Genomic DNA, 56,187 nt, shown 5'->3' on the forward strand with positions numbered 1-56,187 from the left:
ACCAGCACCTCTGCGGGGCCCGGATCGTTCAGCTGCACCTGCTGCACGCGCAGTGGTTGGGAGGCGCCGTAGGGGCGCGCTGCGCCCGATTCCTCCAGCACTGCCGCACGAATGCTTCGCATCAGGCGCCTTGGCGGGCGGGCCGGCTGGGCTGCGCGGATCCTTGGCCCGACTGCTCGCCAGCGTCCGGACCGGAAATCGGGTTGTAGCCCCGAACGTTGCCGTCGGGTACCAGGTTTTTCACGATCAGCGAGCAGTCCTTGTCGGCCAGCCCCTGGCTGATCAATTCGTCGAAGTGTTCCTGAGCCAGGGTGGCGGCCGGCAGCCTCACCCCGGTCTGTTGCCCCGCCGCCAGGGCCAGGGCGACGTCCTTGCGGGCCAGATCGGTGCGGAAGGTGGCGTCGAAATTGTTGTTCGCCGCTGCGGTGTCGATGATTCCGGGGACCGGGTACCAGGTCTGCTGCGCCCAGGACCGTCCGGAGGAGACCGAGACGATCTGCCAGAACACTTCGGGATCCAGTCCCAGCTTCTCGGCCAGCTGGGAGCCCTCCGCGCTGGCCATCAGGTCGATGAACAGCATCATGTTGTTGCAGATCTTCGCCGCGATCCCCATGGTCGGCCCACCGGCGACGATGGTTCGCCCGGACATCGGTGCGATCAGCTCGGTGGCCCGCTGCATCAGGTGTTCCTGGCCCCCAAGCATGAACGCCAAGGTCGCGGCCGCAGCCCCGGAGATCCCTCCGGAAACCGGCGCATCCACGAATTCCAGGCCCCGTTCGGCCGATCCCTGATGGATGTAGCGGGAAGTTTCCACGTCGACGGTGGAAGAATCCAGCAACAGCATCTGCGCGGTGGCGTTCGCCCAGATCCCCTCCGGCGCTTCATAGACCGAACGCACATGCTCCCCCTTGGGCAGCATCGTGAACACCGCGTCGGCCCCGTCCATGGCCTCTGCAATATTGGGGGCAATGCGCACCCCGCCGGCGGCCGCGGCTGCGCAGGCCTGCTCGTTCAGGTCGTAGCCGCGCACCTCATTTCCGGCCTTCACCAGGTTTGCGGTCATCGGACCGCCCATGTTGCCCAACCCGATCCATGCGTACACGCTCATGTCCTCACCCTTTCCGTCGGCGCCCTCACCCCTGGCCTACCTGTGGCTGAGGGTGCTGTCAGTGGCGCACCGTCTCACTGTCTGCCCCCAGCGTAGGTGCGCCACATCACCTTCTCAATGCACACTGTGAGGGGAAAATTGCAAGGCTGTCGTGCATTGACGCACACTATTCCCATGGAGCGCCCCATCGACTACCGTCATCTTGAATCCCTGATCGCTTTTTTGACCGTGGCCCGGCTCGGGCGCTACACGGCGGCTGCGAACGTGCTCGGAGTGAATCACTCTACGATCTCCCGACGGATTGCCGCGCTGCAGAAGGCCATGGGCGGCCGGTTGCTGACCCGCACACCGAACGGGTGGGAACTGACCGACCTGGGACGGCGTGCCATGGTTTCAGCCGAAACGATCGAACAGGCGGTGGCGGCCATTGGCGCGGACGGGGACTCCGAGCAGCTCAGCGGGCACGTGCGGATCGCCGCTCCCGACGCATTCAGCGCCCACCTGGCCGCCCCGGCGTTGGCCAGACTGCACCGGACCCACCCGCAGCTGGTCTTCGAGCTGGTCTCCGAAACAACCCGCACCCGCCAAACCCGCACCGGCATGGACCTGGAGATCGCCATCGGCCAGCCTTACGTGCGCCGCGCGGTATCCACGAAACTGCTGGATTACGAGCTGCGGCTCTACGCGACGGAAGAGTATCTGCACGCGCACGGGCATCCCACGCGCCTGGAGGACCTGTCGGAGCACTATCTGAACTACTACATCGACACCGCCCTGACCGTGGACAAGCTCGATGACGCGAGCGCGGCACTGCCGCCCATGCGCCGCGCGGTGTCCTCCACCAGCATCGCGGTGCAGTTCTCGGCGACGATGTGTCACGCGGGAATTGGGCTACTGCCCGAATTCCTCTCCCGGCAGTACCCCAACCTTGTGCCGGTGCTGCACGAGCAGTTCAGCCACCATGCCGAGTACTGGCTGGTCGGCCGGGAGGAGGCGCTGCGCAGCCGGGCGGTGCAGGCGACCGTCCAGGCCTTTACCCAGGCCGCAAAGGACCAGGACTGGTTCATCGCCCCGTTCACGCCATCTGCTCCAACCCCGCCGGAACGTTAAAATTCCATAGTCAGAGCGCACGCGCCTAACTGTTTCACCTGTTGCCTGAAGGCCGCTGCCCGTTATTTGTTTGACAGTCCCTTAATCCGCGATGACGGGACTGTCGGCCAACCAGCCTTGGCATGGTGCCTTCCCCCGCCTGCTAATGATCCGGAGGGTATTGTCAGCAAGACTAATAGGCAGCGAAGTGATTGCTGATTAGGGGCGCGGCGCTAGATACCTGGGCGCCTGTCACAACCTGGATGCGAGGCATCACTGTGAACGGTTGGCCGATAATCGGGCGGCCCGGCACGGCGAAGGCCCCGACGGATCTTCGTGTCGGGGCCTTCGCGCTGCAGCACCGCTGCCAACCAACCACGGTGCCGTGCGGCGGGTTAGTTCTGCCGGGCCCGGCCATCCTCGCCCAGGCGGGGATCGGACTGGGCTTCAAGACCCGGCGTTGGTTCCGCGTCCGCCACCGGCGCCCGCAGCCCGTTGTCGCGACGGTCCTGCTCATCGATGCTGCCCAGGTCCAACCCCTTGGTTTCCCGCAGGAAGAACACGGCGACGAGGGTCACCAGGGCCGCGAACACCACATACCCGGCGACCGGAATCCAGCTGCCGGTCACCCGCAGCAGGGCCGCGGCAATGATCGGCGCCATGGAGCCGGCGACGATCGAGGTCACCTGGTAACCCAAGGACACCCCGGAATAGCGCATCCGGGTGGGGAACATTTCGGCCATGATGGCCGGCTGCCCGGCGTACATCAGTCCGTGAACGAACAGCCCGGCGACGATCGTCATCAGGATCACGAAGTCGTTCTCCGTGTTGAACAGCGGGAAAGCGACCACACCCCACACTGCCATGAGGATCACGCCCGCCGCGTAGACCGGACGTCGCCCCATGGTGTCGGTGAAGCGCCCGATCACCGGGACGATGATCGCGTGGAACACGTGAGCCAGCAGCATCAGCTCCAGGATGACCGAGGTCTGCATGTGCAATTGCACGCTCATGTAGGTGATCGAGAAGGTCACCACCATGTAGTACAGGATGTTCTCCCCGAAGCGCAGTCCCATGGCCGTAAAGACCCCACGCGGGTAGCGCTTGAACACCTCGGCAACCCCGTACCCGGCGGCTGCGTTTTGTTCCAGTTCGGCCTTGGCCTCCTGGAAGATCGGGGCGTCGGTGACCCGGGTGCGGATGTAGTACCCGACCAGTACGATGACCACCGACAGCCAGAAGCCCACACGCCAGCCCCAGGCCAGGAAGGCCTCGGGACTCAGCGTCCACGAGAGCACCAGCAGCACCACGGTGGCCAGCAGGTTGCCTATCGGCACTGCCGCCTGCGGCCAGGAAGACCAGAAACCACGCTCCCGGTTGGGCGCATGCTCGGCCACCAGCAGCACCGCACCGCCCCATTCGCCGCCCACGGCGAAGCCCTGCAGGAAACGCAGGACGATCAACAGGATCGGGGCAGCGTAGCCGATGGAGTCGAATGTGGGCAGGCAGCCCATCAGGAACGTGGTGACCCCGACCAGAATGATCGCCACCTGCAGCAGATGCTTGCGCCCGTACTTGTCGCCGAAGTGGCCAAAGACGATGCCGCCGATCGGACGGGCCACAAAGCCGACCGCGTAGGTCAGGAACGCCTTGATGATGTTGTCCAGGTCGTTGCCCGTATCCGGGAAGAAGATCTTATTGAAGACCAGGGTCGCCGCGGTAGCGTACAGGAAGAATTCGTACCATTCGACCACGGTTCCGGCCATGGAGGCCGCGACGACCCGGCGCAGCCCCTTGCGCTCGGATCTGCTTGAGGTTTCAGATGCCACTGTTTTTCCTTCCAGCCCCGGGGATCCCAGGTTGGACCCCGCCCCTCAGCACCAGAGTATGGCCCAGATCACACTCCCAAGGGAAGGTGCGCGGCAGTGAATTCAGGAGCGGATTACGCACATCAAGCGTGCAGCAATGCACAGTAGCCGGCTTCCCGGATGCGGCAGAATGGTACGGGAAACTTGCGGCGCCCTCAGTCCGGGCGCGAACTTCCGCCAGTTGCCCGCAGACAGGAGAGACGCGTGAACGACGCACCCCGCCGGCCGCAGGTCCACGGCGTGAATCCGGACCCGCAGACCCGCTGCGCGCACTACCACCGGGACGTCGACGTCATCGCGATCAAGCACTACTGCTGCGCCAGGTACTACCCCTGCCACCTGTGCCACGCCGAGCTGGCCGATCACCCGGCCCAGGTGTGGCCGTTACGCCACTTCGACCAGCCGGCAGTGCTGTGCGGAGTGTGCGGCACCCAAATGAGCGTCGCCCAATACCTGGGCACCGACCACTGCCCGCACTGTGCGGCGCAGTTCAACCCCGGGTGCAAGCTGCACCGCGAACTGTAATTCGCCGGCGCGGAAACATGCCGCGGCAGCGACACGGACCAGCCCCTGCCGGGCCTCGAATCCCGGCCCGGCAACTAGCGCCCCTGCCCGTCCGGGGAGCGGCTGCCCCCGCGTGGAGTTCGTTCCCGTGCGGAATTCGATCCCCCGTGGGGTTCGAACCCGCGGTGGGATGCCGGCGTTAGCCCCGGCGCGGGGCGGCGGCTATCCTTCCCAGGGAAGCCGGCCGGATTCGTTGGCGACCTGCGGCACCACCAGGACCGGGCGGCCCTGCCGGTGCGACAGGCTCACGGCGATCGACCCGTCAATGAACTGCTCCATGCGGTTGCGCCAGCCCTTGCGGCGCGTGCCGACCACGATCATGTTGGCATCCAGCTCCTCGGCCAGTTGCGCCAGCGCCTTGGCCGGGTCCCCTTCCACCTCGCGCGCCTCCCAGCTGACCTGCAGCGGATCGAACACCTCAGCCAGGTGATCGCGCAGCCCCTGCGGGAACGGCACCTCCTGCTCATCGGGGTGCGCCGAGCCGCTGATCGCCGGGCTGGCCTCGGCCAGGTTCTCGGGCAGGCGCTGGGTGATGAACCGTCCGGTGTGCACGTGCACGCACACCACGCGGGCCTGCAGCTGCGCGGCCAGCGGGGCGACCGCGTTGAGCACCGTCGGGGACTGGTCCGGCTCGACGCCGACCAGCAGGGTGGCGGTAGAAGGGGACGGGTTCTGGGTCATCGGTACTCCCGTGCTCGTGCAGCACCTGCGCCACTCAAAGTGCAGGTGGCGGCGAGGATCTTCGCCGCTCAACCCCAGTATGGCATGGCCGCCGAACGCTTTGGCACCGCCGGACACCCCGCCCCGGCGGTACTGCGCGGATACAGCGCGGATGCTGTCGGGCAGGGCCGGTAGGGTGGGGTGCATGCTGCAGATCCTGGCGATCAGCGGGTACCGTTCGGTGCGCGACCTGGTCATCGAACTGGCCCCGCTGACCGTGATCACCGGAGCCAATGCGGTGGGCAAATCCAACGTCTACCGCGCGCTGAAGCTGATCAGCGAACTCGGCCACGACGGGGCGATCGCCTCCCTGGCCCGCGAGGGCGGGCTGGGTTCGGCCGCATGGGCCGGACCGGAGGCCGGAAGCCGTCCGCGCGGCAGGCGGGACTCGGGACCGGCGCAGGGCACGGTGCGCGGCGGGACTCGGGACCGGCGCAGGGCACGGTGCGCCGCGAACCGGTCTCCTTGAAGCTGGGGTTCGCCTCCGAAGAGTACGGGTACGCGGTGGACCTGGGGCTGCCGGTGCCGGACACGGACATGCGCGACCCGAGCATGTTCGGCCAGGACCCGGTGCTCAAGAGCGAGGCGGTCTGGTTCGGCCCGGTGCTGCGCCCGTCGACCACCAGCGTGCTGCGCCAGGGGGCGCTGGTGCAGATTCGCGGGCAGGCGCGCCTGGAGGACAGCGGGCTGCGGCTGCCCGAGTGGGAGTCGGTGCTCTCCACCATCGACGCCTCCAGGGCCCCGGAAGTGAGCCAGCTGCGGGTGATGCTGCAGGGCTGGCGGTTCTACGATGCGCTGCGCACCGATGCCGGCGCACCGGCCCGGGCCGAGCGGATCGGCACCCGCACCCCGGTGCTGGCCTCCGACGGGGCGGATCTGCCTGCGGCGGTGCGCACCATCCACGAGATGTCCAGTCCCGCGGCGTTCAACCAGGCGATCGCCGACGCGTTTGACGGATCCCGCCTGGAGGTGCGATCGGAGCACGGGCGCTTCAGCCTGCACCTGCACCAGCCCGGCCTGTTGCGCCCCCTGCAGGCCAGTGAGCTTTCCGACGGGACACTGCGCTACATCCTGCTGGCCACCGCCCTGCTCTCCCCGCGCCCGGCCCCGCTGCTGGTGCTGAACGAACCGGAAAACAGCCTGCACCCGCAGCTGCTGCCGGCGCTGGCGGCCCTGATCGCCCACGCCTCCCGGGACTCGCAGATCGTGGTGGTCTCCCACTCCCCGCAGCTGGTGGCGGCGCTGGAGCGTGAGGGGGCGCTGCGCCACGAACTGCTCAAGGAGGCCGGGGAGACGATCCTGCAGGACCAGGGAGTGTTCGACCGGCCGGCCTGAGCCTGGCCGCGGCGCTAGCTGCCGCACTGCGCACCGGCGCTGCCGAGTTGACCGCCCGCGTCGCTGCTCAACGCCGGGATGGGGCAGCTAGAGCGGGGCGTCCTGGCCCTGCGGGACGTCCAGTCCCAGCAACGCGTTCTCGGTGACCTCCATCAGCGCCGGGTGGATCCAGTACTGGCCGCGGGCCGCGGTGTAGGCGTCGATGCCCAGGTTCATGGCCATCACCACCGGCTGGATCAGGTTTGAGGCCTGGTAGCCCATCACGTGCGCGCCCAGGATCGAACCGTCACGCCGATCGGCGACGACCTTGAACAGCCCGGTCTGATCCTCCAGCGCCCAGCCGTAGGCGGTGTCCCCCACCATCTGGGTTTTGGTGCTCACGTTCTGCCGGCCGATGCACTGCACCGCCTCCTGCTCGGTCAGCCCGATCTGCGCCAGCTCCGGGTGGGTGAACACCGCCGCGGGCACCGCCCGGTCGGAATTCGCCCGCAGCGCGTGCGGGTGCTGCAGGTTGTGGGCGACCACCCGGGCCTCGTAGTTGGCCACGTGCTTGAGCTGCTCGGTGCTGCAGATGTCCCCCAGCGCGTAGAGCCCGGGCACCGGCTGGCCGCCGCGCAGCACCCGCTGGTACTCATCGACCACCAGCCGGCCGTCCTGGTGCAGGTCCAGCCCGGCCTGCTGCGCGCCGATCAAATCCGTGTTGGGCTTGCGCCCGGTAGCCACCAGCACGATGTCCGCGGTGTGGGTGCCCGCGCTGGTGTGCACTTCCAGGGTCCCGTCCGCGTTCTTGGTGATCCGCTGGGTTTCGGTGTTGCGCTCAACGTTCCAGTACTTCGGGGCCTCGGCGTTGAACGCATCGCGGATCTCCGTGTCCATGTGCCGCATCAGGTGTTGGCGGCGGATCAGCTGGGTGGTGCGGGAGCCCAGCCCGGAGAAGATCGCGGCGAACTCGCAGGCGATGAACCCGCCGCCGACGATCACGATCCGCTCCGGCAGGCGCTCCAGGCGCATCACCGTGTCCGAGGTGTGCACCCCGGGCAGGTCGCAGCCCTCGATGTCCGGGATCACCGCGCGGGATCCGGCCGCGATCACCAGCTGCTCGGCGCTGATGCTGGTGCCCTGGGCGGTGCGAAAGCCGTGGGTGCCATCCAGGGTCACCTCTTCGGCGATGACCTGCACGTTGGGCGACTGGTCCCGGTATTCGTAGCCGTTCTGCGCGATCGGGTCGATGCGGGAGAAGATCCGGTCGCGGATCGCCGGCCAGTCGGCGCTGCCCTCCGGCAGGGACACGTTCAGCCGCTGCGCCTCGACGGGGGTGCGGGCCAGTTCGGCCGGGCGCACGAACATCTTGGTGGGGATGCAGCCCACGTTCAGGCAGGTGCCGCCGAACGGCCCCTTTTCCGCGATGGCGACCTGCTTGTCGTCCCAGTAGTCGGTGAGCAGCGTGTTGCCCGAGCCGGCGCCGATGATTGCCAAATCCACCTGATGCTGTGTCATGAGCTCATCGTAGGCACCTTCCCTGCCCGGCGCACAGTGTCGCACGTCGCATTGCGGCGTCGGGCCGCTCTCACCGGTGGTCCGCGGCGCGGCCTCCCATCATCCGGGGCCGGCTCCCATCATCCGGGGGCGGCTCCCATCACCCGGGCCCGGCTCCTACTGCCCGGCGGCCAGCTGCCCCAGCTCGATGGAGGTGTCCTGCAGCCGTTCCGGGTCGATGCGCTGACCCACCAGGGAACGCAGCGTGTCGTTCACATCCCAGATGTTCACGTTCATCGCCGCGGTGATCCGCCCCTCACGCAGCCAGAACATGATGAACTCGCCCTCGTCCATGTCCCCGCGGACCACATCGGCGTCCCCGTCCTGGCGGTCCCCGACGTACTCCATTCCCAGCTCGAACTGGTCGGTGAAGAAGTAGGGCAGCCAGTCATACTGCTCGTCGGCGCCGGTGAGCGTGGCCGCGGCCAGCTTGCCCTGGCGGATCGCGTTGTCCCAGTGCTCCACCCGCAGCTGGCGGCGCAGCGTCGTGTTGAACGCCTGGGCGATGTCCCCGACGGCCAGCACATCCGGGTCCGAGGAGCGCAGGGACGCGTCGACCACCACCCCGTGATCGGTTTCGATCCCGCTGGCGGCGGCGACCTCCAGGTGCGGGCTGGCGCCGATCGCCAGGAGCACCAGGTCCGCGCCGGTCTGCCAGCTGCCGGCGTGCACCACCAGCTGATCGGCGCCGCGTTCGATCCGGCCCACGTGGGTGGCCAGCTCAAACTGCACCCCGGCCTCCTGATGCATCCGGGTCAGGTGGTTGCCGAAGGGTTCGCCCAGCACATTGCCCAGCGGGATGCGCGACGGGGAGATGACGGTGACCTCCGCGCCCTGCTGGCGGGCGGAGGCCGCGGCCTCCATGCCGATCCACCCCGAGCCGACGATCACCAGACGGGTGCCCTCATTCAGGTCCTCGCGCAGCGCCCGGGCGTCGTCAATGGTGCGCAGCACCCGCACCCCGGGCAGGTCCGCCCCCTCAATGCCGCCGCTGGGGTTGGCCCGCGACCCGGTGGCCAGCACCAGCTGGGCGTAGTCCAAGGTGCCGCCGCCGTCCAGGGTCACCCGTTTGGCGGTGCGGTCGATCGCCTCCACCCGGGTGCCCAGCAGCAGATCGATGTCGTGCTTGGCGTACCACTGCGCGTCGTGCACGGTGAAGTCCGGCAGCTCGCTGCTGCCCTGCAGGAAGTCCTTGGACAGCGGCGGACGCTCATAGGGCAGGTGCTCCTCGCCGGCGATCAGGGTCACCGCCCCGCCGTAGCCGCGTTCACGCAGCTCGCTGGCCGCGGTGGCGCCGGCCAAGCCGCCGCCGATGATGATCACTGGTGCCTCTGACATGATCCTGCCCCTTCTGGGCGCCGGGACCGACCCCGGGCCCCGGTGTTGCCTTGAGCCTGTCCTCTGCTTCGATCCTCACACCGTTGCCCGGGGCGTGGCAAGAGCTGGAGCGTGGTGAGGCAGGTTCCCGGGAGCTGGAGGCTGACCGAGACGCATCTCACAGGCAGCGGGATTTGCGCGATAATTGGCGGCACCCGCGCCGGGGGTTGCCGGGCGTTAACCTGCGGTTCAGGCGCCGGTTGCCGGTGCGACAGCTGGCTTGGGCAGCATCGGCCCTGGTGCCGCCGCATCGATCACGGCGGCCAGGAAAACTTCAGTTGAAGGGTAGATCATGTTTTCTCGTACCAAGAGGTTGGTTCCGGCGGCGGCCGCGCTGGTGTTGGGCGTCGGCGCCCTGTCCGGGTGCTCGGTGGGTGCCGGGGCGGTGGAGTCCAGCCAGGATCCGGCCCCGCTGCTGGATCGTGCCGCCACCGGTGGGCTCTCCGAGCACGGCGGGGCGCGGCGCATGGACGGTGACACCACCGATGCGGTGCGCGAGGCGGTGAAGGACGCCGGGGCGAAGAACGTCATCCTGCTCATCGGCGACGGCATGGGCGATTCGGAAATCACGGCCGCACGCAACGTCGCCGAGGGTGCCGGCGGCTTCTTCAAGGGGCTGGACGCGCTGCCGCTGACCGGGCAGTACACCCACTACGCGCTGGACAAGGAAGGCAAGCCGGACTACGTGACCGACTCGGCCGCCAGCGGGACCGCCTGGGCCACCGGCACCAAGTCCTACAACGGTGCGATCTCGGTGGACATCCACGGCAAGAGCCAGCAGAGCCTGCTGGAACTGGCGAAGGAAGGCAACCTCGCCACCGGCGTGGTCACCACCAGCGAAATCCAGGACGCCACCCCGGCCGTGCAGTATTCGCATGTGGCCGAGCGCAAGTGCTATGGCCCGGAGGCCACCAGTGAGAAGTGCGCGCAGAACGCCCTGGAAAACGGCGGCGCCGGCTCGATCACCGAGCAGATGCTGGCCACCCGTCCGGACCTGGTGTTCGGCGGCGGGGCGGAGACCTTCGCGGAGAAGGCCAAGGCCGGGGACTACAAGGACAAGACCCTGCGCCAGCAGGCCAACGAGCGCGGCTACACGATCGTGGAGGACACCGCCGGGATGCAGCAGGCCCAGGCGGCGAACCAGGACACCCCGCTGCTGGGGCTGTTCGCCGAGGGCAACATGGAGGTGCGCTGGACCGGGGACCTGGCGTCCAAGGACGGCATCTCCAAGCCGGCCCAGCAGTGCAAGGACAACCCGGCGCGGGACTTCGAAAAGGCCCCGGACCTGAAGAGCATGACCTCCAAGGCGATCGACCTGCTCAAGGACGATGAGGACGGGTTCTTCCTGCAGGTCGAGGGCGCCTCGATCGACAAGCAGGACCACGCGGCGAACCCGTGCGGGCAGATCGGCGAGACCGTGGACCTGGACGAGGCGGTGCAGGAGGCGCTGGCCTTTGCCAAGGAAGACGGTGAGACCCTGGTGGTGGTCACCGCCGACCACGCGCACACCAGCCAGATCGTGGCCCCGGACACCGAGTCCCCGGCGCTGACCTCCAAGCTGGTCACCGCGGACGGCAGTGAGATGGCGATCCTCTACGGCACCGGTGAGGAGGCCGCCTCCCAGGGCCACACCGGCGCGCAGCTGCGCATCGCCGGCTACGGTCCGGGGGCCGCGAACGTGGTGGGCCTGAGCGATCAGACGGACCTGTTCTTCACGGTGCGTGACGCGCTGGGGCTGGGCAAGTAGCAGCACCGCAACCCCAACAGCATCAGGGGCCGATCCAGTGGGTCGGCCCCTGATGTGCTGCGTGGAAAGTGGGTGCGGTTCAGCCTCTGGCACCGCGGCGGCAGCCGGTGCGGGGGTCGCACCCGGTGCGGCGGCCGCACCCGGCGGCGGGTTAGCGCAGCACCACGGTGCGGTTGCCCCAGAGGAATACCCGCCCCTCGCAGTGCCAGCGCACCGCGTTGGACAGGGCCTTGCATTCGCTGTCGCGCCCGGCGGCGACCAGGTCCTCGGGCATGTAGGTGTGGTCCACCTCCACCACCTGCTGGGCGATGATCGGCCCCTCGTCGAGCTCCGAGTTCACGTAGTGGGCGGTGGCGCCCACCGTCTTCACCCCGCGCTCCCACGCCTGGTGGTAGGGCTTGGCCCCCTTGAAGGAGGGCAGGAAGGAGTGGTGGATGTTGATGGTCTTGCCGGTCAGCTCGGTGGCCAGTTCATCGGAGAGCACCTGCATGTAGCGGGCCAGAACCACCAGTTCGGTGCCGGTCTGCTCGATCAGCTGCAGCAGTTCGGCTTCCGCGGCCGGCTTGGTCTGCTTGGTGACCGGGATGTGGTGGAAGTCGATGTCGTGCCATTCCACCAGTGAGCGGTGGTCCGGGTGGTTGGAGACCACCGCGACCACATCGATGGGCAGCTCCCCGGTGTGGGCACGGAATAGCAGGTCGTTCAGGCAGTGGTCGAACTTCGAGACCATGATCAGGGTGCGGGTCTTCTGCCCGCGTTCGCGCAGGTTCCAGTCCATCCCCCATTCCTCGGCGACCGGGGTGAAGTCCTCGCGCAGCCGCTGCAGCAGGTCCGCACCGTCCTGCCCGGCGAAGTCCACGCGCATGAACAGGCGCTCGGCGCTCATGTCATCGAACTGCTTCAGCTCCACGATGGTGCGCCCGTGCTTGACCAGGAAGCCGGTGACGGCGTGCACGATGCCGGCCGCCTCCGGGCATTGCAGGGTCAGAACGTGCCGGACCTGCTCGCTCATCCTCGTTTGTCCTTTCACTTCTTCACCAGGCGCCCGCCCGGTGCCCGCGAGTGTTCGCGGCCGGGTCGCGCCTGGTGTGTTTGCTTCCAGCTTAGGGCCTTGGGGCCGGTGGGTTTGGGCCGGTCCAGTTTGCTGGACTGGATTGACGGAGCCGGGCTCAGCACTGGGCCAGGGTCAGCGCCAGCCCGCCGCGCGAGGTTTCCTTGTACTTGCTTTTCATGTCCGCCCCGGTAGCGCGCATGGTCTCGATCGCCGCGTCCAGGCTCACCGTGTGCTGCCCGTCCCCGTGCAGGGCCAGGCGGGCGGCGTTGATGGCCTTCACCGAGGCGATCGCGTTGCGTTCAATGCATGGAATCTGCACCAGCCCACCGACCGGATCGCAGGTCAACCCCAGGTTGTGCTCCAGCGCCACCTCCGCGGCGTTCTCCACCTGTTCAGGGGTGCCGCCAAGCACGGCGCACAGTCCTGCGGCTGCCATCGCGCACGCCGAGCCGACTTCGCCCTGACATCCAACTTCTGCCCCGGAGATCGAGGCATTGGTTTTGATGATGATCCCGATCGCGGCGGCGGTAAGCAGGAACTGGATGACCTTCTCATCGCTGGCGCCGGTGACGAAGCGGGTGTAGTAATGCAGCACCGCAGGAATGATTCCGGCCGCCCCGTTGGTCGGGGCGGTGACGATCCGCCCGCCTGAGGCGTTTTCCTCATTGACGGCCAACGCGTAGAGGTTCACCCATTCCATCGCCCACAGCGGATCCATCGACTCCGACGCTTTGGCCTCAGCTTCCTGCCGACGCAGGCGTTCGCGCAGGGCTGGGGCACGACGGGTGACGTTCAGGCCGCCGGGCAAGGTTTTCTCGGTACGCCGACAGCCGTTCTCGACGCACTGCTGCATGACCTTCCAAATCTCCAGCAGTGCGTCGCGGACCTCGGTTTCGCTGCGCCAGGAGAGCTCGTTCGCCCACATCACCTCGGCAATGGATTTGCCGGTGGCGGCACAGGTCTCTAGGAGCTCGGCGCCCGAGGTAAATCGATAGACGGCGTCGTTTTCGGTGTTCAACGGAGCCTGGAGCTCTTGGTCGTTCACTACGAACCCGCCGCCAATTGAGTACAGTGTTTGGCTGGCCAGCTCGGTGCCGTCGGAGTTAAAGGCGGCAAATCTCATGGCATTCGGATGTCCGGGCAGGGACTTGCGAGAATGCAACACCACATCGGCGTCGATCGAAAACTCGATCGGGGCCCGCCCGGCCAGCCGCAGGACCGCCGAGTCCCGGATCTGCTGAATCAAGTCCGGCACTTCATCGGTATTCACAGTGGCCGGGTCATGTCCCGCCAACCCGAGGATGACCGCAATATCCGAATGATGGCCGATGCCGGTGGCTCCCAGGGAACCGAACAGCTCGGCGCGCACCCGTGCCACCTGCCCAAGTACCCGCCCATTCAGGGCGGCCGCGAAGCTCGCGGCCGCCCGCATCGGCCCCACCGTGTGTGATGATGAGGGACCAATGCCAATGGAAAACATGTCCAGCGCGGACAGTGCCATCTAGTCCACCTCTGGCGAGCCGAACTCGGTCATGGCGTCGACCAGCCACCGTACCGTGTGCTCGGTGAAGGAGGCACGCGGAAGAATCCGCCAGGTCTGCTCGCTGACCCTCCACAGCAGCACCGGGACGTTCGCCACCGTGGTGGTGATCGCCTGATTCACGGCAAACGCGCTGGGGTGCAGATCCGCCGGGCAGCTCTTGCGCAGCACCAGCGGCGCAGACGGGCCTTCCAGCTCCAGCACGCTGCGGTTGGCCGACAAGTCCACGACCTGGCCGGCCTGGTCTCCCAGCGCCTGGGTGAGTTGCTCGCTCAGCTGAACGTTCTCGGGTGCAAACACCAGGAATTCATCAGGTCCGAGCCACAGCACGGCAGTGCCGGTGACATCTCCGGCGACCTCACCCACCTGTGCGGGCAGGCCGACCCCCGTGGCGTCAGCCAGCTGCTGGTGGCCGGCGGTGCCGGGTGCTGCGCGCAAACCCACCTGGGTGGCGAAAGCGACCTCGCGTAGGGCCACCGCACGCTCGCCGGTCACGGTCGCCGCCGCCATCTCCCCGGCAAGGTGCTCGGCCGGGGAGCGGCGCAGGACGGTGGTTTCGATCAGAGTGTTGTTAGCCATCTCGGCGGCTTCCTTCCGGGTCAAAGAGTACGGTTTCGGAGACCACGACGTCGACCAGGCGGTCGCCAATCGGTGTCTTCAGCGTTTCGCCGATACGATTACGCCCATTCTTGATCAGCGCCAGTCCGAAGGTCCGGCCCAGGGCGGCCGAGTTGTAGGAGCTGGTCACCCACCCGTCCATCGGGGTGATGCCGTTCTCGGTGCCCGCGTCGGCAGCGACCAGGGCGGCGCCTTCCGGCAGACGCAGGGTTTCGTCGACCGGCAGCACCGATACCAGTTGCTTGCGGTCATCCCGCAGGTTGTCATCCCGCGAGAAGGAGCGCTTGCCCACGAAGTCCTTGATCTTGGAAACAACCCACTCCATGCCCGCATCCTGCGGGGTCACCGTGCCGTCCGTATCCTGCCCCACGATGATGAAGCCCTTTTCCGCGCGCAACACGTGCATGGTCTCGGTGCCGTACGGGGTGATGTTGAATTCCTGACCGGCTGCGTAGACATCTTCCCAGATCTTCAGTCCATGCCAGCTGGGGACCGCGATTTCGAAGGCCAACTCGCCGGAGAACGAAATACGCGAGATCCGGGCCTCGATGCCGCTGTCCAGGGTGACGTCCTGGAAGGCCATGAACTTGAATGCGTCGTTGGAGACATCCAGGTTGGACGCCAATTTCCCGATGACATCACGGGAACGTGGACCGACCACTGCCACGGTCGCGAACTGCTCGGTCACCGAGGTGCACGTTACATCCAGTTCAGGCCACTCGGTCTGCAGCCACTCCTCCAGCCAGTCAAGCACGTCGGCGGCCCCGCCGGTGGTGGTGTGCATGAGGAAGCGGTCTTCAGCCAAGCGCAGGGTCACCCCGTCGTCGAAGATCATTCCATCGGCCTTGCACATGACGCCGTAGCGCCCCATGCCCACCTTCAACTTGCTGTAGCCGTTGGTGTACATGCGGTTGAGGAACTCGGCAGCGTCCTTGCCCCGGATTTCGATCTTGCCCAGGGTTGTGGCGTCGAGCATGCCGACGGAATCGCGCACCGCGGCGCACTCGCGCAGCACGGCCGCGTCCATGTCCTCCTCGCCCTGCGGGAAGTACCAGGCGCGCTTCCACTGTCCCACGTCCTCAAACTTTGCCCCGTGTTCCAGGTGCCAGGAGTGCATCGGGGTGATGCGCGCGGGGTCCAGCAATTGTCCGCGGGTACGACCAGCCAGAGCCGCGAACGCTACCGGAGTGTAGGGGGCGCGGAAGGTGGTGGTTCCGATTTCCGAGGGGTCCTCGATGCCCAGCACGGCGGCGATCACGCCGATGGCTGCCACCCCGGAGGTCTTGCCCTGGTCGTTCGCCGTGGAAATGGAGGTGTACCGCTTGATGTGCTCCACGGACCTCATTCCGGCCCCGGTGGCGCGCAGCACGTCAGCCACGGTCTGGTCACGCTGCAGGTCCACGAAGTGGCGCGTGTAGTTCGCCGCGTCGTCGCCATTTAGCGAAGGAACCAGCCACACCGGGCGAGTCTCCCCGAGGGCGGTTTCGGGCGCCTGCGGGACGGTGGCCACATGCTGGTAACCGGCAGCCGAGGCGGCTGCCGCCCCGGTGGCGGCACCGGTTGACAGGGCACCGGCGGTGTCCAGCCGTCCGGTCACTGCCCCGGCCAGGTGTTGGTTGGCCACGGCGTCGGCGGGCACGAAGGCGTGGATGGTGGTGTCCCACACCAGCTTGCCCTGCCGCTGGGAGTGCAGGTGCACGACGGGGTTGAACCCGCCGGCCACGGCCAGCACGTCAACTTCGAAGCGTTCGTGGTCACCGAGCTCGCTGTTCTCGTCCAGTGGAGCGACCAGGATGGCTGATAGTTCCCCGGACTCATCCGCTTCGGTGTCGACAACTACCGAACCGGTCAGCACGGTCACCCCGTCGGCGACGGCTTCGGCCGCCGCCGCGGAGGCGGTCGACCGGGCGTCGATGACGGCGACCACCCCGCCGCTGGCCGCCAGTTCGGAAACTAGCGGGTAGACCGAATCATTGGTCGTAGCCACCGCGATGCGCTGTCCCACGCGGACACCGTAGCGGTTCAGGTAGCTTCGAACCGCTCCGGCCAGCATGATGCCGGGCCGGTCGTTGTTTTCGAATACCATCGGCCGCTCGTGGGCCCCGGTGGCCAGCACAACTTGCTTGGCACGCACATGCCAGACGCGTTCGCGCGAAACTCCCTTGCCGGCCGGACCGTTGAGGTGCACCGTGCGCCGCTGTACGGCAACGATGTAGTTCGCATCGTAGGAGCCGAGCACAGTGGTGTTCTGCAGGTGGGTGGTCTCCTCGGCCTGCGCCAGCTCCGCGGTGACCTCCTCGATCCAGTTGGAGGCGTCCTTGCCGTCGATCTGCTCCCCGGATGTGTCGCGCAGGGTGCCGCCAGCCTCGGTGCGCTCATCCATCAGCAGCACACGGGCACCAGAACGGCTGGCCTCACGCGCCGCGGCCAGGCCGGCCGGCCCTGCCCCCACGACCAGCACATCGGTGTGTACGTGGACATGGTCGTAGTAGGCCGGATCCGTGGTTGGGTCCAGTACGCCCAGGCCCCGCAGCAAAGTGGCGTGCATCCGGTCGGTGACCGTAACGGTCGTGGCGGGAAGCATCGATTCGTCGATGTCCTCGTGGTGGCGGGCCGCCACGGTGATGAGCGCGTTGGGTTCCTCAACTCCGGCAGAGAAGATGCCCCGGGGGCGGTTCAAATACATCGAGTTGCCACAGGAGCGCATCCCATTGGCGAGCATGGCGCTAGCGACGGTGTCCCCCGACAGAGCGGAGAGCTGCTGGCCGTCAACGGTGAGCAGCAAAGCCTCCTCACGCTGAACACGCGCGGACGGTGCCATGGCGGCGTCCAGCCGGTAGGGCTTGTTCTGGCTCATCGGGTACCTCCCTGGGTGTTCTGCAGTTCCGGGCGTGCTTCCCCGGCGCGGTAAACGGCCTTGAATTCGTAGGTGACGGTGTCGCGAAGGGCGTTGAACCACTTGCGGCACCCTCCGGAGTGGACCCAGCGTTCGGCGAAGATCCCCTTCGGGTTCTGGCGGTAGAACAGGAAGTGGGCCCATTCCTTGTCGCTCAGCGCGTGGGGGTCGGCGGGGTAGGCGACGTGCGCCTGCCCGCCGTACTTGAATTCGGTTTCATTGCGTGGCCCGCAGTTCGGGCACTCAATCAGCATCATGGTGGCGGCTCCTAGTGGGCCACGGCGGCGGCGCCGTGTTCGTCGATGAGGTGTCCGGTTTCGAAGCGATCCAGGCTGAACGGGGCGTTCAGGGCGTGCGGTTCATCGTTGGCGATGGTGTGGGCCAGGGTGAACCCGGCCCCGGGGGTGCCCTTGAACCCGCCGGTCCCCCAGCCGCAGTTCACGTACAGGTTCTGGATCGGGGTCTTGGAGATGATCGGGGAGGCGTCCATGGTGGTGTCCACGATTCCACCCCAGGTGCGCAGCACGTGGGCCCGGGCGAAGATCGGGAACAGCTCCACCGCGGCGGCCATCTGCTCCTCGATCACGTGGAAGGCGCCGCGCTGGCCGTAGCCGTTGTAGGTGTCGATGCCCGCGCCCATCACCAGTTCGCCCTTGTGCGCCTGGGAGACGTAGACGTGGATGTGGTTGGACATCACCACGGTCGGGTGCACCGGCTCGAACAGCTCGGAGACCAGCGCCTGCAGCGGGTGGGACTGGATCGGCAGCTCAAAGCCGGCCATTTCGGCCAGCACCGAGGAGTGACCCGCCCCGGCCAGGGCGACCTTGCCGGCGTGGATGGTGCCACGGGTGGTCTTCACCCCGGTGACCTTCTCCCCGTCCTTCAGGAAACCGATGACCTCGCAGTTCTGGATGATGTCCACGCCCATCTCATTCGCCTTGCGGGCAAACGCCCAGGCGACGTGGTCGTGCTTGGCGATGCCGGCGCGCGGCTGGTAGGTGGCCCCCATGACCGGGTAGCGGATGTCATCCCCGGTGTTGATGATCGGGCAGACCTCCTTGACCTGTTCGGGGCTCAGCCATTCGGCATCCACGCCGTTGAGCTTGTTCGCCTCGACTCGGCGCACCGATTCGCGCACGTCGCCCAGCGTGTGGGCCAGGTTCAGCACGCCGCGCTGGGAGAAGAGGAAATCGTAGTCCAGTTCCTCGGGCAGCTGCTCCCACAGCTTCAGCGACTTCTCGTAGATTCCCGAGGACTCGTCCCACAGGTAGTTGGAGCGGATGATGGTGGTGTTGCGGGCCATGTTCCCGCCGGCCAGCCAGCCCTTTTCCAGCACGGCGATGTTCGTCATGCCGTGGTTCTTGGCCAGGTAGTAGGCCGTGGCCAGGCCGTGTCCGCCGCCGCCGACAATCACGGCGTCATAGGAGGACTTCGGTTCGGGGTTCGCCCAGAGGAATTCCGGGTGCTCAGGCAGCAAGTCAGCCATGATTATTCTCCAATCTTCTTCAGGTTTGGGTAGAGCGGGTGGGCCGCAGCCAAATCCAGCACCCGCTGCTTCAACTCCCCAAGCTTGCCCGTACTACCGTCGCCAACGCCGGGGTACCGATCCGCAACCCCGAAGTCACCATCGGCGGACGCGGATCAAACGGCACCGCATTACGGTTCACCGTGATCTCCACCTGCGCCAACAAATCCTCGGCCTGCTGGCCATCGAGCTCGCTGTTACGCAGATCCACCAACACCAAATGCACATCAGTGCCGCCGGTCAGCACGCTGATCCCCTTGGCCTCGACATCGGCCTGGGACAAACGCTCAGCCAGGATCCGCGCACCAGCCAACGTCCGCTCCTGGCGTTCCTTGAACTCTTCCGACGCGGCGATCTTGAACGCCACCGCCTTGCCCGCGATCACATGCTCCAACGGCCCACCCTGCTGACCCGGGAACACCGCCGAATTCAGCTTCTTGGCAATCTCCGCGTCATTCGACAAAATAATCCCGCCACGCGGACCAGCCAAAGTCTTATGCGTGGTCGAGGTGACCACATGCGCATGCGGCACCGGCGACGGATGCAACCCCGCAGCCACCAAACCAGCAAAGTGCGCCATGTCCACGAACAGGTACGCACCGACCTTGTCCGCGATCTCACGGAAGCGGGCGAAGTCCAACTGGCGCGGATACGCCGACCAGCCGGCCACGATCATCTTCGGGGAATGCTCAACCGCCAGACGCTCGACCTCGTCCATGTCCACCAGGTTCGTCGCCTCATCCACCCCATAGGGCACGATATTGAACAACCGTCCGGAGAAGTTCAGCTTCATCCCCTGGGTCAAATGCCCGCCGGGGGCCAGATTCAACCCCAGCACGGTATCCCCCGGACCCACCAGCGCGTGATACACCGACGCGTTGGCCTCCGCCCCCGAATGCGGCTGGACGTTGGCGAACTTCGCCCCGAACAACGCCTCCACGCGCTCAATGGCCAGAGTCTCGATCACGTCGACCTCTTCACAGCCACCGTAATAGCGGCGGCCCGGGTACCCCCCGCCATACTTGCTCGTAAACACCGACCCCTGCGCCTGCATCACCGCCTGCGCCGTATGATTCTCCGAAGCAATCATCTCCAGGCCACGCTGCTGACGCGCCAACTCAGCATCAATCCGCGCCGCCACCTCAGGATCAAGCTCACCCAACGACTGGGTCAGCGATTCTGCGACGGGTGACTGGGTTTCCAGCATCTATCCCTCCAAAGTGTACGAATTGCCGACAACTGATATATCAATGTCTGCGTCTTAGCGTATGATCTAACTCACAGCCCGTCAATGGGTTGGGGAATTATTTTTTACCAGCCCTTTCCAAGGCAGAATCAGCGAGTCCATGGCGGAGCGGTCCTACCGGATTCTGCGCGACCGCCTGATCATGATGGACATCGCCCCCGGCGACCCGATCAACGAGGCGCTGCTCGCTACCGACCTCGGCATGGGGCGCACCCCCATCCGCGAGGCGCTGAAGCGCCTGGAAGTGGACCACCTGGTGATCTCCTACCCGCGCCGCGGGACCTTCGCCACCGGGGTGGACATCACCGAGCTGGCCGCCATCTCCGAAATGCGTCAGGTTCTGGAGCCGTTGGCCGCGCAGCGGGCGGCCGAGAATCGCGGCGGCGCCTTGCGCGAGGAGCTGACCCGCACGATGCAGGCGATCCGCCAGCTCGATCCATTGCGGGACCGGCGCCAGCTGATGGAATACGACCTGGAAGTGCACCGGCTCATTTATCGTGCCGCCCAGAACCACCACCTGGAGGAAACGCTGGTGCGCCTGGACAACCTCGCGACCCGGATCTGGTGCATGGTCCTGGACCGGTTACCGGACATTCACGCTCACATTTCCGAACACGCCACGCTGATCGAGCTGATCCTGGACGGGGCCAGATGAACGGTCAGGATCCTGCCGGTCTCCCGTGGGTCCCCACCGATCAGCGCGAAGATCTTGGTCAGGCGCTTATGCATGGTTTGCCGCTCCAGGTATCGACTGTCATCATTCCCACCGGCGCCACCGAGCAGCACGGGCCACACCTGCCGCTGGGCGTGGATGCGATGCTTTCCCGGGCCATCGCCGCCGAAGTGGCCCGGCAGGTGGGCGCGCTGGTGGCGCCGGAGTTCTCCTACGGCTATAAGTCGCAGCCCCGTTCCGGGGGCGGGAACCACCGGCTTGGGACCACCAGCCTGGGAGCAGCCGCGCTGACCGGCATGATCGACGATGTGGTCTCGTCCTTCATCGACCAAGGGGCGTGTAACGTCATCGTGCTGAACGGGCACTTTGAGAACTACCAGTTCCTCTATGAGGGTCTGGACAACGCGGTCGCCCGGGCGGGCCGCCAGGGCTCGGGTTCCCGCGGGGTGCTGATGTCCTACTGGGATTTCGTGGACGAGCACACCCTGGCCCAGGTTTTCCCTGACGGTTTCCTGGGATGGGACATCGAGCACGGCGGTGTGCTGGAAACATCGCTCATGCTGTTGCTGCATCCGGAACTGGTTGACATGGATCGGGTAGTCGATCATCCACCCGCCGTCCTGACGCCCTACGACATTTTTCCCGAAGGACCCGGGGCGCACCCCCGCCAGCGGGCATCATTCCACCGCTGGATCGCCTGCTGATCCGCACCATTCCCCCGCTGCTCATCGGCGCGGTCATCCTGTGGGTGTTGCTGAACCCCACCGGCGCCTCAACGGTGATCTCCGACCTGCGAACCTTGGTGACCGGGAAGTTCACTTGGCTGTTCATCCTGTATTCGGCATTCGCGGTCATTGTCTGCATCTGGCTTTCCTTCAGCAGGGTGGGGCGCATCCGTCTGGGCGGGCCCAAGGCGAAACCCCAGCACAGCAAGTTTGCCTGGTATTCCATGCTGTTCGCCTGCGGCCAGGGCATCGGGCTGATCTTCTGGTCGGTTGCCGAACCGATCATGCTGCGCGATGAGAACCCGGTCATTCCCGCCGGCGCAACGGGCGCCGCGGAGGGTGGGATCGTGTGGACCTATTTCCATTGGGGCCTGACGGCGTGGGCCATGTACTGCGTGGTGGCGGTCTGCCTGGCCTATTCGCACCACAACCTGGGCAAGACGTTGACCTTCAGGGAGGCCACCGTCGACATCCTGCCCAAGTGGTCGCAGCGCGGCGCCGGCGTAGTAGTTGAGCTGCTGGCCATCATTGCCACGGTGCTGGGGCTGGCCACCTCCTTCGGGTTCGCGGCCCTGCAGTTCAGTTCCGGGATCACCTCCTTCACCGGAATCACCTCCAGCCCGATGATGTGGCTAATGGTCATCGCGGTGTTCGCCGGGATCACGGCGATTTCCGCGATCGTGGGCATCAACAAGGGGATGGCGCGCATATCGAGCCTGAACTCGATCCTCAGCATTATCCTGGTGGGCGCGGTATTCATCTTTGGACCCACGCTCTACATCGTGTCCAACCTGTCCCAGACCTTCGGCAGCTTCATGTCGAACTTCATTCACATGAGCCTGTGGACCGATGCGGGAAGCACCGCCAATCCCCTCAGCACCTGGCAGGACAGCTGGAACGGCTGGTGGACGGTGTTCATCTGGTGCTGGGTCATTGCCTTCTCGCCATTCGTCGCCGGGTTCATCGCCCGCATCTCCCGGGGCCGCACCATCCGCGAATTTGTCCTGGGGGTGACGGTGATCCCCACGCTGATCGTGATGATCTGGGTGGGCGTGATCGGTTCGGCCGCCATCTACTATGACGACCGCGCGGAGCGCGGCATCAGTGCCGCCGTAGCCGCCGACACCTCTGCGGGACTGTTCGCGATGCTGGACCATGTGCCGCTGATCGGCACGATCCTGCTGGTGGTGTCCACGATCCTGGTGGCCACCTATTACGTCACCTCCCTGGATTCGGGGATCTATGCGCTCAGCGAGTTTGTTTCGGCGCCCAACAAGTCCGGGCCCATCTTCCGGGTGGTGTTGGTGCTGTCCATCGCCACCGTGGCCACGGTGCTGCTGACCCTGGGCGGCACGGCGGTCGTCGATACGGTGCAGACCGGCACGATCATTGGGGCATTCCCGTTCTCCTTCGTAATCCTCTTGATGATCGTCAATCTGATTCGACGTCTGCTCAAGCGCGACAAGGCGATCAAGCAGCTGGAAAAGGACATCAACAATCCCGACCCGTCGCTGATCTTCACCGCTGACCCCAGCGGTTCGGGCGCAATAGGAGTCGACCATGACCACGACCTCAAACAGCCCCACCAATGTCTCCGAGCTGGAGCGCCTGAAGACCCTGCACAACGGCTCGAAGCAGCAGCTGACCTTCTCCGACGCGGAGTTCGAGCGCCGCCTGGCGGGCCTGCGCCAGATCATGGCGGCCAAGTCGCTGGATGCAGTGATCCTCACCAGCTACCACGGCATCAAGTACTACTCGGACTTCCTGTACACCACGTTCGGACGCAACTACGCGCTGGTGGTCACCGCGAACAACTCCACCACCGTGACCGCGAACATCGATGCCGGCATGCCGTGGCGCACCAGCTATGGCGAGAACATCGTGTACACCGACTGGAAGCGTGACAACTTCTTCTACGGACTGCAGGAGGCGCTCAAGCGTGACGGGGTAAAGGCGACCCGCATCGGCGTGGAAGATGACTTCCTGCCGGGCCTGACCCGCCAGCGCATCCAGGATGCGTTCCCCGGCGCCCAGCTGCTGGATGTCTCGCAGGATGCCATGCGTCAGCGCATGATCAAGTCCGCCGAGGAAATCGAGGTCATCAAGCACGGCGCCCGCATCGGCGACCTGGGCGGTGAGGCCATCAAGGCCGCGATCCGCGAGGGGATCACCGAGTACGAGGTGGCACTGATCGGCACCGAGGCGATGGTGCACGAGATCGCCAGGACCTTCCCTCACCGCGAAGTGCGCGACACCTGGGTGTGGTTCCAGTCCGGCATCAACACCGACGGCGCCCACAACTGGGCCACCACCCGCAAGCTGCAGCGCGGGGACATCCTGTCGCTGAACTGCTTCCCGATGACCTCGGGCTACTACACCGCACTGGAGCGCACCTTGTTCCTGGGTCAGCCCGACGAGCGCAGCCTGCAGCTGTGGAATGTGAACGTCGAGGTCCACAAGCGCGGCCTGGAGCTAATCAAGCCCGGCGCGGTCTGCAAGGACATCGCCGCCGAGCTGAACGAGATCTACATTTCCCACGGCCTGCTGCCCAACCGCACCTTCGGCTACGGCCACTCCTTCGGAGTGCTTTCGCACTACTACGGCCGTGAAGCCGGCCTGGAGCTGCGCGAGGACATCGACACCGTCCTGGAGCCGGGCATGGTGGTGTCGATGGAGCCGATGATCACCGTGATGGATGGCGAGCCGGGGGCCGGCGGCTACCGCGAGCACGACATCCTGGTCGTGGGCGAAGATGGCGCGGAGAACATCACGAAGTTCGGCTTCGGCCCGGAGAACAACATCATCGACGCCTAGGCCGCTCCACCCCGATCTGGGCCCGACACTCAGCGGACAACAGCGCCCAGACCCCGGTGGCGTGGGCAGGGCCACCCGGCGCAAGGTCGTTGCCGCGAGCTTCATCGGCAACTTCGTCGAGTGGTTCGACTACGCGGCCTACGGCTACCTGGCGGTGACCATCTCGGTGGTCTTCTTCCCCGAATCCGCACCGCAGACCGCGCTGCTGATGACCTTCGCCCTGTTCGCGATTTCCTTCCTAGTCCGTCCACTGGGCGGTTTCGTCTGGGGTCACATTGGCGACCGCATTGGCCGGCGCGAGGCGCTGAGCTGGTCAATCCTGCTGATGTCCGGGGCCACCTTCTGCATCGCCCTGCTGCCGGGCTACGCCAGCATCGGCATCGGCGCCCCGCTCCTGCTGCTGGCCTTGCGCCTGGTCCAGGGGTTCTCCGCCTCCGGTGAGTATGCCGGCGCGGCGGCCTTCCTGGTCGAATACGCCCCGGCGAACCGGCGCGGACTGTACGCCGCGGTGGTTCCGGCCAGCACCGCCACCGGCCTGCTGCTCGGCTCGCTGATGGCAGCCCTGCTCACCGGCCTGCTCCAGGCGGATCAGATGGAGTCCTGGGGCTGGCGCCTGCCCTTCCTCCTGGCCGCACCGATGGGCCTGATCGGACGCTACATCCGTACGAAGCTGGAGGACTCGCCGGCCTTCAAGGAGCTGGCTCAGGAGGACGAGGTCATCAAGGCGCCGGTCAAGTCCCTGTTCCGCGACCACTGGCGCCGCCTGGTGCTGGCCGCCGGCGCGGTGCTTTTGAACGCGGTCGGCTTCTACGTCATCCTGTCCTACATGCCCACCTACCTGTCCCAGGAGCTGGGACTCGATGAGACGGCGTCCTACGTCGCCACCACGGTGGCGCTGGTGACCTACATCGGCTTCATCTTCATCACCGGCATGCTTTCGGACAAGTTCGGGCGCAAGCGGGTCCTGATGAGCGCCTCGGTGCTGTTCGTCCTGTTCACCGTGCCGGCGTTCATGCTGCTGGACACCGGCAACTTCCTGTTGATCATCCTGGTCCAGATCGCCCTGGGAGCCATGCTGACCCTGAATGACGGCACCCTGCCCAGCTATCTGGCCGAAATGTTCCCCACCCGCGTGCGCTACTCCGGTTTCGCGGTCTCCTTCAACCTGTCCAACGCATTGTTCGGCGGCACCGCACCCTTTATGGCAACCCTGCTGATCGCCGCCTCCGGCCACCCGCCGGCCCCGGCCTGGTCCCTAGCTTCATCGGAAACTTCGTGGAGTGGTTCGACTATGCCGCCTACGGCTACCTGGCAGTGACCATCGCGGCGGTCTTCTTCCCCAGCGACGACAGGCAACTGGCCCTGCTGATGACCTTTGGTGTTTTCGCCATCTCCTTCCTGGTCCGTCCACTGGGCGGATTCGTGTGGGGACACCTCGGCGACCGAATTGGTCGCAAGGAGGCACTGAGCTGGTCAATCCTGCTGATGTCCGGGGCCACCTTCTGCATCGCCCTGCTGCCGGGCTACGCCAGCATCGGCATCGGCGCCCCGCTCCTGCTGCTGGCCCTGCGCCTAGTGCAGGGCTTTTCCGCCTCGGGCGAGTATGCCGGTGCCTCGGCGTTCCTGGTCGAGTACGCCCCGGCGAACCGGCGCGGACTGTATGCCGCGGTGGTTCCGGCCAGCACCGCCACCGGCCTGCTGCTCGGCTCACTGTTGGCCGCCCTGCTGACCGGGCCTGCTCCAGGCAGATCAGATGGAGCCCTGGGGCTGGCGCATTCCCTTCGTGCTGGCGGCCCCGATGGGCCTGATCGGACGCTACATCCGTACGAAGCTGGAGGACTCGCCGGCCTTCCCTCTCCGGTCAGCGCGCTGTTCCGCGAGCACTGGCGGCGCCTGCTGCTGGCCGCCGGTGCGGTGCTGCTGAACGCGGTCGGCTTCTACGTCATCCTCTCCTACATGCCCACCTACCTCTCCGAAGAGCTGCACCTGGACGCCACTCGTTCCTACCTGGCCACGACGGTGGCGCTGGTGACCTACATCGGCTTCATCTTCATCACCGGCATGCTTTCGGACAAGTTTGGGCGCAAGCGGGTCCTGATGAGCGCCTCGATCCTCTTTGTCCTGTTCACGGTGCCGGCGTTCATGCTGCTGGACACCGGCAACTTCCTGCTGATCATCCTCGTGCAGATCCTGCTCGGCGCCATGCTCACCCTGAACGACGGCACCCTGCCCAGCTACCTGGCCGAAATGTTCCCCACCCGGGTGCGCTACTCCGGGTTCGCGGTCTCCTTCAACCTGTCCAACGCATTGTTCGGCGGCACCGCACCGTTCATGGCGACCCTGCTGATCGCCGCCTCCGGCAACCTGCTGGCCCCGGGCTGGTACCTGATGGCCGCGGCCGTGGTTTCCCTGATCGCCGTCGCCTGCTCCGTGGAGACCAGCCGCAAGCCACTGACCTGAAACACCCCGCGCGCGCCGCCCCGGGCGGCGATTCGCGCGGCGCCTCGGTGATCGTGAACGTGGTGGATGTGCTGCGCTGCTTTACCACCGAGCGGCCGGAGGTCGGGGTCACCGACATTGCCGCGGAGGTGGGACTGCACAAGTCCAGTGTCTCGCGGATCCTGGCCACCCTGGAGCAGGAACGGATCGTGGAACGCGACCAGGAAACCCGCAAGTTCCGCCTGGGGTTGGGCCTGATCGCCATCACCGGGCCGTTGCTGGCGAACCTGAACGTGCGGCGGGTGGCCTACCCGGTGCTCAACGAGCTGCAGCGGGGAAACCGCGGTGCTCAACATCTGGGACGGCGGCGAATCGGTGTCCGTGGAGCAGATCCCCTCCAAGCGCAACGTGAAGCACACTTCCGTGATGGGCAGCCGCTACGCCACCGGGCTCAGCGCCACCGTGCAGATGTTCCTGGCCCACCAACCCGCGGAGACCCATCAACTACGGGGAAACGTCACAGGATGAGGTGGGCGTCGCGGCACCGGTTTTCGACCACCGCGGCCAACTGGTGGCAAGGGGTCATGATCGCCGCTCCCCTACTATCGGGTGCGTGGACCGAGACGTCCAGCGCACTGGTCGGCTCGTCCGCGATCAGCAGCTGCGGGCTGAGCGTCAGCGCCCGGGCGATGCAGATGCGCTGGCGCTGTCCGCCGGAGAGCTGGCGCGGGCAGCGCTGTACCGAGACGTCCAGCGCACTGGTCGGCTCGTCCGCGATCAGCAGCTGCGGGCTGAGCGTCAGCGCCCGGGCGATGCAGATGCGCTGGCGCTGTCCGCCGGAGAGCTCGTGCGGGTAGGCTGGCCGACGCGTTGGGCGCGGCGGTGGGTGCCTCGCGTGCCGCCACCGATGCCGGCTGGATCGACCACGACTACGCAGGTGGGGCAGACCGGCACCACTGTCTCCCCGCAGCTGTACATTTCGGTGGGCATCTCCGGGGCCATCCAGCAGAAGGCCGGGATGCAGACCAGCAAGTACATTGTGGCGGTGAACAAGGACGAAGACGCGCCAATCTTTGAGATCGCCGACTTCGGCTGGGACGTGTTCCCCAACGCCCTGTCCTCCGCCCTGCAGTACGCCTCCTTCGACTGGCCCCTGGAGAACAGCTGGACGAACTACAACGCCCTGCAGATGATCACCTACTTCCTGGTGGTGTTCGTCGCCGCGCCGCTGGCTCCCGCGCCGCGTACATGTGGTTCAGGTTGCGCAGCGCCCCGGTGGAGAAGACCAGCACCACGTGAACGATGATGAACATGACGAAGAACAGCATGGTGGGCAGGTGGATCGCCCGGGCCAGCTCGATCGGGTACGCGCCAGCTGTTCTCCAGGGGCCAGTCGAAGGAGGCGTACTGCAGGGCGGAGGACAGGGCGTTGGGGAACACGTCCCAGTGGGTTGGCACGATGCGCATCCACTGGCCGGTTTCCGCGTCCAGAAGGTGCGCGGGCGCCCGGTGCTGCGCACCTGCCAGCCCGCGCGGCTGATCAGCACCATCAGGAACATGCTTGCGGGTCTGCATCCCGGCCTTCTGCTGGATGGCCCCGGAGATGCCCACCGAAATGTACAGCTGCGGGGAGACAGTGGTGCCGGTCTGCCCCACCTGCGCCGCGTTCGGGCAGCGAGTTGATCGGGGTGGTGGTGATCCGCGCCCCGGTCATCCCCCAGGGGTGGCCCAGGGCAATGGCCCCGCCGTTGACGTTCAGCCGGTCGTGGTCAATGCCCAAGTCCTCGGCGCTGGGCAGCACCTGGGCGGCGAACGCCTCGTTCAGCTCCACCAGGTCAATGTCCTTGATGACCGGTCCCAGGCCCATGATTTCCGGGGACAGGGCGCTGAGACCGGTGGACACGATCCGCGCCAGCGGCTGCACCCCGAGTTCGGCGGCCTTGGCCGAGCTCATGATCACCAGGGCCGCGGCCCCGTCGTTCAGCGGGCAGGCGTTGCCGGCGGTGACCGTCCCGTCCGGGCGGAACACCGGGGCGGGTCAGCGCGGTAATGTCCTTGTCCCAGAACCCGCGTTCGGCCGCGGCCTGCGCCCGCTGCTGGGAGAGCAGCGCCCAGGCGTCCTGGTCGGCGCGGCTGACCGAGCGCAGCTGGGCGACGTTCTCCGCGGTCTGGCCCATGGCGATGTAGATGTCCGGGACCAGTCCCTGACCGCGCGGGTCGCTCCAGCGCTCCACCCCGGCGGAGATGAAGATTTCCCCTTCCCCGGCCCGGATGGCGTGAAGGGCCATCCGGGTGCTTTGCACGCTGGAGGCGCAGAAGCGGGTGACCGTGGTGCCCGGCACCGTGTCCCGATATCGTGGACATGACTCGGGGCCCCCGCGCCCGGATCGGTACCGTGTGGGTGCATGACGTGCAAGGCATCATCGGAGAAGAACCCTCCTGGTGGTGGAATCCCCTCTCCTTCGTGACCGATATGGAAACAGCGGAGAAACTCACGGAGGCCCACGGCTGGGTCCAGGGCATGCCCATCATCATGGCCAAGCCGCATGAGCCGCTGGACGACGTGATGGGTCTGGTTGCCATCCACAATGCACGCCGATGAAGGCGAACGCCATGCCGATCGGAAGGAAGGCGAAGATCAAGGCCAGATAGATGGCCACGCGCAAGACAATCACGGTGATTTCGCGGCTGCGGTTTTTCACTCGCTTGGCCACGAACAGGTACTTGATGGACTGAAAATGCAGGTTCAGCCCTTCCAGGGTCAGCAGCGGAAAGAACAAATACCCCTGGCGTTCGGTGATCCACTTCAGCAGACCCTTTTGCCGCTGTGCGTCGGCCGGCTGGAAGGAGATGGTGTCCCATTCAATGTCCGGGTCCTTGCCCACTGTATTTGGCGTGGCGTGGTGCTTGTTGTGCTTGTTCATCCACCACTGGTAGCTGATGCCGACCACGCCGTTGGCCAGCAGGCGTCCGAGTTTGTCATTGGTCTTGGCGGAGGAGAGGATCTGGCGGTGTGCGGCCTCGTGGGCCAGGAACGCGAACTGGGTAAGCAGGATTCCCAGCGCCCCGGCCATCAGCAGCTGCAACCAGCTGTCACCGAGCAGGATGAACCCGGTGATGGCGGTCCTGGCGAACGAGGGAGGTGAGTAAAGCGATTCCTAGTGCTGCTTCGGGGCTGTTACTCATGAAGTGTTCCCGTCGTTGACGATGAATTTGGATGATACTTCGGTACTCGCGGCGTAAAGTTAGCAGCCTACAGCCCTCTTGCGACTGCGGCACCCGCTGCCAGCCATGCGCGCTGCGTGCTCGGGCGTAGCGCGTCGTAGCGCAGGATCCCATCTACCATTGCTGGATCAAATGGGATCGTTGCCACATCACGGGCCAGGGTCTGGTAACCGTCTGCGACGCGCTTCACGTCGGCGGCGGTGGCCTTGGAATCAGCTTGGGTTACCACGGCTACGGCGTTCTGTGCCAGGGCGTGGGCTTTGTCGTTCTGCTGAGCGAGCGCTTCGAGCAGTAGTGCGCCGGCTTCGGCGTGGTCATCTCGGGTCGTGGTGGCCACAACGAGCTGATCGGTGTGGTCGATCATGCGCCGCCACATCGGATCTGACTCGTCATTGCCCGAGTCAATGAAGATCAGCCGGTAATACTTTGAAGCCACCCGGTGGATCGCGTCCACATCGGCCGCGTCTACGCGCTGCGCGCTGGCCAGCTCCATCGGCTTGGAGCGCAGCACGTCGAACCGATCGCGGGTCTGGTGGTGCACGAAATGCGCGAGGTCTGCTGATTGCGCCCCAGTGCCTAAGAGTTTTTCGGATTCGGGCAGCAGCTCCAACAAGGTCGTTTCGTGCGGGCCTTGTTCGGTACGCCAGCCCAAAGTTCCTCTGGTTTGATTGTTATCCCAGGCCAGTACCCCGGCTCCGCCGTAGCGGGCGAAGATCGCACTGAGCAACACGGTGGTGGGGGTTTTACCTGCTCCACCTTTGCCGTTCACGATGGCGATAGTGCGTGGCCCTGGCCAGTGCTGGCTCACGGCTTGCACATCGGCACGTTCGGCGCGTTCGGCCTCGCTGGGTGTCATACGGATACCGAGGCGGGTCACGGTGCCGCGCCAGCCTTGGGTGGCCGGTTCTTCAACTTGTTCCTGGGTGAGGAAGCTTTGGCGGGCTTCGCGCCGGGTTGCCGGTGCCCCGTCCGGTGCGGGAACGGTGTGGGATTGGGATTTCTGGGCGAACGGGTTCGGCTGCTGGGCTTTGGATGCTACAGCATCAGGGCCCGCGGGGGCCGGTGTTACGCTCTGAGGCTTGTCGGCAGCTTGGGCGAGTTCCATCGCTGGTTCCTCCGATTCGGGTGTAGATTCTGCGGTAGCTAGCGACTCAGACGCGGCGGCGGTGAATCGAACAATATGTCGAAGATTGCGGTATAAGACAGGAAATGTTTGACGTTACGCCGCGACGGGCCATAGTGTCGTAGACAGAATCAAGAGCGTCAGCTGACAAGCCCTGGCTAGCTGGCCGGCAACCCTCTAAACGGTAGTGGGGTGCTCCAGGTGAGGATTCGGTTCCGCGCGCCACCGCGTGGAACAAGTACCGCACACCGAGTGCGCAAACTCGGTGGGCCTGATGCGAAGGATACGAATCATGTCATTGAATCAGGATCTCGACCCGTTGACCCTGCGCAAGGTCTTCGCCCAGCACCCCTCGGGCGTCGCGGCGTTGTGCGCCGAAATCAATGGCGTCAAGACCGGAATTGTTGCCTCCTCGTTTACCGTTGGGGTCTCCCTGGATCCGGCGCTGGTGATGTTCGCCGTGCAGAAGACCTCCAACACCTGGCCGAAGCTGCGGCGGGCACAGCGCATCGGAGTCTCGGTGCTCAGCAGCCGCAACGAGGGGGTCTGCGCCCAGATCGCCTCGAAGAAGGGTGACCGCTTCGCCGGGCTGCACACCCACATCACCGAGCAACAGGCGCTGTTCATCGAGGAATCCACCCTCTGGCTCGATACCTCCATCTACAACGAGGTCGAAGCCGGGGACCACTGGGTCGTCCTGCTGCAGGTGCACGGCCACCAGGCCTCGGCACACACCCCGCCGATCTTCCATGATTCAAAACTTAATTTTTATCCACACGTGTGAAAACCTGAAACACCAAGTCAATCAGGTATTAGTTGCGTTTAAGTGGGGTAATCCACAGTTCCCGGTGGGTAGAAGGGGATTTGAATGTCTATTGCCAGCGCTGAGCAGGCTTACGAGAACCGCGACTCCGAGGCGGGGCGTACGCCGCCGCAGGACATCGCCGCGGAAATGTCGGTTCTGGGCGGCATGATGCTCTCCAAGGACGCGATCGCCGATGTCATTGAGGTGGTCCGCGGCAACGACTTCTACCGTCCGGCCCATGAATCGATCTATGAGGCCATCATTGATCTCTACGGACGGGGCGAACCGGCTGACGCCGTCACCGTTTCGGACCTGCTGACCAAGCGGGGCGAAATCGTCCGGGTAGGCGGTGCCGCATACCTGCACAACCTCATCCAGTCCGTGCCCACCGCCGCGAACGCCGGTTACTACGCCGAGATCGTGCGCGAACGCGCCGTGCTGCGCCGCCTGGTCGACGCCGGGACCCGGATCGTGCAGATGGGCTACTCCCCGGACGGGGACGTGGACGCCATCGTCAACGAGGCGCAGGCCGAGGTCTACAAGGTTGCGGAGAATCGCTCGAGCGAAGACTATGTCCGGCTCAGCGAGATCATCGAGGGCACCGTCGATGAGATCGAAAATGCGGCCAACGCCGGTGACGGCATTACCGGTGTCCCCACCGGCTTTTACGAGTTTGATGAGTTGACCCAGGGCCTGCAGGGCGGGCAGATGATCATCATCGCCGCGCGTCCGGCCGTGGGCAAGTCGACCTTCGCCCTGGACTTTGCGCGTTCGGCGGCAATCAAGAACAACATGGCCACCGTGTTCTTCTCCCTGGAAATGGGGCGCAATGAAATCGCGATGCGTCTGCTCTCCGCGGAGGCCTCGATCCAGTTGCAGGACCTGCGCAAGGGGTCGGTGGAGGATGCCCAGTGGACCAAGATCGCCACCACCATGGGACGGTTGAATGAGGCTCCGCTATTCATTGACGACTCCCCGAACATGTCGATGATGGAGATCCGCGCCAAGTGCCGCCGCCTGAAGCAGCGCAACGAGCTGAAGATGATCGTGCTGGACTACCTGCAGCTGATGAGCTCGGGCAAGCGCGTTGAATCACGCCAGCAGGAAGTCTCGGAGTTCTCCCGTAACCTGAAGCTGCTGGCCAAGGAGCTCGATGTCCCGCTCATCGCGCTCTCGCAGCTGAACCGTGGTTCGGAACAGCGTACGGACAAGAAGCCGATGGTCTCGGACCTGCGTGAATCCGGCTCGATTGAGCAGGATGCGGACATGGTGATCCTGCTGCACCGCGAGGACGTGTACGACAAGGAAAATCGTCCCGGAGAGGCCGACGTGATTGTGGCCAAGCACCGCAACGGTCCCACCAAGACCATTACCGTCGCCTTCCAGGGCCACTACTCCCGGTTCAGCAACATGCAACGCGAAGGGTAGCCTATAGTGGGTGCCATGATCCAGAGCCTTCAAGCCCTGCTGTGGGGCACCGTGGCCGGTTCGGCCCTGCTGTTGGGGGCCGGGGCGGCCTGGTGGCTGCGCATTCCGCGGATCTGGGTTTGTGCGATCATGGCCTTCGGCTCAGGGGTGCTGATCAGTGCGCTGAGCTTTGAGCTGGTGTTGGAGGCCTACCAGCAGGGCGGCCTGGCGGCCAGCGTCGCCGGGGTGCTCGCCGGCGCGGGGCTCTACTTCGGCGCCAATCGGCTGCTGGCCTGGCTGACGGCGCGACGCCACGCCAGCACCCCGCGGACCCAGGACTCCTCCGGCACCGCAATCGCCGTCGGGGCGCTGATTGACGGGATTCCCGAATCGGTGGCCCTGGGCCTGGGAGTCGTGGCCGGAGCGGGAATCAACCCCACCATGCTCGCTGCCATCTTCATCTCCAACATCCCCGAGGGGCTGGCCAGCACCGCGGACATGAACTGTGGGGCGCAATCGCGGTGGCCAGCGGACTGGCCGCCTTCATCGGTGCCATCGCGCTGGCACAGATGCCCGCCGAGGTGCTGGCGTTCGCGACCGCGGTCGCGGCCGGCGGCATCCTGACCATGATCGCGGACACCATGATCCCCGAGGCGTACGCGGTGGACCACGACTACACCGGGCTGCTGGTCACCCTCGGGTTCCTCAGCGCCTTCACCCTGCACGCGCTCGGCGGGTAGGCCGCCGTCCCACGGGTGGCGCGGCCAGGCCCTGGCCGCTGTACTCTTCATCGACCACGGTGTGGAAGAAGATCCGCTCCACCCCGTTCTCACCCTGGTAGTCGCGGTAGTGGGCGGCGCCGATGTGCTTGCCCGCATCGTCAAGGACGTAGCGGTCGCGTTCGGGCAGGAACGGCCCGAAGCGGTCCTCGGAGGCGTCCCCGGGCTCGGCGCCGATCTCCGCCTGGTACTGCTGACGGAAGGCGACCACCTCCTCATGGGTGCGGCCCACGAAGTTCCACCACATCAAGACCTGCTCGTTCAGCGGCGCCCCGCCGATTGCCCAGGAACACCGACAGGCTCCAGCCCGGGCCGGTCAGCGGTTCGGGGCGGTAGCTTTCGAAGGTCGGTTCCATGTTGCGGGCATGCTCCGGCAACGCCACCCACAGCTGGGCGCCGTGCAGGACGGTGGTGTCCTTCGTGGAGAATTCCGAATGGGTGATCCCGTACCCGGCGGTCATCAGGTTCAGCTCCCCGGGACGCACCGTGGCCTTGAAACCTGCCGAGTCCATGTGGTCGATCGCCCCGGTGAACAACCAGGACACCGTTTGCAGGCCGGTATGCGGGTGACGTGGGACGGCCATCCCCAGGCTCTTGGAGACATCGTCCGGACCGTAGTGGTCCAGGAAGCACCAGGCCCCGATCAGGCTGCGCTGCTTCTGCGGCAGTGTGCGGTAGACCGTCATGGCGCGCGGCCCGCCCAGCGGCACCGGGCGCGGTTCCAGGATCTCCGGTCATCTCCTCCTACCGTCCGGTGCTTGAACCCCTGGGGCTCACCCATCCGCAATACCTGGTGATGCTGGCCCTGTGGGAACAGGGCCCGATCGGGGCGCGGGAGCTGAGCGCCCAGCTGCACCTGGACCCCGGGAACGCGGTAATCTTCAAGGCATGGATGAGATGACCGAACTGGTACTGACCCGCCATTTTGCCGCGCCGCGCACCGCCGTGTGGGCCGCGTTCTGCGAACCGGAAATCATCGCCCAATGGTGGGGTCCGGCCGGATGGGGCATCAAGGAATCCTCCGTGGTCCTGGAACCCAAGGTCGGCGGACGCCACGAACTGGTCATGTACCAGCACCAGAACCCCACCCAGGAGGTGCCGTTGAAGGCCACGATCACCGAATTCGATGAGTACACCTGCCTGGTCAGCGCCGACGGACCGCATGAAATGACGCTGGATCTGGTAATTCACACCCGGATCGACTTGAAGGAATTCGCCGGGCAAACCATCGTTACCCTCACCCAGGGCCCGCTGCCCCGCGAGGTCTTGCCGATGTCGATCTGTGAGGCCGTGATGCCCCAGGGGCGCCCGTCCAATTCCATGGAGCGCGTCAACCCCGTGATCGCGTGCTTGGTGACCGCGTAGGCCACCGACTGGGGGCGGGGAACCTGGGCGGCGATGGACCCGTTGTTGATGATGCGTCCGCCACCGTGGTCCTTCATGTGATTAAAGGCCTGCCGGGCGCAGTTGATGGCACCGGTGAGGTTGACCGCGCAGACTTCGTCCCGGGCAAACGGTGGCCACACCCCTTCCCCGTGAAGGAGCGTGTGGCCACCGTTTCCCATTTGCCCGGCCATGGACTACTACCCTTGAAGAGCCCACAGAAGGAAAAATAAGGAGAGGCGTGTTCCTCGACGTACTCTATGGCGTATTGCCGCTGTTCTTCGTGATGCTCGTCGGTTATGGCGCGAGCTACTCACCGAAGTTTCCCGCCAGCGTCGAGCCAGCCCTGAACGTCTTTGTCTTCTACGTTGCCTTGCCCGCGCTGCTCTATCGTGTGGTGGCCCACGCGAATGTCAGCGAGGGCGTTCCGGGAGCCTTTTTGGGCATCAGTGCCGGCGCTGCCCTGGGATTCGCGCTCCTGTGTTGGGTGACCTACCGATACCTCGTGCGTTGTTCAGCGCCCCGCGCCATGGCCGGGATGCTGACCACCAGCTTCGGTAACGTCTCCTACCTGGGGATACCGGTGATCCTTGGGGTGCTTGGCCCGTCGGCGGGATTTGCCGCCGGAATGGGCCAGCTGGTGCACAACGTCATCTTCATGGTGGGGTTCCCCGTGCTCGCGCAGCTCATGCTGCCAGCTGGTACGGCCCACCCGCACAAGCCCAGCGGCGGGCGGATCCTGCGCACCATCCGCCAGGCGCTGGTTTACAACCCGGTGACGTGGGCCATGTTGCTTGGCGGTGCCGTTGCCATCTGGCAGTTGCCCGTTCCGGGGCCATTGGATGAGACCGTCGACCTGCTGGCCGCCGCGGCCGCTCCCGGCGCATTGTTCACCATTGGGTTGTCGCTGCGTCGCACCGTGCAGCGGTTGCGGCAACGCGGGGTACCGACCGGCGCCGGCGAACCAGGATCACGGGCGATGATGCCCTTGATGGTTTTGGGCAAGCTGGTGGCGCTTCCACTGCTGACGGTCGCACTGCTCCTGCTGCTGGCCCCGGAGCTGGATCCCTTGTGGTTCAATACCGCCATCTTAATGGCGGCGATGCCGACCTCGGCCACCGCGTACATCATGGCCCAAGCCGATACCGGGGACGGGGAACCCACGGCCCTGGCCATTGTGATTACGTGCGTGCTCTCCGTCGTTGTTCTACCCGTGCTCTCGCAGCTCTTCCTGAAATAGGTCGATACCATTCAACGGCAGCCATGAAGAAAACTGGGATCCGGTACCGCCGATTTGTAGTATCGAGCTGGATTTAGCTTCGGTCCGTGGCAGGTCGGCGGAATGTGCGCAATGACCCGTTAAAGACGTAAAGACCATGCCCGACGCCTCAGGGACATGATCTCTACGTGGTCTTGATGCCTCGCGGCCCGCACTCCTACCGGCGCAACAGCCGATCCCAGAATCCGGGGGTCACCTCGGTGATCTTCAGCCGAGGGGAGAGGTCCGGGTCCACGCACGGAACAGGCTGGAACAAGCCGGTGCGCAGTGCCTCGGTGGCCGCGAGGACCATTGGCTCTTCCTTGGAACAATTCGTATTTGCCGATGAAATAGCGGTCATGCGACCCTCCTTGGGGTGTTCGTAAATTCCAAGATGTGGAACTTAAGTTTTATTGTGTGAAAACAGTATGCCGGGCTTCCAAGGGCATTACAAGGGGTAAACCCAAAATTGTTAGTTAACGCGGGCAGAAACCCGATTAAGTCATACTTGTTAAACTTCGTGACCTGAACCACTTGACGGAACACCTGTGAGGTGGCTTACAGTAGTGGAACAAAGATTCCACGATCCAGAAACATCGAGTCGAAGCCGGCACTGCCAGCCGGTGGTAAGGGTGTCAGCGACCGGAACGTGGAGGTTCGACTTTTTCTGAAAGTAGCTGATCACCCATGGAACTTGCAGTGTTCAATTCGCTGGATAACTCTGAGGCCGCCGACGTCCTGCGCCCCTGCATTGACATCGACCGCTGGGTTAACGAGCTGATTGCTGCACGTCCCTTCACTGACGTCAGCGACCTCACGCAGGCCGCAGAACGCAGTGCCAATCCCTTTACCGCCCAGGAGATCGAAGCAGCCCTGGCCCACCACCCCCGTATCGGGGAGCGTGCGGCCGGCGAAAGCGCCGAAGCCAAGCTCTCGCGCAACGAACAGGCCGCCCTGAACCTGGACGAAGACGTCAACGCCCGCCTCATCGAGGCGAACCGGGCCTACGAGGAACGCTTTTCCCGCGTTTTCCTGATCCGCGCCGCCGGACGCACCACCGAGGAGATCCTCGCGGAGTGCCAACGCCGCCTGGGTAACGATGACGACACCGAACTTCGGGAAGTCGCCGAGCAGCTGCGGGCCATCGCAGTGCTGCGTCTTTCCAACGCGGTCCAGAACTAGACCGCCACCGACCTCACCAGAAGACGCCTTAACCAAGGAGTTAGTTATCAATGGCAGATGTTTCGACTGAACGCAGTCACATCACCACCCATGTACTCGACACCGGGACCGGGAGGCCTGCCTCCGGTGTCAAGGCCACGCTGGAAGCCAAGACGGCATCCGGCTGGCAAGAAATCGGATCCGGTTCAACCGATGCGGATGGCCGCATCAAGAACCTGGGACCGATACAGGTTGAAGCCGGGCACTACCGGGTCTCCTTCGAGACCGGCGCCTACTTCGGGAAGCAGGGAACGGAAAGCTTCTTCCCCGCGGTAAGCATCGACTTCTACGTAAACAACGTCGATGAGCATTACCACGTACCTCTTCTTATCAGCCCGTTTGCATATTCCACGTACCGAGGGAGTTAGAACAATGACTACCGAAGCAACCGCACCGGCAGCCACCGACACCAAGATTGTCCTGGGCCAGAACCAGTACGGCAAGGCCGAAGTCCGTTTGGTGAAGATCACCCGCGACACCGACCGTCACCAGATCCAGGATCTGAACGTCACCAGCCAGCTGCACGGCGATTTCACCGCCGCGCACATCGATGGCGACAACGGCCGCGTTGTCCCCACCGACACCCAGAAGAACACCGTTTACGGCCTGGCGCGCAATGGCGTGCGCTCCGTAGAGGAATTCCTGATCAACCTCGGTGAGCACTTCACCGGTGAGTTCGAGTGGATCACCGGCGGCCGCTGGGCAGCTGAAGAGTACTTCTGGGATCGCATCAACGATCACGACCACGCCTTCTCGCGCAACAAGTCCGAGTTCCGCACCGCCGTGCTGGAAATCAGCGAAAACGGTGAGAAGAACATCGTCGCCGGCATCGAGGACCTGACCGTCCTGAAGTCGACCGGCAGCGAGTTCCACGGCTTCCCGGTGGACAAGTACACCACCTTGAAGGAAACCAGCGATCGCATCCTGGCCACCGACGTCAGCGCCCGCTGGCGCTACGATGGCGAGGCCATCAAGGCCGGCATCGACTACGACGCGGTGTACAACTCGGTCCGCAAGCTTCTGCTGACCGCGTTCGCCGACACCCACTCCTACGCACTGCAGCAGACCATGTTCGAAATGGGCAAGGCCGTGCTGGAAGCGCACCCGGAGATCGCAGAGGTCAAGATGTCCCTGCCGAACAAGCACCACTTCCTGGTTGACCTGGAGCCGTTTGGCCAGGACAACCCGAACGAAGTGTTCTTCGCCGCTGACCGCCCGTACGGTCTGATCGAAGCTACCGTCACCCGTGAAGGTGTGCCGGCCAACCACGCCATCTGGGCCAACGTCCCGGCGTTTATCTAACCCAACTCCGTGCTTGGGATGTGCCCGTGGTGCAACACGGGCACATCCCGGCAGCGACTGACTACAAGGAGGTCAGCCATGAGCGCTGCGCACTCAGAATCTATCAAAAGGCAGCGTCCCGAGGACGAGAAATTACCTCTGGGCAAGACTTTTGCCTACGGTCTGCAGCATGTGCTGACCATGTACGGCGGCATCATCGCCCCACCCTTGATCATCGGCGGCGCCGCTGGCCTGAGCAGCACCGAAATCGGTGTGCTGGTTGCCAGCTGTCTGTTCGTTGGCGGCCTGGCCACCATCCTGCAGACCGTGGGCATCCCGTTCTTCGGGGCCCAGTTGCCGCTGGTGCAGGGCACCTCCTTCGCCTCGGTGGCCACCATGGTCGCCATCGTCAATGGTGGTGGTGGTATCCAGGCCGTGTTTGGCGCAGTGCTGGTCGCATCGCTCATCGGCTTCCTAATCGCCCCATTCTTTGCCCGCATCATCAGGTTCTTCCCTCCAGTGGTCACCGGCGTGGTGATCACGATGATCGGTGTCTCACTGACCCCGGTCGCCGCGAACTGGGCCATGGGCGGAGATGCCAAGTCTGAGGACTACGGCTCCCTGGCCAACATTGGCCTGGCCGCCGGCACCCTGCTGATCGTGCTGCTGCTTTCCAAGGTTGGCAGCGCGGCACTGTCCCGCCTCTCGATCCTGCTGGCCATCGTCATCGGCACCGTTGCCGCGGCGATGCTGGGCATGGCTGACTTCTCCAATGTCGGCGAGGGCGCATTCTTCGCCTTCCCGCAGCCGCTGGCCTTCGGCTGGCCGGTCTTTGAAATCGGCGGCATCATCTCCATGACCATCGTGGTCCTGGTGATCCTGACCGAAACCACCGCCGACATCCTGGCCGTGGGCGAGATCGCCAAGACCAAGGTCGACTCCAAGCGCATCGCCGACGGCCTGCGCGCCGACATGGCCTCCTCCGTGGTGGCCCCGATCTTCAACACGTTCACCCAGTCCGCCTTCGCGCAGAACGTCGGCCTGGTGGCCATCACCGGCATCACCAGCCGCTTCGTGGTGGCCGCCGGCGGCGGCATCCTGGTGGTCCTTGGCCTGCTGCCCATCCTGGGCCGCGTGGTCGCCGCCATTCCGATGCCGGTCCTGGGTGGCGCAGGCATCGTCCTGTTCGGCACCGTGGCCGCCTCGGGCATCCGCACCCTGTCGAAGGTCAAGTACGACAGCGCGAACCTGGTCATCGTGGCCGCCTCGATCGCCTTCGGCTGCCTGCCGATCGTGAAGGGCGACTTCTACGAGAACTTCCCGACCTGGTTCGAAACCATCTTCCACTCGGGCATCTCCTCGGCCGCCATCATGGCCGTCCTGCTGAACCTGCTATTCAACGAGTTCAAGCGCGGCTCGATGGGCAAGGACGGCTCGGTCTTTGCCGCCGCTCCGCCCCGCATGGTCAAGCAGGAGGAAATCTGCGGACTGCTGGAAGGCGACAGCTTCGAGGACGGCAAGCTGATCGACAAGGACGGGCAGGAGATCCCGGTCGTCACCAGCGAAGAGTTCGAGCAAGTGATGACGGGACAGATTGAGCTGCAACAGCTAAGCCAATCCAAAAGTTCAGGCCACTGACGCGACGGACGCTGAAACACCGGTCGAGGAGGACTCATCCTCCGAAGCCGGTGACGCGGACAGTGGCCCCCATCCAAGGCACTAGCCCGATACCCGGGCCTTGACCGAAGCCCCGACCACAGCAATGTGGCCGGGGCTTCGGTCCGTTAACGAGTATGCTCGAAGCCGATTGTGGGGCGTTCGGGAAGTGTTCGGCCCGCAAAGGCGTTATGCCATCGACAGGCCCGCGTCGGCGGGCCAAGAATTTCCTGGGGACATCCCGCCATGAGCAGACGGAGAGTCCCGGCAAGACCCTGAGCTGGAGCGCAACAGATAATGAGCATGGAAAACGCTGCCTGGCATTCGCTGTGGCGAATGTCAGGGGACAAGGGCAAGGCCTACGCGCCCACCACCCCACGGCGGGTCCTGGCCTTCGCGGCCCGCTACAAGAGCCGGCTGCTGGTATTCGTGCTCTTCTCGGTGCTCTCGGCGGTGCTGGCGGTCATTACCCCTGTCCTGGCCGGACGCATTGTCGATGAGATCGTCGCCCAGAGCAGCATCAGGACAATTCTGACCATTGCCCTGATCATCGCGGTGGTGGCGGTCCTCGACGCCGTGGTCTCCGTGGTGGTGCGCTGGTTCTCCTCCCGGCTGGGTGAGGGAATCATCTATGACCTGCGCACCGCGGTCTTCGACCACGTGCAAAAGATGCCGGTCGCGTTCTTCGCCCGGACCCGAACCGGCGCGCTGGTCAGCCGCCTGAACAATGACGTCATCGGCGCGCAGGCTGCCTTCGCCGGGACCTTGTCCGGTCTGGTGTCCAATAGCGTGGCGCTGGTGCTCACCGCCGGCGTGATGCTCTCCACCTCCTGGCAGGTCACCCTGGTGGCCCTGGTGCTGCTGCCGGTCTTCCTGCTGCCGGCCCGCCGCTATGGAAAATCCGTGGCCGTGTTGCGCAAGGAATCCGCCGAACTGAACGCCGCCATGGGCAACCAGATGACCGAACGTTTCTCCGCGCCGGGTGCCACGCTGATCAAGCTGTTCGGTCGCCCGGCCGATGAATCAGCACACTTTGCCCTGCGCGCCGGCCGGGTGCGGGACATCGGGGTGAAGACCGCGATGCGACAGTTCTTCTTCGTTGCGATGCTGACCCTGGTGGCTGCGCTCGCGCTGGCCCTGGTATATGGCTTGGGGGGCATGTACGCGGTGCGTGGGGCGTTGGCCCCTGGTGACGTGGTGGTTTTGGGAATGTTGCTGACCCGCCTCTACACTCCCCTCACCGCCCTGGCCAACGCGCGGGTGGAAATCACCAGTGCCCTGGTCAGCTTCGACAGAGTCTTTGAGGTGCTGGACCTCAAGCCGCTGATCACCGACGCCCCCGACGCGCGGGTCCTGGACCCCGGTCCGGTTCCGGTGAAGTTCTCCCACGTCTCCTTCGCCTACCCCAGCGCCGAGAAGGTCTCATTGGCGTCACTGGAGGACGTCGCGGTGCTGGATACGCGCGGTGGGCAGACGGTGCTGCATGACATCGACTTTGAAATTCCTGCCGGTTCCACGGTGGCGCTGGTTGGCTCCTCCGGCGCCGGGAAATCCACCATCGCCTCCCTGCTGGCGAGGCTCTACGACGTGGATAGCGGCAGTGTCGAACTTGCCGGAGTGGACGTGCGGAAGGTGACGCTTGAATCGCTGCGTGCCACTGTGTCGATGGTGACCCAGGATGGACACCTGTTCCACGAGACCATCGGCGCCAACCTGCGTTTGGCCAAGCCCGACGCCACGGAGGAGGAGATCTGGGAGGCGCTGGAGCGGGCCCGCCTGAAGCCCACGATCCAGGCATTGCCGGATGGGCTGGAAACCGTGGTCGGCGAACGCGGCTACCGGCTTTCGGGAGGGGAGCGCCAGCGGATGACCATTGCGCGCCTGCTGTTGGCGGCCCCGCAGGTGGTCATTCTCGACGAGGCGACCGCCGCACTGGACTCCGCTAACGAGGCCGCCGTGCAGGCGGCGCTCGGTGAGGCGCTGGAGAACCGCACCGCCCTGGTCATTGCCCACCGGCTCTCCACCATCCGCTCCGCCGATCAGATCCTGGTCGTGGAAGGTGGCCGCATCGTTGAGCGCGGAACGCATGGCGAGCTCCTGCGGCGCGCCGGCCGCTATGCCGAGCTGTACCGGACCCAGTTCTCCCAGGAGGACCCGATCCCTGGCGAGGGTGGGGAAGCGTCCGGTGTGCCAAGTCCTTCGCCGGTCTCCCGCGAGGGGTAGAACCGCTGTGGCGGACAGCAGGCATCCGGGGCGTCTGGGGCAACTTGTTTACTAGCTAGTAACTTATGGCTACCATGGTGATCATGGACACACAAGCAGTCATTCGTGAGCATGTGCGGATACCCGTAACCGTTCGTGACGGGGTGGCCGCGACCATTTACAAGCCCAGCCAGCAACCCGTGGGCGTGATGCTCGTTCACTCGGCGACCGCGACGCCGCAGGGCTTCTACCGGGCCTTTGCCGAATATGCGGCCGCAGCGGGCCTGCTGACCATCACCTATGACTTCCGCGGGACCGGGTTATCGGGTGAGGCCAAGGCCCACCCGCAAATCCGCATGCGGGATTGGATCCAGCAGGACGTGGCGGCCGTCGCGGACTGGGCGGCCGGCCGCTATCCCAACCTGCCGCACTACGCCATCGGGCACAGCGTGGGGGGACACGCGCTGGTACTGGACTACGGCACCGAGAAACTCAGCGCAGCGGTCGTGGTCTCCAGCCATATTGCCGCCATACGCACCATCAGCCCATGGCAGGAGCGTTTGCGGGTGCGCCTGGTCCTGACCGTCTTTGGGCCGCTGCTGACCAGGCTGCTGGGATACATGCCGGGCAAGAAACTGACGCTGGGTGAGGATATTCCGGCCGCCGCGCTGTTTGAGTGGTCCAGGTGGACGCAGAAGCGCGAATACTTCTTTGACGACCCGAGCATGGAAGCCGAAGCCCGCTCCGATCGGGTCAGGATTCCGGTGCTGGCGGTGGGGGCCAGCGATGATTTGTGGGCCTCGCCCAAACAGATGGACCGGCTCACTGCTCACCTGGGCAATGCGCAGGTTGAGCGCCGCACGGTAAAGCCCAGCGAGCTGGGGCTAAAGAAGATTGGCCACCACGGGCTGATGCGCCGCGGAGTGGGGGAGCAGGTGTGGGCCCAGGTTCTCAACTGGTTGCAGGAGCAAGAGCGCGCCACCGAGCTGGAGTCCCCGGCGGCCGCCTCGGCCTAAATCCGGATCGCGTCGGGCACCTGGCAGCGTGCTGCCAGGGGCCAGCGCCGCAGTGTCAGCCGTTGAGCCCGCAAGAGCATTCCCGCATCCCCGGTCTCCTGGGACATGTGCCAGAGGGCGTTGGCCAGATTGACGGCCCCGGCCTGCTTGGCCGCGGTGTCGTCGGCGGCCAATTCCACCAGCAGCAAGGTCGCCTGCTTGAGACGGTGTCCGGCGGAGAAGAAGCGCGGCAGGCACAGGGCGTTCAGCTCGGCGATGCGCACCACCCAACCGTGGCGGTGACGCAGGTGGGCGTATTCATGGGCCAGCACCGCCTGCAGCTGCGGGGCGCTGAGCAGGTCCTCAAGCCCGGTGGACACCAGGATCTGGGGCAGCCGCCCGGGCACGGCGCACGCGACCGGTTCGGCGACCTCGAAGCGCACGAAGGTGAACTCATCCCGCTTCTCGCGGGACACCGCAGTGGGCGCCATCTTTCGCAGGGTGGCACGCTGGGAGGCGTTCAACGGTTCGGTGAACGCGAAGACCAGGGCAATGATCGCACCGGCTACGGCCAAGGCGAGCCAGGAGAATACCGCGGTCGCCACGGCCTTGGTCAGGCTGGTCGAGGCGGTTGTGGTGACGGCGGCGACCACGAGGCTGACCACCATGGCGCCGGCGCACAGCGCGCCGATGAAGAATGAGCCGAACCAGCCGGCCAACGCCAATTTGGGCCGGCGTACCTGCCATTGGCCGGTGGTCAGGGCGACCGGGGCCAACAGCAGCAGGGCGATGGCCGTGACGCCGAAGCAGAGTGCAACCAACATGGTGGTTACCGGGTTTTCTGCTTCGCGCTCTTGGGGCCGATGGCCTGGCGCAGCAGGTCAAGGTGCTCATCGGAAAGGTTGCCGGCGAAGCGCAGCAGGGCCGCCTCACTGTCCGACGAGGCATTGAGTGCGGCGGTCATGGCCAGGCTGGTGTGCTCCCCGCCGGAATGGGTGGGCCGGAAGCGGATCTTGCGCGGGCCTTCCTCGATGCGGATGACCTGGCCCTTCTTTTCCAGCCGGTCCAGGGAAGTCATCAACGTGGTGTAGGCCGGGATATGCCCGGTGAAGACATCCTGAATTTCGCGGATCCCCAACGGTTCAGTGCTGTCCCACAGGATCTGCATCAGTTCGCGCTCGAGTTCGCCGCGCACGCGAGTAGGTCGACGAGTCATGAACACCTCCAGCCTTAATTCTACTAGGGCTGTCCAGTCCGCCCACTGTGAAGTTCGCCCGCCAACGGGCCCTCTTCACCGGCAACCGCCGCGCGCTGGGGGTGGAAGGCTAGATCTGCCGCGCGTTCTCCAGCACCGGCAACGCCGTCCGGGCCTGGTCGATGAGCGCCGGGTCCACCTCCACCAGGAGCAGTTCGATGGCCTCTGCGGCCTCGGCCAGCACCCGGCCCAGGGGGTCAACGGCCACCGAGCGTCCCACCCCGCGCGGCGCGGCGCCGCTGACCGCGATTCCGGCGCTCTGCGGATCCGCCTGGTCCACGGCGAGGATGAAGGTCGTGGTGTCCAGGGCGCGGGCGCGGGCCAGCGTGGACCATTGTTCGGCCTTCCCCGGTCCTGCACCCCAGGACGCCGAGACCAGGGTGGCCACGGCTCCCTGCTGGGCGTGGTGGGTGAACAGCCGGGGGAAACGCAGGTCATAGCAGGTGGCGACGCCGAAGGTCAGGCCGTCCAGCTCGAACTGCACTGGCTGCTCCCCGGGGGTCACCGAATCCGACTCCAGGAAGCCGAACGCGTCAAAGAGGTGCAGCTTGTCGTAGGCGGTGTCGACCCCCGCACCGGTGATCAGCAACGTGTTGCGCACCCGGTTCCCGACGCCCGGGGTGAACATGCCCGCCAGAATGAGCACCCCCAGCTCCTCGGCGATCTGCCGCACACCGTTGGCCCAGGGGCCATCCAGCGGTTCGGCCGCTTCGAGCAGGTCATTGCCCATGGCGATGTGCATGGCCTCGGGGAACACCACGATGCGCGCCCCTTCCTGGGCGGCGCGGGAAGCGGTCTCCCGGATGATCTGCAGGTTCTGCTGTGGGTTGGCGGTGCTTAGCACCTGCGCCATGGCGATCTTCATGCGTAGGCCCTCCTGGGTGCGGTGTTGGCGGCTGTGCGCCCCTTGCTTTGACTCTACGCCAGTGGCCCCGGGGAAATCCCCTCCCCGGCAGGCGACGCCGGGATGCCCCGCGGTCTGTCCTTCGGCCGCGGGCTGGCGGGCCCGGGCATGGCAGAGGCGTGGGAGGGACCGGTATCGGTTCCCTCCCACGCCTGGAGCCCGCCTGCGAGAACCGCGCGGCTATTCGGTGACGGCCACCAGCTGGCGCCCGAGTTCGGCCGCTGCGGCCTGCAGCTCCGGGACCGCCTTTTTGGCGAAGTCCGCGTCCACCCGCGAGACCGGCCCGGACACGGAGATCGCCATCGGGGTCGGGGCCCCGGGGACCGGCACCGCAAAACAGCGCACGCCCAATTCCTGCTCTTCCTCGTCCACCGCGTAGCCGCGTTCGCGCACGGCCTCGATTTCGGTGAACAGCTTGCCCAGGGTGGTGATGGTCTTCGGCGTCTTGGCCGGCATGCCGGCCTGGGCGACCAGTCGCTGGATGCGTTCATCATCCAGCACCGAGAGGATCGCCTTGCCCACCCCCGAGTGGTGCAGCATCGCGCGGCGGCCCACTTCGGTGATCATGCGCATCGAGTGCGTGGACTGCACCTGGGCGATGTAGGTGACCATGTCACCGTCGAGCACCGCGATGTTCGCGCTCTCACCCAGGTGATCGACCAGTTCCTTCAGCCGCGGGGTGGCCAGGGCGCCGAGCTGGCGGTTGGCGACCTCGCCCAGTCGGATCAGCCGTGGGCCCAGGGAGTATCGGCGGTTGGGCAGCTGGCGGACGTAGCCCACGCCGACCAGGGTGCGCAGCAGTCGGTGGATGGTGGGCAGCGGCAACGGGGTATCGGCGGCCAGTTCGCTCAGCGCTGCCTCCCCGCCTGCCCGGGCGATGACTTCCAGCAGCTCAAAGGCACGCTCGACCGATTGCACTCCGCCGGTGGCCCGGGCCTTGACCTCGGTCATAATTCGCTCCTTGCCTGACTGCTCTACGCAGTCTCGCCACAGCGTCCAAAGGGTGAGGACTCCCTGGGGAGGCTGTTTTTCATGGGTTGTTAACTAAGAGAATACCGGACATTGGGCCGAAAATTCCACGATCCGAAAAGTCATCTGCTTGAAACTTGTGTCGCAGTCCACAAAAATGGGTTGTGTTTTCATTTTACAGATACTAATATCCACTATACGGAAACTTTTTCATCACGAGGAGTGATCATGGCAGCACCAAGCCCGGGGTATTCCCTCACCCTGCGGGTCCAGACCCCCGCATCAATCACCGCCACCAGCGAACTGGCTGCGGCGGTAGGACGGGCTGGCGGAGACATCACAGCGTTGGACGTCACCGAATCGCATCACGCGTACATGGTGGTGGACGTCAGCTGCAACACCGCCGACGTCGAACACGGCCAGCGCGTGCGTGACGCCCTGGACGAACTGGACGGGGTCAACGTCCGCAACGTCTCGGACCGCACCTTCCTGATGCACCTGGGCGGCAAGCTCGAAGTGGTGCCGAAGGTGGCCCTGCGCAACCGCGATGACCTCTCCCGTGCCTACACCCCGGGGGTGGCCCGCGTCTGCAAGGCCATCGCCGAAAATCCGGCCGACGCCCGCAACCTGACGGTCAAGCGCAACACCATCGCCGTGGTCACCGATGGTTCGGCCGTCCTGGGCCTGGGCAACATCGGCCCGGCCGCCGCGCTGCCGGTCATGGAGGGCAAGGCCGCCCTGTTCAAACAGTTCGCCGACGTGGACGCCTGGCCGGTCTGCCTGGATACGCAGGACAGCGACGAGATCGTCAAGATCGTCAAGGCCCTGGCCCCGGTCTACGGAGGTGTGAACCTGGAGGACATCGCCGCGCCGCGCTGCTTCGAGATCGAGGCGCGCCTGCGCGAAGAGCTGGACATCCCGGTGTTCCATGACGACCAGCACGGCACCGCCATCGTGACCCTCGCGGCCCTGCAAAATGCCCTGCTGGTGGTCGGCAAGTCCCTCTCCGAGGTGCGCATCGTGGTCTCCGGGGTGGGGGCCGCGGGCAACGCGATCATCCAGCTGCTGGCCGCACGCGGCGCCACCAACATCATCGCCTGCGGGCGCAACGGTGCGATCAGCCGCAACGAGGACTACACGGACGAGCACCGCAGCTGGTTGGCGGCGAACACCAACCCAGAGAATTTCACCGGCTCCCTGAAGGAAGCCGTCGCCGGATCCGATGTGTTCATCGGCGTCTCGGCCCCGAACGTCCTGGACGAGGACGACATTGCGGCCATGAACAAGGACGCAATCGTCTTCGCCATGGCAAACCCGGATCCCGAGGTGGATCCGCTGGTTGCCGGGAAGCATGCCGCCGTGGTTGCCACCGGTCGCAGCGACTTCCCCAACCAGATCAACAACGTCTTGGCCTTCCCGGGCTTCTTCCGCGGGCTGCTGGACGCAGGCGTCTCGGACATCACCGACGCCATGCTGCTGGCCGCCGCAGACGCGATTGCGGCACGGGTGGGCGAAGCGGAACTCAATCCGGGGTTCATCATCCCGTCGGTGTTCGACCCGCAGGTGGCCTCCGAGGTGGCCGCCGCCGTGGCTCGGGCAGCGAACTGACATTGAGAGCAATCACAAAGAACACAGAGGTATGAGGAGCACCATGACCATCTCCATTTCACGCATCCCGAACGTGCCCGCGGCCCAGGACATTCTGTCCGATGAGGCGCTGGCCTTCATCGAGAAGCTGCACGAGCGTTTCGCCGGCACCCGCGACGAGCTGGTCGCCGCCCGCGACGAGCGCCGCGCCGAGTACTCGGCCGCCAAGCGCATCGACTTCGACCCGGAAACCGAGCACGTGCGCAACGGCGACTGGAAGGTCGCCGAGGCGCCCGAGGCGCTGCGCGACCGCCGCGTGGAAATCACCGGCCCGGCCTCTCCGGCGAAGATGGCCATCAACGCGCTGAACTCCGGCGCCAAGGTGTGGCTGGCCGACCTGGAGGACGCCTCCACCCCCAGCTGGGACAATGTCATCGACGCGATCGCGAACCTGAGCGCCGCCGCCCGCGGTGAGCTCAGCTTCTCCCAGCCGGACGGCAAGACCTACTCGCTGCGCACCGACGCGCCGCTGGCCGTCGTGGTGGTCCGCCCCCGCGGCTGGCACCTGAATGAGAACAACGTGCAGGTCAACGGCAAGCCGGCCGTGGGCGCGCTGGTCGACTTCGGGCTGCACTTCTTCCACAACGCCAAGGTGCTGGCCGAATCCGGGCAGGGTCCGTTCTACTACCTGCCGAAGATGGAGCACTACCTGGAGGTGCGCCTGTGGAATGAGATCTTCACCTTCGCGCAGCAGGAGCTGGGCATCGAGCACGGCACCGTGCGCGCGACCATGCTGATCGAGACCATCCCGGCCGCCTTCCAGATGGACGAGTTCCTCTATGAGCTGCGCGACCATGTCTCGGGCCTGAACGCCGGACGCTGGGACTACCTGTTCTCCATCATCAAGACCTTCCGCGAGGCCGGCGCCGACTTCATCATGCCCGACCGCGCGGACGTGGCGATGACCGCCCCGATGATGCGCGCCTACACCGAGCTGCTGGTCAAGACCTGCCACAAGCGCGGGGCCTTCGCCATGGGCGGCATGGCCGCCTTCATCCCGAACCGCCGCGAACCGGAGGTCACCGAGGCCGCCTTCGCCAAGGTGCGCGACGACAAGACCCGTGAGGCCACCGACGGCTTCGACGGCTCCTGGGTGGCCCACCCGGACCTGGTGCCGATTTGCCGCGAGGTGTTCGACTCGGTGCTGGGCGAGAAGCCGAACCAGATCGACAAACAGCGTCCGGAGGTGGAAGTCACCGCCGAGCAGCTGCTGGACGTGGCCAGCGCCCCGGGCAAGGTCACCGAGGCGGGCGTGCGCGCCAACCTGTACGTGGCCGTGGCCTACACCGCCGTGTGGCTCTCGGGCAACGGCGCGGTGGCGATCCACAACCTGATGGAGGACGCGGCCACCGCGGAGATCTCCCGTTCGCAGATCTGGCAGCAGATCCGCAACGAGGTGGTCGCCGAGGACACCGGCAACACCATTACCGCCGAGATGGTCTCCACCCTGCTGGCCGAGGAAGTTGAGCGGCTGCGTGGTGAAGTGAACGACGAAGAGCGTTTCGCCGCCTACTACCAGCCGGCAGCGGAGCTGATCGGCAAGCTGGTCAGCGGCCGGGACGAGGACTTCGTTGACTTCCTGACCCTGCCGGCCTACGAACTACTGGAAAAGGAATACGTGAGCAAGTAATGAACACAGTCTTCGATCAGGCGACCCTCGCCGCCGTGGAGGGCCAGCTGGCCGCCACCGACCAGCTGCTGGCCACCAGCTATGCCGGGGACACCGGCGCCCGCCAGCCGGTGCACACCGTGTACGTCCCGGCCGACCGCTACACCGCCGAACTGCCGGCCCGCTGGGGCGCGAACGCCCTGGCCGCCGTCGGCGGCGCCGAGGGCCTGGCCGAGCTGGCCGGGAACCTGGGGCTGCGCGAAGGGCAGAAGCTCGGTGCCCTGGTGGCCGCGAAGCTGCGCGGGGAGCCGATCGAAGACCTGCGTCTGGATTTTGAGGACGGCTTCGGCCATCGCACCGACGCCGAGGAGGACGCGGCCGCAGCGGCCGCCGCCGACGCGGTGGCCGGTGCGGTGGCCGCCGGCACCGCACCGGCGTTCATCGGGATCCGCTTCAAGTGCTTTGAGGCCGAAACCCGGGCCCGGGCGGTGCGCACCCTGGATGTGTTCATCTCCCAGCTGGCCAGCCACGGCCCGCTGCCGCAGGGGCTGCGCCTGACCCTGCCGAAGGTCACCACCGTGGCCCAGGTCGAGGCCATGGTGTTCCTGGCCGAGAAGCTGGAGGCCGCCCACCGCCTGGAGGCCGGTTCGCTGCGCTTCGAGGTGCAGGTGGAGACCCCGCAGGTGATCATCGCCGCGGACGGCACCCACCCGGTGGCCCAGCTGATCCACGCCGGCAAGGGGCGGGTCTCCTCGCTGCACTACGGCACCTATGACTACTCGGCCTCGCTCGGGGTCGCCGCCGCCTACCAGTCCATGGAGCACCCGGTGGCGGACTTCGCCAAGGACGTGCTGCAGGTTGTGGTGGCCGGCACCGGGGTGGAGCTCTCCGACGGCTCGACCAACATCCTGCCCGCCGGGGACCCGGAGAACGTGGCCGCCGCCTGGGCGCTGCACGCCCGCCTGGTGCGCCGCCACCTGGAACGCGGCATCTACCAGGGCTGGGACCTGCACGAGAACCAGCTGGTCACCCGCTACCTGGCAACCTTCTCCTTCTTCCGGGAGAACCTTGAAGCGGCAGCCACCCGGCTGCGCAACTACGTCCACAAGATCGAATCGGCGATCATGGATGAGCCGGCGACCGCCCGTGCGCTGGCCCGCTACATCCACCGCGGCCTGGCCTGCGGTGCGGTGGAGGAAGAGGAAGTGGCCGCACTGGCCCAGATTTCCGTTGCCGAACTTGAAGCCCTAGCCCTGAACCGTTCCCATGCCTGAGGAGAAGACCATGACAGCCCAAGCCGGCGCGAAGACCCCCTACTACACCACCTACGGCGGCCACCCGCCGCAGACCGATCTGCTCACTGACCGCGCCGTGGTCACCGAGGCGTACACCGTGATCCCGCGCGGGGTACTGCGCGACATCGTCACCAGCGTCTTCCCCGAGTGGACCAACACCCGCGCCTGGGTGCTGAACCGTCCGGTGGCCGGCGGGCCGACCACCTTCGCCCAGTCGATCGTTGAGGTCGGTCCGGGTGGCGGCGCCGAGAAGCCCGAGCCGCAGGCCGAGGTTTCCGGGTTTGTGTTCGTGGTGGCCGGGGAACTGAGCCTGAGCATCGAGGGCGAGAACCACGTGCTGGCCGAGGGCGGCTTCGCCTACCTGCCGGCCGGTGCTCAGTGGTCGGCGAAGAACAACGCCGCCGAGGTCGCCACCTTCCACTGGATCCGCAAGCGCTACGAGCCGCTGGCCGGGGTGGCCGCCCCGGGTCCGGTGGTCGGCAACGAGCAGGACATCGAGGCCGGCGCCATGCCCGACACCGACGGCAAGTGGCGCACCACCCGGATGCTGGACCCGAACGACGTGGCCTTCGACTTCGGGGTGAACATCGTGACCTTCGAACCGGGCGCCTCGATCCCGTTCGCCGAAACCCACGTGATGGAACACGGCCTGTACGTCCTGGAGGGCAAGGCCGTCTACCGCCTGAACGACGACTGGGTGGAGGTCGAGGCCGGGGACTACATGGCACTGCGCGCCTTCTGCCCGCAGGCCTGCTACGCCGGCGGACCGTCGAACTTCCGCTACCTGCTCTACAAGGACCAGAACCGCCAGATCATGCTGTAGGCGCTGCCTGCAGTACTCCTAGACCGGGCCGGAGCCGCGCCCTGGTTCACGTCGTACCTCCCAGCTTGTCCAACCTCTTTGTTCCAGTGATGTTTCGCAGGGACAGGCCGGGCGGGAACGTCGTGACCGGGTGTGGTTCCGGTTCTCCTTTTAACGCGACGCGTGTTTGACCTGCTGCGAGGTTCAACACCTGCAGGCGGTTCGCTCACGCGGCTGAAAATGGACAGGAAAAAGCCGCTGAGTCAAGGTGTGAAAGGTCATGCGCCCTCGTGCGGCGCAACGCCGTCTGGGTGGTCCGCCGGGTGCTACAGTCATAACGTCTGGTCGTCCAAGGCGACCGGATAAGGGTCTCGTGCATTCACCCCCCGGTAGGTGTGCGGTGATCCGGTGGAGTGGTAACACCGTCCAGATGGATCTGGGGTTATCATTCCCACTAAGTTCCTTCCTACCGGGAAACCCTGCACTTCTGGCCGCGGAGCCGTACGATCGCCCCGCGGTTTTTTGCTGCCGTTCTTCAATTTTTCTCGGCTGGCCCGACCGGCAGCGCACCAATCAACTTCTCACCGCTGCCGCGGCAGACCCGCTTTGTGTGGTCCGCCGCGGCAGCGTTTTCGGTGGTGCTGGGGATCGCGCACAATGCGTCAGGGCTTGAGTGAGCTTTCCCCCTCGTCGGCGGGGATGGCCTGTGTTGCTGCGGCATCAAAGACCGGAACCAGGTGCGCCACCGCGCTGTGCGGGGTGTAGCGGCTGCGGAAGGTGATGCTTTCGCTTCTGGCCGCGGCCTCGAAGAGCTTGCAGACATCGGTTTCCGGGCGGCACGGAGGCACGTCCTTCAACGCGGCGGAGGGGGTTGAGACGTAGAGGAAGCGAAGCTCCTCGGTGCTGGGATCCACAGTGGCAACCAGTGCAGGGCCCTGCTGGATGGCAACCAGACCCATCACGTCGTCCAGCGGCTCATGCGGCTTGGCCATGATGATGGGCATGCCCTGGACCCAGCCGTGGGACTCCAAGTATGCGCGGGTTTCGCGCGCTCCGATAAATTCAGCCACGCGTTCTGCAATGTGCGATTTCACGAATCGCTCCGCCATGCTTCAACCTCCAAAAGGGCACGACAAATACCGGCATTGATTTCCCCGGTAGTCGCGCTGCGGTTGGCCGTGTCTGGTTGGGCGGACCCAGATGCGAGTGATGCGACGCAAATCAGGCAAGCCCAGTGGCAACAGCAATGCTTGCATCGGACTCTAGCTTTCACACGCATGCAAACGCGAGGACTCTCAGGTAATTCCCAGTAAGGGGAAGTGCGGGCGCAGAGCGCTCAATCGCAGCAGGGGCAGGCAATGGTGGCACGGCTTTCCGGGTCCAAGGGTGGGTAGGAAGTAGCCTGAATACAAGACAATTTCGAAGCGGAAGCAGGGGAAGCGCGCGGTGGCACAGAAAAAGAAGAAGAAAGTCCGCAAGCAGGGCCACCCGGCACGCCAGGAACACCGGGGCAAGCCGGCGAATAGCGCCATTATGGAGCGTCAGGTTGATAGCCTTGCCGCCGATTACGTCGCCTGGTTTGAAAGCGCCTACGACGATCCGGAGATGGGTGAACTGGCGTTGCCGAGCTTCGAACTCGTCAGATACTCCCTGGGCGTCTACGCCGAGGTGACCGGGGCACTGTCGGCCACCGAGCTGCGGGTTGAGCAGCTGATCGAGGTGCTGGCGGCGATCGTCGCCTTCGCCGAGGACCAGGTCCAGGGCGATCTTACGATGCAGCAGGGGCAGATGCTGTTGCGTTCCTGGCAGGACTACGCGCTCTTCCTGGACGAGACCGGGCGCTGGGCCGGTACCGAACAGCAGCTGCAGCGGCTGCTCGAGTTCGCTGAAGGTGAGGACGATTCACGCTTCGCGGACATGGAGGACGAGGGCCTGTTCGAGCACATGCGCTCGGTCATCACCGGCGAATTGCGTCAGGCGCCCCTGCTGGCCATTGGCCGTCGCCTCTCCAGCTGGCTGGGGACTGGTCAGCCGGTTCAGGAGAACGGGGAGCTGACCGCCGAGGCGTTCGCGGAGGCGCAGCGGCAGATGGCGGACCTGATGCCCGATTCCCGGGCTTTTGACGTCCCGGCCCAGCTTCTGCGGATCTACCGCTCACTTCTGGTTTCGGGCGTGTGCGACCTGCGCCGGCATGATGTGCTTGCCGGGGAAGCCGCCGAGGATTTCGCGCAGGAGATTGACTCGGAAGCCGGCTTCGCCGCGGTGTTCAACTTTGTCCAGGCCTACGTGGAAGATCTGCTGGAACTGGCACCCGCGGCGAATTCGGAGATGACCAGCGCGTGGGAACTGTGCACGGGGTGGATCTTTGAGGGACTGGACGGTGCAGCACTGCCGGTTGGGCAAGACACGGACCCGACGGTCCGCCAGGAGCAACGGGACCTGGCCGTGGGGATGCTGGAGGAACTGGCCTGGCTGGGTCTGATCACCAAGGACAAGGGCTACCACAGCACGGTGAGCCTGTCGCTGATGGTTGAAAGCTTCATTGACTCCAGCGTGGAGGAGGATCCCTTTGACGACTCGCCCGAGGCCAGCCCGGTGCCCGCAGGCCGACAGGACGGTGGAGAGCAGGAGAACGTCACCGAACTGGAGGTCATACCTGGCACGGGCGCGGAAACGGCCGGGAACGAGACACCCGGCACCGAGCTGGCCGAGGTCATTGCCCTGCCCGGGGCCCGCAAGCCCGGCACAGATCAGCCGCAGCAGCCTGCCGACGGCACCGTGCTGCAGCTGAAAGTCACCCTGCGCTCTGCCAAGCCGCCGATCTGGCGCCGTGTTCTGGTGCGGCCCGAAACCCGGTTGGACGAGCTGCATGCGATCATCCAGCGCAGTTTCGCATGGGATGACAGCCACCTGCACAGCTTCTCCCACGGGGGCCGCAATGGTGCGTCCTATGCGCCCAAACCCGGGGGCATGGACGAGGACATCGACGAGACCACGGTGACGGTCGGCGGACTGCTGAGCGAGCCGAAGGACAAGCTGGACTACATCTACGATTTCGGGGACAACTGGGAACACGTCATCGAACTGGAAAAGGTTCTGGCTGATGACCGCGGCACCGTGCCGCGCTGCACCGGTGGGCGGCGGATGGCCCCGGCCGAGGACTCCGGCGGGGTATGGGGTTGGGAGAACATCCAGGCGGCCGTCGAGGACCGGAAGCATCCGGAGCATGACGAGTACCGCCAGTGGCTGGGCCTGGGCGAGGGCGAGGTGCTGGATGTCGCGCACTTCGACAAGGACGAGGTCAACCAGCGCCTCTCCCGGCTGCGTTAGGCACCAGCCGGTTTCCTAGGCCGGCAAGGAGGGCATGGCGGCTAGCTCCGGCGGGCCACCACCAGCACGTCATCAATGGTGGCGTGCTGCCCTTCGGGTCCCGTGACCTCGCGCTGCACCAGCTCCGCGCGCAGCACCTCCCAGCCAGCGGTTGGCATGCCCAGCGC

General features: G+C 65.6%; 44 protein-coding genes, 14 pseudogenes and 1 riboswitch (2 of these 59 only partly in view). Of the genes and pseudogenes, 30 read left to right on the forward strand and 28 right to left on the reverse strand.

What is annotated here, in order from left to right; genetic code table 11:
* A protein-coding gene (locus GcLGCM259_RS14075; RefSeq protein WP_138927003.1) for an alcohol dehydrogenase catalytic domain-containing protein crosses the window boundary here: on the reverse strand, nt 1-122 show its 5' end (the start). It extends 1,054 nt beyond the left edge of the window; the window shows 122 of its 1,176 coding nt (coding positions 1-122); its start codon is at nt 120-122; its stop codon lies beyond the left edge, outside the window.
* Complete coding sequence (gene mmsB / locus GcLGCM259_RS14080) at nt 122-1,108, reverse strand: 3-hydroxyisobutyrate dehydrogenase (protein ID WP_138927004.1); 987 nt, start codon at nt 1,106-1,108, stop codon at nt 122-124. The genes GcLGCM259_RS14075 and mmsB overlap by 1 nt, the downstream gene beginning before the upstream one ends.
* A 174-nt stretch (nt 1,109-1,282) precedes the next feature.
* Here mmsB and GcLGCM259_RS14085 point away from each other — a divergent pair, with 174 nt between their 5' ends.
* Nucleotides 1,283-2,218: a LysR family transcriptional regulator gene (locus GcLGCM259_RS14085; RefSeq protein ID WP_246049634.1), complete on the forward strand. Its 936-nt coding sequence runs from the start codon at nt 1,283-1,285 to the stop codon at nt 2,216-2,218.
* 374 nt (nt 2,219-2,592) lie between these two features.
* Here the strand turns inward: GcLGCM259_RS14085 and GcLGCM259_RS14090 are convergent, their stop codons facing one another.
* Nucleotides 2,593-4,026: an MFS transporter gene (locus GcLGCM259_RS14090; protein WP_281283952.1), complete on the reverse strand. Its 1,434-nt coding sequence runs from the start codon at nt 4,024-4,026 to the stop codon at nt 2,593-2,595.
* Between the two features lie 243 nt (nt 4,027-4,269).
* On the opposite strand from GcLGCM259_RS14090, the gene GcLGCM259_RS14095 reads away from it, so the two are divergent.
* Nucleotides 4,270-4,590 carry a CHY zinc finger protein gene (locus GcLGCM259_RS14095; RefSeq protein WP_246049635.1) on the forward strand — a complete coding sequence of 107 codons (321 nt, stop codon included), beginning with the start codon at nt 4,270-4,272 and terminating at the stop codon, nt 4,588-4,590.
* A gap of 201 nt (nt 4,591-4,791) precedes the next feature.
* Here the strand turns inward: GcLGCM259_RS14095 and GcLGCM259_RS14100 are convergent, their stop codons facing one another.
* Nucleotides 4,792-5,310, reverse strand: coding sequence for a universal stress protein (locus GcLGCM259_RS14100; RefSeq protein WP_054821724.1), 519 nt, complete (start codon nt 5,308-5,310; stop codon nt 4,792-4,794).
* Nucleotides 5,311-5,494: 184 nt separating this feature from the next.
* Here GcLGCM259_RS14100 and GcLGCM259_RS15625 point away from each other — a divergent pair, with 184 nt between their 5' ends.
* The gene (locus GcLGCM259_RS15625; protein WP_246049637.1) at nt 5,495-5,818 is read left to right on the forward strand and encodes an AAA family ATPase; all 324 of its coding nucleotides are present in this window, start codon (nt 5,495-5,497) and stop codon (nt 5,816-5,818) included.
* A complete protein-coding gene (locus GcLGCM259_RS14105; RefSeq protein WP_246049638.1) occupies nt 5,794-6,684 on the forward strand; it encodes an AAA family ATPase in 891 nt (296 codons plus the stop codon). Before GcLGCM259_RS15625 ends, GcLGCM259_RS14105 begins: the two co-directional genes overlap by 25 nt.
* A gap of 87 nt (nt 6,685-6,771) precedes the next feature.
* Here the strand turns inward: GcLGCM259_RS14105 and GcLGCM259_RS14110 are convergent, their stop codons facing one another.
* Nucleotides 6,772-8,181 carry a mycothione reductase gene (locus GcLGCM259_RS14110; protein WP_138927007.1) on the reverse strand — a complete coding sequence of 470 codons (1,410 nt, stop codon included), beginning with the start codon at nt 8,179-8,181 and terminating at the stop codon, nt 6,772-6,774.
* Nucleotides 8,182-8,337: 156 nt separating this feature from the next.
* The gene (locus tag GcLGCM259_RS14115; protein WP_138927008.1) at nt 8,338-9,558 is read right to left on the reverse strand and encodes an NAD(P)/FAD-dependent oxidoreductase; all 1,221 of its coding nucleotides are present in this window, start codon (nt 9,556-9,558) and stop codon (nt 8,338-8,340) included.
* A gap of 331 nt (nt 9,559-9,889) precedes the next feature.
* Between GcLGCM259_RS14115 and phoA the strand changes: the two genes are divergently transcribed.
* Nucleotides 9,890-11,344: an alkaline phosphatase gene (gene phoA / locus GcLGCM259_RS14120; RefSeq protein WP_138927009.1), complete on the forward strand. Its 1,455-nt coding sequence runs from the start codon at nt 9,890-9,892 to the stop codon at nt 11,342-11,344.
* 151 nt (nt 11,345-11,495) lie between these two features.
* Here the strand turns inward: phoA and purU are convergent, their stop codons facing one another.
* The 7 genes and pseudogenes from purU to glyA all read right to left on the reverse strand — a co-directional run bounded on the left by purU (nt 11,496) and on the right by glyA (nt 20,184).
* Nucleotides 11,496-12,356: a formyltetrahydrofolate deformylase gene (gene purU / locus GcLGCM259_RS14125; protein ID WP_138927010.1), complete on the reverse strand. Its 861-nt coding sequence runs from the start codon at nt 12,354-12,356 to the stop codon at nt 11,496-11,498.
* Between the two features lie 157 nt (nt 12,357-12,513).
* A complete protein-coding gene (locus GcLGCM259_RS14130; protein WP_138927011.1) occupies nt 12,514-13,899 on the reverse strand; it encodes an L-serine ammonia-lyase in 1,386 nt (461 codons plus the stop codon).
* Entirely contained in the window at nt 13,900-14,517 is a 618-nt protein-coding gene (locus GcLGCM259_RS14135; RefSeq protein ID WP_138927012.1) for a sarcosine oxidase subunit gamma, read from the reverse strand.
* Entirely contained in the window at nt 14,510-17,413 is a 2,904-nt protein-coding gene (locus GcLGCM259_RS14140) for a sarcosine oxidase subunit alpha family protein (protein ID WP_175419457.1), read from the reverse strand. The genes GcLGCM259_RS14135 and GcLGCM259_RS14140 overlap by 8 nt, the downstream gene beginning before the upstream one ends.
* On the reverse strand, nt 17,410-17,709 hold the full coding sequence (locus GcLGCM259_RS14145; protein WP_138176027.1) for a sarcosine oxidase subunit delta: 300 nt from the start codon (nt 17,707-17,709) through the stop codon (nt 17,410-17,412). Before GcLGCM259_RS14145 ends, GcLGCM259_RS14140 begins: the two co-directional genes overlap by 4 nt.
* 11 nt (nt 17,710-17,720) lie before the next feature.
* Nucleotides 17,721-18,938, reverse strand: a complete 1,218-nt coding sequence (locus GcLGCM259_RS14150) for a sarcosine oxidase subunit beta family protein (protein ID WP_054821666.1) — start codon at nt 18,936-18,938, stop codon at nt 17,721-17,723.
* A 2-nt stretch (nt 18,939-18,940) separates the two neighbouring features.
* Nucleotides 18,941-20,184, reverse strand: a pseudogene (glyA, locus tag GcLGCM259_RS14155) (serine hydroxymethyltransferase).
* A gap of 139 nt (nt 20,185-20,323) precedes the next feature.
* On the opposite strand from glyA, the gene GcLGCM259_RS14160 reads away from it, so the two are divergent.
* The 7 genes and pseudogenes from GcLGCM259_RS14160 to GcLGCM259_RS14190 all read left to right on the forward strand — a co-directional run.
* On the forward strand, nt 20,324-20,878 hold the full coding sequence (locus tag GcLGCM259_RS14160; protein ID WP_138927013.1) for a GntR family transcriptional regulator: 555 nt from the start codon (nt 20,324-20,326) through the stop codon (nt 20,876-20,878).
* Nucleotides 20,879-20,955: 77 nt separating this feature from the next.
* Nucleotides 20,956-21,600 (forward strand): creatininase, encoded by a 645-nt coding sequence (locus GcLGCM259_RS14165; RefSeq protein WP_246049641.1) that lies wholly within the window; start codon nt 20,956-20,958, stop codon nt 21,598-21,600.
* Nucleotides 21,573-23,171: pseudogene (locus tag GcLGCM259_RS14170) on the forward strand (BCCT family transporter); the annotation flags it as partial. The gene GcLGCM259_RS14165 and the pseudogene GcLGCM259_RS14170, both read left to right, overlap by 28 nt.
* A gap of 10 nt (nt 23,172-23,181) precedes the next feature.
* Nucleotides 23,182-24,435: a M24 family metallopeptidase gene (locus tag GcLGCM259_RS14175; protein ID WP_138176017.1), complete on the forward strand. Its 1,254-nt coding sequence runs from the start codon at nt 23,182-23,184 to the stop codon at nt 24,433-24,435.
* 16 nt (nt 24,436-24,451) lie between these two features.
* Entirely contained in the window at nt 24,452-25,753 is a 1,302-nt protein-coding gene (locus GcLGCM259_RS14180) for an MFS transporter (RefSeq protein ID WP_425459806.1), read from the forward strand.
* A pseudogene (locus tag GcLGCM259_RS14185) lies at nt 25,684-26,895 on the forward strand (MFS transporter). Before GcLGCM259_RS14180 ends, GcLGCM259_RS14185 begins: the two are co-directional and overlap by 70 nt.
* Nucleotides 26,892-27,451 (forward strand): annotated as a pseudogene (locus tag GcLGCM259_RS14190) (IclR family transcriptional regulator); the annotation flags it as partial. The pseudogenes GcLGCM259_RS14185 and GcLGCM259_RS14190, both read left to right, overlap by 4 nt.
* A gap of 69 nt (nt 27,452-27,520) precedes the next feature.
* Here the strand turns inward: GcLGCM259_RS14190 and GcLGCM259_RS15630 are convergent.
* Nucleotides 27,521-27,730, reverse strand: a pseudogene (locus GcLGCM259_RS15630) (ATP-binding cassette domain-containing protein); the annotation flags it as partial.
* A gap of 2 nt (nt 27,731-27,732) precedes the next feature.
* Between GcLGCM259_RS15630 and GcLGCM259_RS15410 the strand changes: the two are divergent.
* A pseudogene (locus tag GcLGCM259_RS15410) lies at nt 27,733-27,967 on the forward strand (electron transfer flavoprotein subunit alpha/FixB family protein); the annotation flags it as partial.
* A gap of 139 nt (nt 27,968-28,106) precedes the next feature.
* On the opposite strand, the pseudogene GcLGCM259_RS15635 reads toward GcLGCM259_RS15410, so the two are convergent.
* The 5 genes and pseudogenes from GcLGCM259_RS15635 to GcLGCM259_RS14225 form a co-directional block, all read right to left on the reverse strand.
* Nucleotides 28,107-28,436, reverse strand: a pseudogene (locus GcLGCM259_RS15635) (cytochrome b/b6 domain-containing protein); the annotation flags it as partial.
* A pseudogene (locus tag GcLGCM259_RS15305) lies at nt 28,435-28,536 on the reverse strand (FAD-binding protein); the annotation flags it as partial. The pseudogenes GcLGCM259_RS15305 and GcLGCM259_RS15635, both read right to left, overlap by 2 nt.
* A 1-nt stretch (nt 28,537) precedes the next feature.
* A pseudogene (locus tag GcLGCM259_RS15640) lies at nt 28,538-29,222 on the reverse strand (thiolase family protein); the annotation flags it as partial.
* A gap of 243 nt (nt 29,223-29,465) precedes the next feature.
* A pseudogene (locus GcLGCM259_RS14220) lies at nt 29,466-29,993 on the reverse strand (fatty acid desaturase family protein); the annotation flags it as partial.
* Nucleotides 29,994-30,127: 134 nt separating this feature from the next.
* Entirely contained in the window at nt 30,128-31,204 is a 1,077-nt protein-coding gene (locus GcLGCM259_RS14225; protein ID WP_246049648.1) for a MinD/ParA family ATP-binding protein, read from the reverse strand.
* Between the two features lie 147 nt (nt 31,205-31,351).
* Nucleotides 31,352-31,469, forward strand: a riboswitch (SAM riboswitch).
* A gap of 45 nt (nt 31,470-31,514) precedes the next feature.
* Here GcLGCM259_RS14225 and GcLGCM259_RS14230 point away from each other — a divergent pair.
* From GcLGCM259_RS14230 to GcLGCM259_RS14240, 3 genes and pseudogenes are all read left to right on the forward strand, one after another.
* Complete coding sequence (locus GcLGCM259_RS14230; RefSeq protein ID WP_138927016.1) at nt 31,515-32,006, forward strand: flavin reductase family protein; 492 nt, start codon at nt 31,515-31,517, stop codon at nt 32,004-32,006.
* 84 nt (nt 32,007-32,090) lie between these two features.
* Complete coding sequence (gene dnaB / locus GcLGCM259_RS14235; protein ID WP_138927017.1) at nt 32,091-33,455, forward strand: replicative DNA helicase; 1,365 nt, start codon at nt 32,091-32,093, stop codon at nt 33,453-33,455.
* 15 nt (nt 33,456-33,470) lie between these two features.
* Nucleotides 33,471-34,174 (forward strand): annotated as a pseudogene (locus GcLGCM259_RS14240) (ZIP family metal transporter).
* Here GcLGCM259_RS14240 and GcLGCM259_RS15855 read toward each other — a convergent pair.
* Nucleotides 34,149-34,944 (reverse strand): annotated as a pseudogene (locus GcLGCM259_RS15855) (pirin family protein); the annotation flags it as partial. The pseudogenes GcLGCM259_RS14240 and GcLGCM259_RS15855 overlap by 26 nt on opposite strands.
* Before the next feature lie 5 nt (nt 34,945-34,949).
* On the opposite strand from GcLGCM259_RS15855, the pseudogene GcLGCM259_RS15740 reads away from it, so the two are divergent.
* Together GcLGCM259_RS15740 and GcLGCM259_RS15650 are read left to right on the forward strand one after the other, a co-directional pair.
* Nucleotides 34,950-35,078 (forward strand): annotated as a pseudogene (locus GcLGCM259_RS15740) (MarR family transcriptional regulator); the annotation flags it as partial.
* Between the two features lie 32 nt (nt 35,079-35,110).
* The gene (locus GcLGCM259_RS15650) at nt 35,111-35,578 is read left to right on the forward strand and encodes an SRPBCC family protein (RefSeq protein WP_246049900.1); all 468 of its coding nucleotides are present in this window, start codon (nt 35,111-35,113) and stop codon (nt 35,576-35,578) included.
* Here GcLGCM259_RS15650 and GcLGCM259_RS15655 read toward each other — a convergent pair.
* Nucleotides 35,473-35,718: pseudogene (locus tag GcLGCM259_RS15655) on the reverse strand (SDR family oxidoreductase); the annotation flags it as partial. The gene GcLGCM259_RS15650 and the pseudogene GcLGCM259_RS15655 overlap by 106 nt on opposite strands.
* A gap of 119 nt (nt 35,719-35,837) precedes the next feature.
* Between GcLGCM259_RS15655 and GcLGCM259_RS14265 the strand changes: the two are divergent.
* Entirely contained in the window at nt 35,838-36,836 is a 999-nt protein-coding gene (locus GcLGCM259_RS14265; protein WP_138176190.1) for an AEC family transporter, read from the forward strand.
* A gap of 196 nt (nt 36,837-37,032) precedes the next feature.
* Here the strand turns inward: GcLGCM259_RS14265 and GcLGCM259_RS14270 are convergent, their stop codons facing one another.
* Entirely contained in the window at nt 37,033-37,215 is a 183-nt protein-coding gene (locus tag GcLGCM259_RS14270; RefSeq protein WP_138176192.1) for a hypothetical protein, read from the reverse strand.
* A 326-nt stretch (nt 37,216-37,541) separates the two neighbouring features.
* On the opposite strand from GcLGCM259_RS14270, the gene uraD reads away from it, so the two are divergent.
* The 6 genes from uraD to GcLGCM259_RS14300 all read left to right on the forward strand — a co-directional run bounded on the left by uraD (nt 37,542) and on the right by GcLGCM259_RS14300 (nt 44,230).
* The gene (gene uraD, locus GcLGCM259_RS14275) at nt 37,542-38,036 is read left to right on the forward strand and encodes a 2-oxo-4-hydroxy-4-carboxy-5-ureidoimidazoline decarboxylase (protein ID WP_138176194.1); all 495 of its coding nucleotides are present in this window, start codon (nt 37,542-37,544) and stop codon (nt 38,034-38,036) included.
* Between the two features lie 50 nt (nt 38,037-38,086).
* Nucleotides 38,087-38,443, forward strand: a complete 357-nt coding sequence (gene uraH, locus GcLGCM259_RS14280; RefSeq protein ID WP_054820935.1) for a hydroxyisourate hydrolase — start codon at nt 38,087-38,089, stop codon at nt 38,441-38,443.
* A 4-nt stretch (nt 38,444-38,447) separates the two neighbouring features.
* Entirely contained in the window at nt 38,448-39,377 is a 930-nt protein-coding gene (gene pucL / locus GcLGCM259_RS14285) for a factor-independent urate hydroxylase (RefSeq protein ID WP_138927020.1), read from the forward strand.
* A gap of 78 nt (nt 39,378-39,455) precedes the next feature.
* Nucleotides 39,456-40,994 carry a nucleobase:cation symporter-2 family protein gene (locus tag GcLGCM259_RS14290; protein ID WP_138176196.1) on the forward strand — a complete coding sequence of 513 codons (1,539 nt, stop codon included), beginning with the start codon at nt 39,456-39,458 and terminating at the stop codon, nt 40,992-40,994.
* A 315-nt stretch (nt 40,995-41,309) separates the two neighbouring features.
* Entirely contained in the window at nt 41,310-43,235 is a 1,926-nt protein-coding gene (locus tag GcLGCM259_RS14295) for an ABC transporter ATP-binding protein (RefSeq protein ID WP_138927021.1), read from the forward strand.
* Between the two features lie 83 nt (nt 43,236-43,318).
* Nucleotides 43,319-44,230 carry an alpha/beta hydrolase family protein gene (locus GcLGCM259_RS14300; protein WP_138176200.1) on the forward strand — a complete coding sequence of 304 codons (912 nt, stop codon included), beginning with the start codon at nt 43,319-43,321 and terminating at the stop codon, nt 44,228-44,230.
* On the opposite strand, the gene GcLGCM259_RS14305 is transcribed toward GcLGCM259_RS14300, so the two are convergent.
* The 4 genes from GcLGCM259_RS14305 to GcLGCM259_RS14320 form a co-directional block, all read right to left on the reverse strand.
* A complete protein-coding gene (locus tag GcLGCM259_RS14305) occupies nt 44,227-45,033 on the reverse strand; it encodes a M56 family metallopeptidase (protein WP_138927022.1) in 807 nt (268 codons plus the stop codon). The two genes, GcLGCM259_RS14300 and GcLGCM259_RS14305, sit on opposite strands and share 4 nt — an antisense overlap.
* 5 nt (nt 45,034-45,038) lie before the next feature.
* Nucleotides 45,039-45,425: a BlaI/MecI/CopY family transcriptional regulator gene (locus tag GcLGCM259_RS14310; RefSeq protein WP_054820938.1), complete on the reverse strand. Its 387-nt coding sequence runs from the start codon at nt 45,423-45,425 to the stop codon at nt 45,039-45,041.
* A 109-nt stretch (nt 45,426-45,534) separates the two neighbouring features.
* Nucleotides 45,535-46,329 carry a carbon-nitrogen hydrolase family protein gene (locus GcLGCM259_RS14315; protein WP_138176204.1) on the reverse strand — a complete coding sequence of 265 codons (795 nt, stop codon included), beginning with the start codon at nt 46,327-46,329 and terminating at the stop codon, nt 45,535-45,537.
* A 219-nt stretch (nt 46,330-46,548) separates the two neighbouring features.
* Complete coding sequence (locus tag GcLGCM259_RS14320) at nt 46,549-47,319, reverse strand: IclR family transcriptional regulator (protein WP_054821505.1); 771 nt, start codon at nt 47,317-47,319, stop codon at nt 46,549-46,551.
* 246 nt (nt 47,320-47,565) lie between these two features.
* Between GcLGCM259_RS14320 and GcLGCM259_RS14325 the strand changes: the two genes are divergently transcribed.
* From GcLGCM259_RS14325 to GcLGCM259_RS14340, 4 genes are read left to right on the forward strand one after another with little or no spacing between them, the layout of a single operon-like run.
* Nucleotides 47,566-48,945, forward strand: a complete 1,380-nt coding sequence (locus GcLGCM259_RS14325) for an NAD-dependent malic enzyme (RefSeq protein ID WP_138176206.1) — start codon at nt 47,566-47,568, stop codon at nt 48,943-48,945.
* A gap of 43 nt (nt 48,946-48,988) precedes the next feature.
* Nucleotides 48,989-50,614 (forward strand): malate synthase A, encoded by a 1,626-nt coding sequence (gene aceB, locus GcLGCM259_RS14330; protein ID WP_138927023.1) that lies wholly within the window; start codon nt 48,989-48,991, stop codon nt 50,612-50,614.
* Nucleotides 50,614-51,867 (forward strand): DUF6986 family protein, encoded by a 1,254-nt coding sequence (locus GcLGCM259_RS14335; protein WP_138927024.1) that lies wholly within the window; start codon nt 50,614-50,616, stop codon nt 51,865-51,867. The genes aceB and GcLGCM259_RS14335 overlap by 1 nt, the downstream gene beginning before the upstream one ends.
* A 10-nt stretch (nt 51,868-51,877) precedes the next feature.
* Nucleotides 51,878-52,711, forward strand: a complete 834-nt coding sequence (locus GcLGCM259_RS14340) for a bifunctional allantoicase/(S)-ureidoglycine aminohydrolase (protein ID WP_138176212.1) — start codon at nt 51,878-51,880, stop codon at nt 52,709-52,711.
* A 641-nt stretch (nt 52,712-53,352) separates the two neighbouring features.
* Here the strand turns inward: GcLGCM259_RS14340 and GcLGCM259_RS14345 are convergent.
* Nucleotides 53,353-53,760: a hypothetical protein gene (locus GcLGCM259_RS14345; protein WP_175419459.1), complete on the reverse strand. Its 408-nt coding sequence runs from the start codon at nt 53,758-53,760 to the stop codon at nt 53,353-53,355.
* Between the two features lie 376 nt (nt 53,761-54,136).
* Between GcLGCM259_RS14345 and GcLGCM259_RS14350 the strand changes: the two genes are divergently transcribed.
* The gene (locus GcLGCM259_RS14350) at nt 54,137-56,020 is read left to right on the forward strand and encodes a plasmid pRiA4b ORF-3 family protein (RefSeq protein WP_138927025.1); all 1,884 of its coding nucleotides are present in this window, start codon (nt 54,137-54,139) and stop codon (nt 56,018-56,020) included.
* A 41-nt stretch (nt 56,021-56,061) separates the two neighbouring features.
* On the opposite strand, the gene GcLGCM259_RS14355 is transcribed toward GcLGCM259_RS14350, so the two are convergent.
* Nucleotides 56,062-56,187, reverse strand: the final stretch of a protein-coding gene (locus GcLGCM259_RS14355; RefSeq protein WP_138927026.1) for a class I SAM-dependent methyltransferase. 531 nt of this gene lie beyond the right edge of the window; only the last 126 of its 657 coding nucleotides appear in the window; its start codon lies off the right edge, out of view — the gene reads right to left on this strand; the stop codon is at nt 56,062-56,064.

Source organism: Glutamicibacter creatinolyticus (assembly GCF_006094275.1).
Taxonomy (GTDB): domain Bacteria; phylum Actinomycetota; class Actinomycetes; order Actinomycetales; family Micrococcaceae; genus Glutamicibacter; species Glutamicibacter creatinolyticus.

What these genes read in the sequence shown, in the direction of transcription:
- GcLGCM259_RS14160 (WP_138927013.1), top strand. Translation starts at nt 20,324, where the DNA reads ATGGCGGAGCGGTCCTACCGGATTCTGCGCGACCGCCTGATCATGATG.
- GcLGCM259_RS14335 (WP_138927024.1), top strand. Translation starts at nt 50,614, where the DNA reads ATGAACACAGTCTTCGATCAGGCGACCCTCGCCGCCGTGGAGGGCCAG.
- uraD (WP_138176194.1), top strand. Translation starts at nt 37,542, where the DNA reads ATGGAACTTGCAGTGTTCAATTCGCTGGATAACTCTGAGGCCGCCGAC.
- GcLGCM259_RS14315 (WP_138176204.1), bottom strand. Translation starts at nt 46,329, where the DNA reads ATGAAGATCGCCATGGCGCAGGTGCTAAGCACCGCCAACCCACAGCAG.
- GcLGCM259_RS14140 (WP_175419457.1), bottom strand. Translation starts at nt 17,413, where the DNA reads ATGAGCCAGAACAAGCCCTACCGGCTGGACGCCGCCATGGCACCGTCC.
- GcLGCM259_RS14100 (WP_054821724.1), bottom strand. Translation starts at nt 5,310, where the DNA reads ATGACCCAGAACCCGTCCCCTTCTACCGCCACCCTGCTGGTCGGCGTC.
- uraH (WP_054820935.1), top strand. Translation starts at nt 38,087, where the DNA reads ATGGCAGATGTTTCGACTGAACGCAGTCACATCACCACCCATGTACTC.
- GcLGCM259_RS14175 (WP_138176017.1), top strand. Translation starts at nt 23,182, where the DNA reads ATGACCACGACCTCAAACAGCCCCACCAATGTCTCCGAGCTGGAGCGC.
- GcLGCM259_RS14310 (WP_054820938.1), bottom strand. Translation starts at nt 45,425, where the DNA reads ATGACTCGTCGACCTACTCGCGTGCGCGGCGAACTCGAGCGCGAACTG.
- GcLGCM259_RS14305 (WP_138927022.1), bottom strand. Translation starts at nt 45,033, where the DNA reads ATGTTGGTTGCACTCTGCTTCGGCGTCACGGCCATCGCCCTGCTGCTG.
- GcLGCM259_RS14300 (WP_138176200.1), top strand. Translation starts at nt 43,319, where the DNA reads ATGGACACACAAGCAGTCATTCGTGAGCATGTGCGGATACCCGTAACC.
- GcLGCM259_RS14270 (WP_138176192.1), bottom strand. Translation starts at nt 37,215, where the DNA reads ATGACCGCTATTTCATCGGCAAATACGAATTGTTCCAAGGAAGAGCCA.
- GcLGCM259_RS14290 (WP_138176196.1), top strand. Translation starts at nt 39,456, where the DNA reads ATGAGCGCTGCGCACTCAGAATCTATCAAAAGGCAGCGTCCCGAGGAC.
- GcLGCM259_RS14145 (WP_138176027.1), bottom strand. Translation starts at nt 17,709, where the DNA reads ATGATGCTGATTGAGTGCCCGAACTGCGGGCCACGCAATGAAACCGAA.
- aceB (WP_138927023.1), top strand. Translation starts at nt 48,989, where the DNA reads ATGACCATCTCCATTTCACGCATCCCGAACGTGCCCGCGGCCCAGGAC.
- GcLGCM259_RS14325 (WP_138176206.1), top strand. Translation starts at nt 47,566, where the DNA reads ATGGCAGCACCAAGCCCGGGGTATTCCCTCACCCTGCGGGTCCAGACC.
- GcLGCM259_RS14230 (WP_138927016.1), top strand. Translation starts at nt 31,515, where the DNA reads ATGTCATTGAATCAGGATCTCGACCCGTTGACCCTGCGCAAGGTCTTC.
- mmsB (WP_138927004.1), bottom strand. Translation starts at nt 1,108, where the DNA reads ATGAGCGTGTACGCATGGATCGGGTTGGGCAACATGGGCGGTCCGATG.
- phoA (WP_138927009.1), top strand. Translation starts at nt 9,890, where the DNA reads ATGTTTTCTCGTACCAAGAGGTTGGTTCCGGCGGCGGCCGCGCTGGTG.
- dnaB (WP_138927017.1), top strand. Translation starts at nt 32,091, where the DNA reads ATGTCTATTGCCAGCGCTGAGCAGGCTTACGAGAACCGCGACTCCGAG.
- GcLGCM259_RS14135 (WP_138927012.1), bottom strand. Translation starts at nt 14,517, where the DNA reads ATGGCTAACAACACTCTGATCGAAACCACCGTCCTGCGCCGCTCCCCG.
- GcLGCM259_RS15650 (WP_246049900.1), top strand. Translation starts at nt 35,111, where the DNA reads ATGACCGAACTGGTACTGACCCGCCATTTTGCCGCGCCGCGCACCGCC.
- GcLGCM259_RS15625 (WP_246049637.1), top strand. Translation starts at nt 5,495, where the DNA reads ATGCTGCAGATCCTGGCGATCAGCGGGTACCGTTCGGTGCGCGACCTG.
- GcLGCM259_RS14085 (WP_246049634.1), top strand. Translation starts at nt 1,283, where the DNA reads ATGGAGCGCCCCATCGACTACCGTCATCTTGAATCCCTGATCGCTTTT.
- GcLGCM259_RS14295 (WP_138927021.1), top strand. Translation starts at nt 41,310, where the DNA reads ATGAGCATGGAAAACGCTGCCTGGCATTCGCTGTGGCGAATGTCAGGG.
- pucL (WP_138927020.1), top strand. Translation starts at nt 38,448, where the DNA reads ATGACTACCGAAGCAACCGCACCGGCAGCCACCGACACCAAGATTGTC.
- GcLGCM259_RS14225 (WP_246049648.1), bottom strand. Translation starts at nt 31,204, where the DNA reads ATGGAACTCGCCCAAGCTGCCGACAAGCCTCAGAGCGTAACACCGGCC.
- purU (WP_138927010.1), bottom strand. Translation starts at nt 12,356, where the DNA reads ATGAGCGAGCAGGTCCGGCACGTTCTGACCCTGCAATGCCCGGAGGCG.
- GcLGCM259_RS14115 (WP_138927008.1), bottom strand. Translation starts at nt 9,558, where the DNA reads ATGTCAGAGGCACCAGTGATCATCATCGGCGGCGGCTTGGCCGGCGCC.
- GcLGCM259_RS14130 (WP_138927011.1), bottom strand. Translation starts at nt 13,899, where the DNA reads ATGGCACTGTCCGCGCTGGACATGTTTTCCATTGGCATTGGTCCCTCA.
- GcLGCM259_RS14150 (WP_054821666.1), bottom strand. Translation starts at nt 18,938, where the DNA reads ATGGCTGACTTGCTGCCTGAGCACCCGGAATTCCTCTGGGCGAACCCC.
- GcLGCM259_RS14340 (WP_138176212.1), top strand. Translation starts at nt 51,878, where the DNA reads ATGACAGCCCAAGCCGGCGCGAAGACCCCCTACTACACCACCTACGGC.
- GcLGCM259_RS14320 (WP_054821505.1), bottom strand. Translation starts at nt 47,319, where the DNA reads ATGACCGAGGTCAAGGCCCGGGCCACCGGCGGAGTGCAATCGGTCGAG.
- GcLGCM259_RS14110 (WP_138927007.1), bottom strand. Translation starts at nt 8,181, where the DNA reads ATGACACAGCATCAGGTGGATTTGGCAATCATCGGCGCCGGCTCGGGC.